We start from the raw sequence: 57,671 nt of genomic DNA, 5'->3' as shown, positions 1-57,671 counted from the left end.
CCTGCGGGAGCACGACCCCCCAATAGCTGTCGAGCAACCCCAGATCCCTCACGCGGATAAAGAGCGGCAGGATGGCCGTGGCGACCGGGAACATCAGGCCCAGCAGGAAGTAGTTGAGCAGATAGCCCGAGCCGAAAAAGCGCACATGGGCGAGGGTGAAGGCCGCCATGGCCGCCACCGCGAGGGTGAGGAAGGTGGTCCAGAACCCGATGACCAGCGAGTTCCAGAGCATGCGCCAATACCGCTCGGAAAACAGGATCTCGAGATAGTTCGCCCACTGCCATTCCGCCGGCAGCCCGAAGGGATTGGTGCGCAGATCCCCCAGCGTCTTGAAGCCGCCGAGCGCGGTGGTGACCAGAGGGATCAGGACGATGGACGCAACCAGGAACAGCGCCGCATAGGTGTAGAGCGTCCGAACGAAGCTCGAGCCGGGGCTGGACGTGTTGCGGTTGCCGGGAGGCAGTGTAGCGGTCGTATCAGTCATTGCGCATCAGGACCCGCTTGTAGGTGAAGGCAAGCACGACGCAGATCACGAACAGGACCACGCCCGCGGCACTGCCAAAGCCGACCTGCATGCGCATCACGCCATAGCTGTAAAGAAATGTGACCAGGGTTTCCGTGCTGTTGGAGGGCCCGCCTCCGGTGAGCGGCATGACGACATCGAAAAGCTGGAGCGAACCGATCACGGCAAAGAAGATGGAAAGCCTGACGGTGGGGCCAAGCAGAGGCAGCGTCACGTAACGGAATTTCTGCCAGCCGGATGCACCGTCGATATCGGCGGCCTCGAGCAGATGCTTGTCGATGGCCTGGAGCCCGGCAATGAACAGCATCATGTGGAAGCCGAAATATTTCCAGACCACCACCGCGAGCACCGCGTAGATCGCCACGTTGCGATCGGCGAGCACATAGGGTGTTTCCATGCCGAAAAAGCCGAAGATGGCGGCAAAGAGCCCGAAGTCGCCGTCGTAAACGAAGCGCCAGATCAGACCTGCCGCCACATCGGCCAGCACATAGGGGAGAAAAAAGATCAGCCGGAAGCCCACGACCCCGGGGATCTTGCGCGCCAGCAGCATGGCGAGCCAGAGCGCCAGCGGCACCTGGATGATGATCGAAACCAGCATGATCAAGCCGGTGTTCTGGAGCGCCTGACGGAAGGCGTTGTTGCGAAACAGCACCTCGAAATTGCGCAGGCCCACGAATTCCTCGGGCCGGCCATACCCGTTCCAGTTGAAGACGCTGTACCAGGCGGCCTCACCGATGGGGAGAATGACGAAGATCGTGAACAAAAGGAGCGCCGGGGGCATGAACAGCACCAGCACAGGCCAGCGCGCCGGCCCTATCGGCTCCTCACGCCGGATGGGGCGGGCGTTTTCCTTGATCTTCCTGCGAGCCGAACTGGCCCAGTTCTGCAGTGCTGTCGTCATGGCTCGGCATGCACCCGCTCAAAATCGTCGATGGGAACGACCCCCGCCGGCCTTATAGGGAGGAGTGCCGGCGGGGATCGGTTGGTCTCGGCGACGGGCCGATGCTACTGGAGCATCGCCTCGTCGGCGAGCATCTGGACGGCCTGGTCAGGCTCCATGTTGCCCGAGACGATCTCGACCGAGACGTCGTTGATCACGCGGCCGAGCGCGGGACCGAAATCCTGGTCGAAATAGTTCTGGTGCCAGGTCGATTCCGAGAGCTGGCGGGCCGATTCCTGGAGAAGCGGATCCTCGACCCCGTCCTCGGCGCCGACGGCGACCGGGATGATCATCTCGGCCTGAGCCATCTCACGCTGGCGCTCCACGCTGGTGAAGTGGCGCAGGAAGTCGAGCGTCTCGGGGGGTGCGTTGTGGGTCACCGCCCAGCCGTTGAGCCCGCCGAGCGTATCGGTGACCTGACCGACCCCGCCCTCGACTTCCGGGAAGGGGAAGCGCCCGAGATTGTCGGACGCAAGGCCCTCGCCGTCGGCTGCGTTGTTGCGCTGGTTCTGCTCTGTGTTCTCGAACCCCAGGATCATGGCGGCGCCACCGTCACCGAAAAGGCCAAGCGTCTGCGGCCAGGTGGCCGCCAGATAGCCCGGCTGGAACGGCTCGAGCGCGCCAAGGCGCGCGAGTTCCTGACCCGCCTCGACGAATGCGTCGTGCATGAAGCCTTCGCCCTCGCCGGTCTTGGCGTTGTCCACGACCTCCTGGCCGCCGATGCGCATGGCAAGGTAGCTCCAGTAGAAGTGGATCGGCCAGCGATCCCCGCCGCCACCGGCGATGGGCACATAGCCGGCTTCCTTGATGTCCTCGACCGCGCCCAGGAAGGATTCCCAGTCGGTGAGCTCGTCGGCGTTGATGCCGACGTCCTCGAAGATTTCCTTGTTGTAAAAGAAGCTGACGGTGCCCATGCGGTAGGGCACGGCCCAGATCTCGTCGTCAAAGCTCACGCCGTTGAGCGAGGCGGGAATGTAGCTGTCGGACCACTCCCCGTCATTGGCCATCATCTCCTCGGTGAGGTTCATCAGAACGCCGGTTTCCGCCTGGGCGCGCAGAACGCCGCCGCCCCAGCTGTAGAACAGGTGCGGCGCGGCATCAGACTGGAGCAGCGTCGGAAGGCGGGCCTTGAACGCCTCGTTTTCCAGGAACTGCATGGTCACGTTCACGTCCGGGTTTGCGGCGTTATACTCCTCCACCATGTCTTCCCAGACCTCGAGATAACCGGGGTCGGTCTCGATGTGCATCCAGCGCACTTCGGTCTGGGCCTGGGCGGCCCCCGTCGCGGCAAGCGATGCGATGATGGCAGATGCGCCTGACAACAGCGCGGTCCTGTACATGGTCCTTCTCACGAGCGTTTCCTCCTCTGGCTGGCTCGGTCATTATTTATTTTTTGTTACGGATAAAATAACGCCACGGACCGCTCCTCTGTCAAGGGAACGTTCCAAAAATCGCCTGCAGGCCGGATTCCGTGTTGAATGCGCAGCGGTTTGGGCCTAAACAGCGGAGGCATTTAATCCGCTATCGTTATTAAAAAAGGCGCGCAGACCCGAGAATGAAGACCGCCGATCCGGAACTCATGCGTGCGATCAATCGCTTTCACGTGCTGGACACGATCCGCCGCTACGGCCCGCTGGCGCGCGTGGAAATCTGCGAACGCACCGAGCTGTCGGCCACCACCGTGTCCGCGATCACCGCCTCCCTGCTCGATGATGGGCTGATCGAAAGCCAGAATCTGGGTGATGTCCGCAATGGCGCGCGCGGCCGCCCCCGGGTGATGCTGGCGCTGCGCGCCCAGGCGGCATTCGTGGTCGGCGTCAAGGTCTCGCGCTACCGGATCCACCTCGCGGTGACCGATTTTCAGGGCGATGTGCTTGCCGATCTGGGGCTTCCCGTCCGGCTTTCGCGCGAACCGCTCAACGTGCTCGCCTATCTGATCGAGGACGGGGTGCGCAGTTGCGTGAGCAAGGCGGGGCTGACCATCGGGCAGATCACCAGCCTGTGCGTGGCGCTGCCGGGGGTCGTGGAATACGGCACCGGGCGGGTGCGCGCGAGCCCGCTGATCGACGAGCTCGATGCCCAGCTTTCGGACGCCATGGTCGAGCGCCTGGGGGTGCCGACCTATGTGGAGAACGACGCGAACGCGGTGGCGCAGGCCGAATACTGGTTCGGGGACGCGCGCGAGTTCGAGGATTTTGCACTGGTATCACTGGAAAATGCCATCGGGCTCGCGGTGATGCATGAGGGCCAGCTTTTCCGCGGCGCATTGGGGCTTTCGCCCAATCTGGGAGACCTCGTAATGAGCGGGCCCAATGGCGCCGGCCCCACCCGGCTTTCCGAACTCGCCGAGCAGGACGCGATCATCTCCGGGAGCGCGGACGCCGACTGCCTGCGCGAAAGCGCGCGCAACGGCAAGGGCGCGGCCAAGGTGGCCGAGCGGATCGCCCGGGGCGATGGCGGGTTGCTTTCGAGCGCCAATGAGGCGGGCGCGGCGCTGGGCGTGGCGATCGCCAACATCGTGACCATGCTGGCGCCGCCGCGCATCCTTTTGGTGGGCTCGACGCTGGCGCTTGGCAACGAGGTGCTGGAAAAACTGCACGCCACCTTCGAATCCGCGATCTCGCCCGCCATGCGCGGGGTGGCCGAGATCACCGTGCACATGCCCGGCGACGACGTGTGGGCGCGCGGCGCGGCGGCGCTTGCGCTGCGCGAACTCTACGGCGCGCCCTGGTCGACGACCGGGCCGGCGCGTCACTCCATCAGGAACGGAATACAAGGGGAGACAGATGGAAAACACTGATCGCGTCGGCGTCGGCATCATCGGGTGCGGGAATATTTCGAGCGCCTACCTCAAGGCTGCGCCCAATTTCCCCATCCTCAATATCCGCGCCGTGGCCGACCTCAACCCCGACACGGCCGCCAAGCAGGCCGAGGCCTTCGGGACCCAGGCGCGGAGCGTCGAGGCGCTGCTGGCATCCGACGACATCGAGGTGATCATCAACCTCACCATCCCCCAGGCCCATGTTGAGGTCGGGATTGCGGCGCTCGAGGCGGACAAGCACGTCTATTCGGAAAAGCCGCTGGCGGTGACGTTCGCGGACGGGCAGAAGCTCGTCGCCAAGGGCGAGGAAACCGGCCTGCGCGTAGGCTGCGCGCCCGACACCTTCCTTGGGGGCAGCCACCAGACCTGCCGCAACCTCGTTGACGCGGGCGGCATGGGCCGGATCGTGGGCGGCAGCGCCTGTTTCATGTGCCCGGGCCATGAACGCTGGCACCCGAACCCCGCCTTTTACTATGCCAAGGGCGGCGGCCCGATGCTGGACATGGGGCCCTATTACGTCACCGACCTCGTCAATCTGCTCGGGCCGGTCGCCCGGGTTTCGGGCATGGGTTCGATGCTGCGCAAGACGCGCGAGATCACGAGCGAGCCGCTCAAGGGCCAGTCCATGGATGTGGACGTGCCGACCCATGTGGCCGGGCTGCTCGAATTCGTCTCGGGCGCGATCGTGCAGATCACCATGAGTTTCGACGTGGCCGGCCACCGGCACACACCCATCGAGATCTATGGCACCGACGCCAGCCTTCTGGTGCCCGATCCCAACCATTTCGGGGGCAAGATCGAGCGCATGGCCAAGGGCGGCGAATGGGAAGAGATCGCGTTCGACATGCCCTATCACGACGGCAATTTCCGCTCGCTGGGCGTGGCTGATATGGCGCACGCCATCCGCTCGGGCCGCCCGCACCGCGCCAGCGGCGCGCTGGCCCTGCATGCCCTCGAGGTGATGGAGGCAATCGGGATCGCCGGGGAAACCGGGCAGCGGATCGACATCACCACCCGACCCGAACGCCCCGCGGCGCTCAAGACAGATATCGCCGACGGCGCTATCGCCTGACACACACAATCGGAGGACAGATCAATGCGTGAAGCTCTCATCGTATGGGGCGGCTGGAGCGGCCATGAACCCGAGCAATGTGCCAACATCGTTCGCGACATGCTCGAGGAAGAGGGCTTCAAGGTCTATGTCCATGACACGACCGAAGCCTTCGCCGATCCCGGCATCAAGGACATGCATCTGATCGTGCCGGTCACGTCCATGTCCAAGATCGAAAAGGAAGAGGTCAACATGCTGACCGCCGCGGTCAAGGGCGGGGTGGGCCTGGGGGGTTTCCATGGCGGAATGTGCGACGCGTTCCGCGAGGTGCCCGAATACCAGTTCATGTGCGGGGGCCAGTGGGTCGCCCATCCGGGCGACATCATCGACTACCATGTGGACGTCACCAAGCCGGACGACCCGATCATGGAGGGGATTTCCCGCTTCCCCTACCATTCCGAGCAGTACTACATGCATGTGGACCCCTCCAACGAGGTGCTGGCCACCACGACCTTTACCGGCGAGCACGCCGAATGGATCGACGGCACGGTGATGCCGGTGGTCTGGAAGCGCCGCTACGGCCAGGGCCGCGTGTTCTTTTCCGCGCTGGGCCATATTGCCAGCGAGTTCGCCGTGCCGGAGATGAAGACCATCCTGCGCCGCGGGCTGAACTGGGCCGCACGGGAGGCCTGATATCCCGGAAAACTGCGGTCAGTGGGTGGGTCCGGAGGGCTCGTCCCTGCCCGCAAAGCTGGCGAAGGCCCTTATCATGTCGGCCATGAACTGGGGCGCTTCCACGCTCGGGATATGGCCGGCGCCCCCGATGCGCTCGAAGCGGGCGCCGGGGATGGTGCGGGCGAAATCCGCCACGAGGCCGGTCGGGGTTGCCCCGTCGGCCTCGCCCACCGCGCACAGAGTGGGCACCGCGATATCGGGCGCGTCGGCGCTGCGATCGAAATCGCGAATGGCGGCGCAACTGGCCACATAGCCCTCCACGGGCTGGCGCACCAGCATGTTGCGATAGCCGATGAATTCGGGATTGTCCGCGCTGCGGAAATCGCGCGTGAACCAGCGCTCGAGAATGCCGTCGGCAATGGCGGCGATCCCTTCGCTGCGGACCGCGGCGATGCGCGCATTCCAGAGGTCGGCATCCCCGATCCGGCCCGCTGTGCCACACAGGATCAGCGCGCGCACCAGGTCGGGGCGCGTGGCGGCGAGTTCCTGGGCGATGAGCCCGCCGATCGAAAGTCCGCAGATCAAGGTTCGGCCGAGATTTTCCCGCTCGATGAGGGCAGCGAGGTCGGCGGCATGGTCGGCCATGGTGATGGCACCCGGCCCGACGTCGGAAAGCCCGTGGCCGCGCAGATCATAGGTCAGGATTGAAAATTCACCGGCGAGCCGGACGATCACATCGCGCCAGATGCGGAAGTCGGTGCCCAGCGCGTTGATGAAGACGAGCGCGGGACGGCCCTCGGGGGCCCCGATGGTCTGATAGTGCAGGACGGTTCCGTCGCGGCGGCGCAGAAACTGCAAGATGGGGGCCCTCTTCTTGACTGGATGGCAGGAGACGCAGGGCAGAGGCCCCGGCCTGGTCGAATGGCGGTTTACCCCATGGCGGGCGGGGCCGCAAATGCGCGCAGGCTCTTATGCCATACGCTCATGATCTCATTCGCACTCATCATTTGCGGACGGCGCGCGAGCCGTTGCAGACTGGGGAGAACGCGCCCTGATCCGGAATCGCTGCCTATGAGTAAAATGAATGGCTATGCCGGGCAAATCGCCAGCCGCGTCGCGGCCCTCGACGTTTCGCTGATCGTCAAGATCAGTGAAATGGCGGCGGCCCGCAAACGGGCGGGCGAGGACATCATCTCGCTGGGGACCGGAGAGCCCGATTTCGACACGCCCGATTTCGTAAAGGACGCGGCCAAGGCCGCGATCGAGAGGGGCGAGACCAAATACACCGCCAACACCGGGACGTCCGCGCTCAAGGCTGCGATCGTTGCACGCTATGGCCGGCAGTCCATCGCCATCGACCCCAGCCAGGTGATCGCCTCGACGGGGGCCAAGCAGGTGCTGTTCAACGCCATGATGGCGACGCTCGAACCGGGCGACGAGGTGATCGTGCCTACGCCCTACTGGACGAGCTATGTGGATATCATCACGATCTGCGGCGGGGTGCCGGTCGAGGTGCCCACGCGCGGCGTGGACGGGTTCGTGATGAGCGCGGAGGCCATGGAGGCAGCGGTGACCGGGCGCACGCGCTGGCTTCTGCTCAATTCGCCTTCCAACCCATCGGGTGGTGCCTATAACCGGGCGCAATTGCGCGCGCTTCTGCCGGTGTTCGAGCGCCATGGCCAGATCGGGCTGATGTCGGACGAGATCTACGAGCACCTGGTCTACGATGATTTCGCCTTCGTTTCCGTGCTGGAGGCCCTGCCCGAGCTCGCCGAGCGCACGCTGGTGGTCAACGGGGTCTCGAAATCCCACGCCATGACCGGCTGGCGGCTGGGCTTCGGGGTCGGCCCGGCCCCGCTTGTCGCGGCGATGTCGACGGTGCAGGGACAGGCGACATCGGCGCCTTCCTCGATTTCCCAAGCCGCGGCGGTGGCGGCGCTCGAGGGACCTGCAGATGTTCTCGAGACCCGGCGGCAGGACTTTGCCCGCCGGCGCGACATTGTCGTGGCCGGGCTCAATGCCATCGACGGGTTGAACTGCCCTACCCCGCGCGGCGCGTTCTACGTCTTTCCCGATTGCAGCGGGCTTTTGGGCCGGACGACGCCCGAGGGCAAGGTCGTGGAAACCGATGCCGATCTCTGCGACTATTATCTCTCGGCGGGCGTCGCCGTGGTCCCCGGGACCGCGTTCGGCGCGCCGGGACATTTCAGGATTTCGTACGCCTACGCGCAATCGGCCCTCGAGGCCGCGCTGGGCCGGATCGCCGCGGCCAGCGCCGCGCTCAATTGACACGCAAAAAGGACAAATTGCTCCATGGCCCACTCAGACATTCTCGCCGCAGCTTTGCTGACCGATGCCGACCTCAAGGGCGGGACGCTCGAGGTGCATTCGCCCATCGACGGGGCGCTTGTGGGGTCGGTTCCGACCCATTCGGCGGGGGATGTGGAGGCGATGATCGCTACGGCCAAAGCCGCGTTCGACGCCTGGAAGCTGGTGCCGGGCCCGCGCCGGGGCGAGCTGATCCGGCTGTTCGGCGAGGAATTGCGCGCGGCCAAGGACGAGTTGGGCGCGCTGGTCACCCTTGAATGCGGCAAGATCCTGCAGGAGGGGCTGGGCGAGGTTCAGGAGATGATCGATATCTGCGATCTGGCCGTGGGCCAGTCGCGCCAGCTCTTCGGCCTGACCATCGCATCGGAACGTCCGGGCCATTCCATGCGCGAGACCTGGCATCCGCTGGGGGTGACCGGGGTGATCACCGCCTTCAATTTCCCCGTGGCGCCCTTCGCCTGGAACTTCGCGCTGGCCATCGTCTGCGGGGATCCGGTGATCTGGAAGCCATCGGAAAAGACGCCCCTGAGCGCGATCGCGACGGCCCGGATCTTCGCCAAGGCGATCGAGCGCTTCGGAGACGCGCCTGAGGGCCTCCTGCAAGTCGCGATCGGCGGCGGGGAGATCGGCGAGGTGTTGACCACCTCGAAAGACGTGCCGCTGATTTCGGCGACGGGTTCGACACGCATGGGCCGGATCGTGGGCCCCAAGGTCGCCGAGCGGTTCGGCAAGACCGTGCTCGAACTGGGCGGGAACAACGCCATGATCGTGGCGCCGTCCGCGGACCTTGAAAACGCCGTGCGCGCTATCGTCTTTTCGGCAGTGGGCACCTGCGGGCAGCGCTGCACCAGCCTGCGCCGGCTGATCGTGCATGCCGATGTGCGCGACGAGCTGGTCGAGCGGCTCAAGGGCGTCTACGCCAAGCTGCCGATCGGCGACCCGCTGGCCAAGGGCACGCTGGTCGGCCCACTGATCGATGCCGATGCGCTATCGGGCATGGAAAAGGCGCTGGACCAGGCTAGGGCCGAAGGCGGGACGGTGACCGGGGGTGGCAAGGCGCAAGGTGTGGCGGGGGGCCATTACGTGCATCCCGCGATCGTGGAGATGCCCGGGCAGACCGACATCGTGCGGCACGAGACGTTCGCGCCGATCCTTTACGTCATGACCTACACCACGCTCGATGAGGCCATCGCGCTCCAGAACGACGTGCCGCAGGGGCTGTCGAGCTGCATCTTTTCCACCGATGTGCGCGAGACCGAGACCTTCCTTTCGGCGGCGGGGTCCGATTGCGGGATCGCCAACGTCAATATCGGGCCTTCGGGCGCCGAAATCGGCGGAGCGTTCGGCGGCGAGAAGGAAACCGGTGGCGGACGCGAGAGCGGCTCGGACGCCTGGAAGGCCTATATGCGGCGCCAGACCAACACCGTGAACTACTCCCGGGCGCTGCCGCTGGCCCAGGGCATCAAGTTCGAGATCTAACCCGTTTTTGAGGGAGCCCCGTCATGGCAGACCATCTGTCTTCCAACGAAATCCGGGCCCGGTTCTGCCGGGCCATGTCGGACATGTATCGCCGGGAAGTCCCGCTTTACGGGGATCTGATGGCGCTGGTCAAAGACGTCAACGACGCGGTGATGGCGCGCGATCCGGCGCTGAAAGCCCGGCTCGAGGCGCTCGATAATCTCGAGCGCATTTCAGAGGAGCGTCACGGGGCGATCCGGCTGGGCAAGCCCGAGGAACTGGCGACGATCCGGCGGCTGTTTGCCGTGATGGGCATGGAACCGGTGGGCTATTATGACCTCTCGGTCGCCGGCATCCCGGTCCATTCCACCGCGTTCCGCCCGGTCCGTGCGGACGCGCTCAAGCGCAGCCCGTTCCGGGTGTTCACCTCGCTGCTGCGGCTCGAACTGATCGCGGACGAGGCACTGCGGGCCGAAGCCGAGGCGATCCTTGCCCGGCGCGACATTTTCACCCCCGGGGTGCGGGCGCTGATCGACAAGCACGAGGCCGAGGGCGGGCTTGATGAGGCCGATGCGGACGCCTTCATCGCCGAAGCGCTCGAAACCTTCCGCTGGCATTCGGACGCCACGGTTTCGGAGGCCACCTACCAGAAGCTGCACGATGCGCACCGGCTGATCGCGGACGTGGTGAGCTTCAAGGGCCCGCACATCAACCATCTAACCCCGCGCACGCTCGATATCGATGCGGTGCAGGCGATGATGCCCGAGCGCGGAATTACGCCCAAGGCGGTGATCGAGGGGCCGCCGCCGCGCGCCTGCCCGATCCTCTTGCGCCAGACGAGCTTCAAGGCGCTCGAAGAGCAGATCGGCTTTCTGGGCGAAGGCGGGGAGCGGGTGCCGGGGCGGCATACGGCGCGGTTCGGGGAGATCGAGCAGCGCGGCGTGGCGCTGACCCCCAAAGGCCGCGCGCTTTACGACGCCCTGCTGGACAAGGCGCGCGGACTGGCCCAGCCCAAGGCGGACGGGTCCAACACCGAGGCCTATATGGCCGCGCTCGGGGAGGTGTTTGCCCCCCTGCCCGACGATTACGCCGCACTGCGCGCCGAGGGGCTGGCCTATTTCCACTATTTCCTCACCGCGAAAGGCGAGGCGGCGGGCGACGGGCTTTCGGGCGATATCGAGGCGCTGATCGCGAGCGGGCATGTGGGCTTTGACCCGCTGGTCTATGAAGATTTCCTGCCGGTGTCGGCAGCGGGGATCTTCCAGTCCAATCTCGGGGACAACGCCGCCGGCGACAGCATGGCGGGCTCGAACCGAGCGGTGTTCGAGGACGCGCTGGGCGCCTCGGTGCCCGACGAGTTCTCGATCTACCAGGCGCTGGAAGACGCGTCGATCGCGGCGGTGACGTCCCGGATCGGGCCCAGGCACGCGCAGGCGGCCAAGCGCGCGCAGGCGAGCTAGGGCGGCTTTGGCAGCACCTCTCGCACGGATGCAGACCGGCCTTGATCGCTTTTTTGCCGCGCTTGAGGAGGCAGGCTTTGCCGGCGGTATCGAGACCGGGTTCGGGGCGCGCGAAGTGCTGGCGACCGATAATTCGGTCTATCGGGTCCGGCCCGAAGCGGTGCTGTTTCCCACATGCGCAGCCGACATCGAAGCTGCGGGACGGGCGCTGGCCCGATGCGGAGACGATGCTCCGGCGCTGGTGGCGCGCGGCGCGGGCACGGGCACCAATGGACAAGCGCTGACGTCGGGCGTGGTGCTGGACACCTCGCGGCACATGCGCGCCATCCTCGATTTCGACGCCGGGCGCGGTGAGGTGAGCGTGGAGCCGGGCGTGGTTCTCGACCAGCTCAACGCCTTCCTTGCGCCCCATGGCTGGTTTTTCCCGCCCATGGTGTCGACCTCCTCGCGGGCGAGCATCGGGGGCATGGTCTCGACGGACGCCTCGGGCAAGGGCTCGCGCCATTACGGGCGGACTTCAGACTATATCGAGGCGCTCGATCTGGTTTTGGCCGATGGCAGCTCAGTCACCGTCTCGCCGATGGATGGCGCCCAGACCCGGGCCGCTGCGGCACGCGAGGACCGGCTGGGCGCAATCGCGGCTACGGTGCTGGAGGCGCTGGAGGGCTCCAAGGCGCAGTTCGCGGACGTCTTTCCCGCCATGAACCGGGGGCTGACCGGCTACAACCTCCAGCAGGCGCTGCGGCCCGATGGCGGGCTGGACCTGTGCAAGATCATCGCCGGGTCCGAAGGCACGCTGGCGCTGATCTCCAGGATCACGCTGCGGCTGGCCCGCAAGCCTGCCCGAAGCGGGGTGCTCGCTGTGTTTTACGCCGATTTCACCGCCGCGCTGCGCCATGTGCCCCGGCTGGTGGAGGCCGATCCGCTGGCGGTGGAGATCCTGGACGACAAGGTGCTGGCCCTGGCGCGCACCGATCCGGTGTGGTCGGAACTGGGCGCGCTGTTCGGCACGCTGCCGGGGACGGTGGGCGCGGTCAATTTCGTAGAGGTGACGGGCGAGACAGCCGCCGAGGTCGAAGACAAACTGGCCCGGGTGGCCGATCACATCGAAGGCGACAGCGCGCCCTCCATGGTCCGCGCGATGACCGATCCGGCGTCGATCCGGGCGGCGTGGTCGCTGCGCTCGAAAGCCGTCGGGCTGCTGGGTGGGCTCGAAGGCCGGCGCAAGGCGGTGGCCTTTGTGGAGGACACGGCGGTGCCGCCCGAGGCGCTGGCCGCGTATGTCGCCGCGTTCAGGGCTCTGCTCGACCGGCACGGGGTGGATTACGGGATGTTCGGGCACGCGGATGTGGGCTGCCTGCATGTGCGCCCGACGCTGGACATGACCGATGCGGCGGACCGGGCGCTGATCCGGACGATTTCCGACGAGGTGGTGGCGCTGACTCGCGCCCATGGCGGGCTGCTCTGGGGCGAGCACGGGCGCGGGGTGCGCGGGGAATATCTCGAGGCGGTGTTCGGTCCGGAGCTTTATCCCGTGGTGCGGCGGATCAAGGCGGTGTTCGATCCGGGCAACAGGCTCAACCCCGGCAAGCTGGCAACGCCCGAAGGCAGCACCGAGCGGGTCGTGCGGATCGACGAGGTGCCGTTCCGGGGCGCGCTGGACGAGACGATCGCGCCCGAGGGTCAGGCCGATTTCGCCGGAGCGATCGCGTGCAACGGCAATGGGGCGTGCCATGACTGGGACCCCGAGGCGCCAATGTGCCCCTCCTACAAGGCGACGCGGGACAAGACCCAATCGCCCAATGGCCGGGCCGCGCTGTTCCGCGCCTGGGCGCGTGAGCCGAGCGCAGAGACTGAGGCAGCGCTCAAGACCAGTCTCGACACGTGCCTGTCGTGCCGGGCCTGCGCCTCGGGCTGCCCGGTCAAGGTCGATATCCCGACCATGAAATCCCGGTTCCTCGATGCCTATCACGCGCGCCACGCCCGGCCTCTGCGCGACCATCTCGTGCGCTGGATGGAGCCGGCGATGCTGCTCGCGCGGCGCGTGCCGGGGCTCTTCAACCGTCTGGCCGGCTCGGGACCGGGCAAGCGGGCGCTGCGGGCCGTGGGTCTCGTGGACGTGCCCGCCTTCGCGGTGACGACGCTCGAAGCGCGACTGAAGGCTGAGGGGATCGCGCGGCTGACGGCGGACAGCGTGGTGGACGCGCGGAGCGTGATCATCGTGCCCGACAGTTTTCTCGCGAGCTTTGATCCCGGGCCCGTCGTCGCGGCGGCGCGGGTGATCGCGGCGCTGGGACTTGATCCGCTGGTTGCGGAGGTGGTGGCCAATGGCAAGGGGCTGGAGGTGGGCGGTTTCGCGAGGGAATATGGGCGCGAGAAGGCCCGGCACCACGCGCGGCTTGCCGCCTGTGCCCGGCGTGGGGTGCCGGTGGTGGGGATCGAGCCGGCGACGACGCTTCAGGCGCGCAGCGAGGGGGCGAGGTTTCTCCTGCCCATCGCCGAATTTCTCGAGGCGCTGGACGTTCCAGCGGGCGTGCGCGCAGCGAAGGCGGCCAGCCATACGCTTCTGGTGCACTGCACCGAGCGGTCCGCCGATCCGGGCGCGGGGCCGCGCTGGCGCCGGGTCATGGAGCGGTTCGGGATCACCGTCGCGCCGCGCGAGGTGGGATGCTGCGGGATGAGCGGGCTCTTCGGGCACGAGGCCGAGCATGCCGGGTTGTCGAAGTCCATTTTCGAGCTTTCCTGGGCCGAGGCGGTCGCCGAGGGCAACGCCACGGCGACGGGATTTTCCTGCCGATGCCAGAGCAAGCGGATGGCCGGGGCCGCCCTGCCCCACCCGATCGAGGTGCTGGCCGACGCGATCGCGCCCGGGGCGCAAAGCCATGGATGACGAGGAAGGCCAGAGGCTGCTAGAAGGTCGCCAGAGGTTCAACCCGGTCCGACAGCCCATGGCGATCCCCCGCCGCTTCCTGCCTTCGATGTCCCTTCTGACCGCGTTCGAGGCGGCGGCGCGCCACCGGAGCTTTACCGCCGCCGCCGAGGAGCTGGCAATCACCCAAAGCGCGGTGTCGCGCCAGATCCGGCTGCTCGAGGAACAGATCGGGTGCCAGCTTTTCGTGCGCGACAAGCAGACGGTGCGGCTTTCCGAGGCCGGGGCCGCCTATGCGCGCGAGATCGGGGATGCGCTGCGCCGCATCGGGAACGCATCGCTGAACCTGCACGCCAACCCCCATGGCGGCACGCTCAACCTCGCCATCCTGCCCACCTTCGGGACACGATGGCTGGCCCCGCGGCTATCGCGCTTTCTGGACCGGCATCCCGGGATCACGGTCAATCTTTCCACGCGCCTGACCGCATTCGACTTCCGGACCGACCCCTTCGACGCCGCGATCCATTTCGGGGAGGGTCCATGGGCGGGCAGCGAGGGGGTGGAACTGATGGGGGAAACGGTGATGCCCGTCGGCGCGCCCGGGTTCCTTGCCGACCACACGATCACCTCGGCCGCCGATCTCGCGAACATGCCGCTTTTGCACCTTGCGAGCCGGCCCGACCATTGGGAGCGCTGGTTCGCCCGGCAGGGTGTGACGGTCGAACGCCTGCGGGGCATGCTGTTCGACCAGTTCGCCACCGCCGCACAGGCAGCCGGTTCGGGGTTGGGTCTGGCGCTGCTGCCAGAGTTCCTGATCGCGGCCGATCTCGAGCGCGGCGATCTGGTGCCCGCGCTCGATGCGCCCATGGAGAGCCCGGAGCGCTATTTCCTCGTCTGGCCGGCAGGCCACGGGCAGCACGGCCCCCTTGCCCAGTTCCGCGACTGGATCGTGGACGAGGCGCGGACTCGCCAGAGCATATCCAGTTCTGATTGATACAGAACCGGAGCTCCAAGTCCCTGACTTGTCACGTATCCGAACCGGAAAAGTGTTTCCACTTTTCCTGGAAACGCTCCGGCTAAATCCGCCCGGAGATGAAGTGCAGCGCCTGGCTGCCGGCGCGGTAGAACCGGGTGCGCAGGCGGGGGAAGCGTGCCTTGCCGATCGGCGCGGAGGGCAGGATCATGTCCTCGCCATAGGCGATCATCCGGGCCATGGCGCGGCCAAATACGGTGCCCGGCGCGATGCCGCGTCCGTTGAACCCGTTGACCCCGATGGCATTTGGGCCGTAGGCGTGGAATTTGGGCAGGGCATCGCCGGTCATCCCGATCTGGCCGTGCCAGACGTGCTCGAAGGGCGGAATCTCGATGCCGGCGAAGATGTGCTCGAGGCTGCGGCGGGCAAAGGCCTCCTGGGTGCCGCGCGCAAAGCCGTCGAGCGCGCCGACGCTGCCGAAGATCAGCCGGCCTGCGCGGTCCTTGCGCAGCGATGTCATGACGGCCCGCGTATCCCAGCAGCCCTGCCGCTCGGGCAGGATGGTGCCCGCCACATTGCTCGAAAGCGGGGCGGTCGCGACCTGGAAGAAGGGCAGCATGGTCAGTTCCTGGGACTGGGCCGCGAAGGGAAAGCCGCGCTCGAGACCGGTATAGGCGTTGGTGGCGACGATGACCCAGGGCGCGGTGAGCGTGCCCGACGGCGTCCGGAGCGTCCATTTGCCATCGGCATGGTCAGCGCCGGTGACCGGGGTGCTGGTGTGGACCACGGCGCCCAGCTCCAGGGCGGCACGCGCCAGGCCGCGCGCATAGGCCAGCGGCTGGATGGTGCCCGCGCGCCGGTCGAGAAGCGCACCGGCGAAGGCATCCGATCCGATGAGGCGGGCGGCGGCGTCCGGATCGAGCCGGGTGACGGGGGCGCCCAGCGCCTGCCACTGGCGCTCGCGCTGGCCAAGCTCGACATAACCCGATGCGCCCACGGCGAGATGGAGCGTGCCGTTGCGTTCGGCCTCGCAATCGATGGCGTGCCGTTCGATGAGATCGAAGACAGTGGCGGGTCCCTGTCCCAAGGCGGAGATCAATGTCATGCCCCAGCTCTCGCCGAGCGTTTCCATGAGGTCTTCGGGCATCACCCACATGCCGGCATTGACGAGGCCCACATTGCGGCCCGATCCCCCATGGCCGATCTCGCGCGCTTCGAGGACGACCGGACGCAAGCCGGCCTGGGCAAGGTGGAGCGCGGCGGAGAGCCCGGTATAGCCGGCGCCGATGATCGCCACGTCGGCCACCGCGTTGCCCGAGAGCGGTTCGGTGTGCGGCGGGGGCGGGGCGCTGGCCTGCCAGAGATTGCTGTGATGGGTGTCTTTGAGCATCGGCGGGGTCCCTCGGGCGCCCAGAGTGAAAGATTGCGGGGTGGGGCGCAAACGCGGAAAACGCATGACCCCATGCCCGCTTGTTGGACACGGGATGGGGCCGGTGCGATCAGGCGGGAAAGAGGTGCAGCTTGTCGCGGGACAGGGCGAGGTGTACGGCCTCGCCGGGACGGAGGGCGACCTGAAGCTGGGTCTCGAGCTGGACGGGCTCCCCGCCGACCTCGATGGTAAGGAGGCGGGAATTGCCCATCTCCTCGATAAGCTGGAGTTCGCCGGCAAGGGCGCCCCTGCCCGGCTCGGCGAGCGCGATATCGTGGGGGCGGATGCCGATTTGCACCGATGCGTTGGGTGAAAAACCGGGGTGTGGGCCGCCGATCTCGATCAGCGTTTCCCCGATCCGCGCCCGCCCCTCTTCGGCGATCACGCCCTCGAGAATATTCATCGACGGAGAGCCGATGAACTGGGCGACGAAGGGGTTGGCCGGGGTGTTGTAGAGCTCGAGCGGTGTACCGATTTGCTCGACCTTGCCGGCGCGCAGCACGACGATCCGGTCGGCGAGCGTCATGGCCTCGATCTGGTCGTGGGTGACGTAGATCATGGTGGTGCCCAGCCGCTGGTGCAGGCGTTTGATCTCCCCGCGCATGCGCACGCGCAGCGAGGCATCAAGGTTCGAGAGCGGTTCGTCAAAGAGGAACACCGACGGCTCGCGCACCACGGCGCGGCCCATGGCGACGCGCTGGCGCTGGCCGCCCGAGAGCTCGCGCGGCAGCCGCGAGAGATAGGGGGTGAGCCCGAGCATCTCGGCGGCCTCGGACACCCGGCGCTCGATCTCGGGCCGGGGCGTGCCGACCATGCGCAGGGGGAAGCCAATGTTGTGGGCGACGCTCATGTGTGGGTAGAGCGCGTAGTTCTGGAAAACCATGGCGATGTCGCGATCACGCGGGGGAAGCGCGTTGACCACGTCGGTCCCGATGGAGATCGTGCCGCCGGTGATCGTTTCGAGCCCGGCCAGCATGCGCAGCAGGGTGGACTTGCCGCAGCCCGAGGGGCCCACAAAGACAACGAATTCCCCATCCGGGATGGCAATATCCACGTCCCGGAGCACGTCGAGCGCGTCATAGCGCTTGTTGATGGACCTGAAGTCTACGCTTGCCATTGCCTGCCTACCGGATTGAGCCCGACAGCGCTCCGGACACGATCCAGCGCTGCATGACGAAAAACACCACGACCACAGGAAGCGCGAAGACGAGCGCGGCGGCCATCTGAAGTTCCTGGAGCGTGAAATACTCGCCCCGGAACGAGGAAATGCCGTTGGCGGCGGTCCAGAGTTCCTGGGAGTTGACGAGGGTTCGCGAGAAGAGGAAATCGTGCCAGCTCGTCACGAACCCGTAGATGAAGATCGCGGCCAGCCCCGGCATGGCGAGCGGCAGCGCGATATGAACGAACGCGGCGCCATGGGTGCAGCCATCGATGCGGGCGGCGCTTTCGAGGTCGGTAGGGATGGAATCAAAGAACCCCTTGCTCATCCAGGTGGCCAGCGGAACGACGAGCGAGACGTGTCCCACGACCATGCCGTGCATGGTGTCGAGCAGGCCCCAGGCGCGAAACAGCATGTAAAGCGGCACCACGATGCTGGTGGCCGGCATCATCTGGGTGGTGAGCACCGCGATCAGCAGCAGGCCAGCCCCCCGGAACCGCAGCCGGGAGAGCGCATAGCCGCAACTGGTGCCGAAGGCCAGCGAGATGGCCGAGGCGAGGGTCGCCACGAGGATCGAATTCCAGATCCAGCGGGCCATGGGCCGCTCGGTGAAAAGCGTCACGAAGTTTTCGAATGTGGGGCTCGCGGGAAAGAAGGTCATCACCTGACGCCCGAGCCCGGTGGGTGTGAGCGCGATCACGGCCATCCAGTAGACGGGGAACAGCACCACCATGGCCAATCCTACGATGGCGATGGTGCGCAGGGTGACCACGAGCGCGGGCGCGAAGGGCGAGGCGCGGAAGGCCGTCACATCACGTCTCCATGGCCGGTGCGCGGCAGGAGCCGCAGATAGCCCAGAACCAGCATGGCCGAGGCGAGGACCGCGAGGATGCCGAGGGTGGCCGCGTAGCTGAAATCGAGGCTTCGGAAGGCGGTGTTGTAGGTCAGGACCGTCATGGTCTCGGTGGCGCCGGCCGGACCGCCGCCGGTCAAGAGGAAGATGATGGGGAAGGATTTGAAGCCCATGATCATCAAAAGGATGACGATGACCGCGATGATGAAGCGCAGATGGGGCAGCGTGATGTGGCGGAACTGCTGGAAGGCGTTGGCCCGGTCGATTTTCGCGGCTTCGTAGAGCTCCTCGGGGATGGCCTTGAGGCCGGCGAGAAAAAAGATGTAGGCGACGGGAAACTCGTTCCAGACCTGGGCGACGATGAGCGCGCCAAGAGCCGAGCTGCGGTCGACCAGCCAGTTCCGCCCGTCCACGAAGGGCACGAAATCGAGCAGCCGGTTGATGACGCCGAAATTGCCGTCATACATCACGCCCCAGACCAGCGCCGTGACGACTGCGGGCATGGTCCAGGGCAAAAGGAAGGCGATGCGGGCGAGGCCCGAGAAGCGCACGACGCGCCGGGTCAGGAGCGCAGCTGACAGCGCCAGGGCGACCGAGCCGAGAACCGTTCCGGTCATGTAAAGGGCCGAGAGCCCCAGGGCCGCATAGGCCTTGGGATCGGAAACCAGGCGCGCGTAATTGTGCAGGCCGTAGGTGCCGGCGGCAGCGGGGCGGCGCAGCGCGATGGTATCGAAGCTCAAGCGCAAGGCCTCGAGCATGGGCAGGCCGATGACGAACCCCAGCACGAGAAGTGCGGGCACGATCATGATGAAGGGAAACGCCGGGCCGTCGAACAGAACCCGAGTGACGGGAGATCGGCGGGAGGCGGTCTTGGCGGAGGTCATGGGCCGGGCTCGGTCTAGCAAAAGGGCACGGGCGAAGGGCATTTGCCCTCCGCCCGTGCCAGGGAGATGGCGATCAGGAGCAGCAATCGACGAGCTGCTGCTGGGCCGTGGCCAGCGCTTCTTCCGGCGGCACGTTGTCGCGCAGGGTCAGGAGGATGGCATCGACGACGATGGGCCATATCTCGTTGAACTGGTCGGCGTGGCCCGGAATGGCGATGGGATGGGCCGATCCGCTGCTTTCCACATAGGGGATGAGATAGGGCGCGGCCGCGAGTTGCTCGTCATTGAGCGCGTTGACCCCGTAGGGAATGTAGGGGCTGTAGTCGCTGAACTGGGTCTGGAGCTCGTCGCTCGCTGCCATGGCGATGAACTCCCAGGCGGCCTCGGGGTTGTCGCTGTCGGCGTTGATCGCCAGCGCCATGTTCACCCCGCCGGTGGCCGGGCCCTCCCAGGGATGGCTGGCGGTCTTGTAGCAGTCGAAGTTCTCGGGGTTGTTTTCTTCGATGAACGGGAACTGCCACTGCCCATCGATGGTCATGGATGACCCGCCGGTGGCAAACAGCGCCCGCATGTCGGTTTCGCTCATGCCCTGGGGGATGACGCCGGAATCATAGATGGTCTTGAAATAGGTCAGCGCGTCGATCACCGGCTGGCTGTCGAGGGTGAAATTGCCTTCTGCGTCCGAGAACGCCCCGCCATGGGCAAGGGTCAGCATGAGCAGGGTTTCGTAGGTCGGGTCCTCGTTGGCATTGACCATGTTCATCCCGTAACGGGTGACCCGCCCGGAATCATCGGTGACGGTGAGCGCCTCGGCGTATTCCATGACCTCCTCGAGGGTGGTCGGGGGTCCCTCGAGCCCGGCTTCCTCGAAGTGGCAGGAATTGTAGATGAGCTGGAGGGTGCGGCCGGTGATCGGCAGGGCATAGGTCGTGCCCTCGACCGTGAGGCTGTCCCAGCCGCCCGGCACGATGGCGTCCCGCATGTCGGACCCGTCGATCAACTCGTCGAGCGGCAAAACGTAGCCGGCGGCGAGAAGCTCGCCCAGATTGTTGGGATTGACGGTGAGCACGTCGGGCCCGGCGCCGCTGGCGGCCTGGATGAGGAGCTGTTCGTAGTACTGGCCGGCCGAGACGCTGCGCGGCACGACGGTGGCTTCGGCCTCGGTGTTGTATTTCTCGACCAGCAGCTTCCACCAGTCCCCCATGCCGGGCGCGTCGTAGTCAACGACCATGAAGTCGATTTCCTGGGCCTGGGCGGCGAGCGGAAGCGGCGCGATGGCCAGCGCCGCCAGAATGGCGAGTGGTGCCTTGAATTGGTTTTTCATCGATGTTCCCCTTTTCCCCGGACGGGATGGGGGCGCGCCTTGCGTCCCGTCATCCCGAACCTTGCCTTGAGTATCCGGGAGCGGCGGGCCGGCGCTCAAACCGCTTTTTGGAATGATCGGGACACCGCCGGAGCGGTTGGAACCGCGCGCAACACCAGCGCACCCGGCGGGCGCCCCGCCAGGCTCGGGTCAGGCAGAGGACAAGCCCCTGCCCCTCAGGCCGCCCGGATGTGCCGGACGGGCGCGGCCGCTTCGCCGACCAACCAACGGGCCAGCCCAGTCAGCGCCGGATCGCCCACGAGGCGCCCGGGCACGGCGAGATGAAAACCGCGTTCGATCAGATCGGTGCCCTCGAACAGCACGACGAGATCGTGGGACCGCAACTCCCGGGCGACCAGCGCGCGCGGCAGGATCGCGACGCCGTGCCCGGCGAGCGCGGCAGCGGCCACCAGTTCGAACCCCTCGAAGGTGAGCGCGGCGCCCGTGCCCGGCTCGGCGCCCATGCGCGCGAACCAGGCAGGCCAGAGCCCGCTCATGTCGGACTGGGCGAGAAGCCGGGCGCGTGCGAGGTCGGCGGGCGCGGTGAGCCCGAGCCGGTCGCGCAGGGACGGGGTCGCCACCGGAGTCCAGTCGAGGTCGAACAGCGGGCTGACGACCACGTCCTGATCGTGGGGACGGCCGAGATGGATCTGGCAGTCGGGCTCGGGCCCATCGGCGTCGGGACCGGTCACGATGTCGAGGGCAATGTCGGGGTGGGCATCGCGATAGCGGTGCAGGCGCGGCACGAGCCAGCGCGAGGCAAAGGGCAGCGGTGCGGCCAATACGATGCGGTCCCGGCCCCGGGCGCGGGTGCGCAGGGCCTCGGTGGTGACCTCGAGATCCTCGAGCAATTGCCGGATCTGGGCGAGATAGGCCCGCCCCATATCGGTGAGGCAGACCTGATGGCGGGTGCGGGCGAGCAGGGGCACGCCCACGACCTGTTCAAGCTGGCGCACCCGCTTGCTGACCGCGCCCTGAGAGAGGCACAGATCCTCGGCTGCGCGCGAGAAGCTCAGATGGCGAGCCGTCGCCTCGAAGGCGACGAGCCCGGCAACGGATGGTATCGAACGACGGGGCAAATCCATGATTGCGCCTCCGGGGTGACGGCCGGCCTCCTCAACTGCTCGACGTGGTGGAGAATGGCCGGCCGTGGTGCCGGTCCATCAGGTACTTGGCGACGTAGTAATCGATGTGGCTGCCGCCGCCGTTCTTCATCATGGTGATGTCGGTGTCCGACGTCCGGCCTTCGGCCTTGCCCTGGCAGAGCTCGAAGAGGTCGGCGCGCACGTCGTCGATCGTGATGACGCCGCGCTCGAAGGGGCCGAGAAATTCCCCCGAGCGGGTGGTGGTCTGGCGGTGATCGACAAAGACCTTTGCGCGGGTGAGAACGTCGTCATCGGCCTCGCGCATCTGGGGGGTGAACGACCCCACGAGATCGAGGTGAGAGCCGGGCTTGAGCAGCTTGCCCTTGATGTGAGGCTCGTAGGCCATGGTGGCCGAGGAGACGATGTCGGCCTCGGCCAGCGCCTCGTCGAGGTCCGGGGCGATCTGGGCCGTGATGCCCAGACCGGCCAGCTTTTCAACGAGCGCCTCGGCATTGGAGGTGGTGCGGTTCCAGATCCGGACGGTCTGGATCCCCGGGCGGACGGTCAGATGCGACTGGACGAGATAGGGCGCGAGCCCCCCTGCCCCGACCATGAGGAAGGATTTCGCGTCGGGCCGCGAGAGCATTTTCGAGCCGAGCGCGGAATCGGAGGACGTCTTGCGGAAGATCACCGCTTCCCCGTCGATGATCGCCTCGGTAACCCCGGTCCGGCCATCGATGAAGGCGTAGATCGAGTTGACCGTGGAAAGGCCGTGGCGTTCCCTGTTGTTGGGAAACGAGGTCACCATCTTGGCGAGAATGCCTTCGCCCGGCTCCCATGCGGGCAGGATGATGAAGATGTCGGGCTGACCCTGGGGGTTCGGCTCCTGGTAGATCAGCCGGTCGGACTGCCTGGGCATACCGCCCATATGCGCTTTTTCGAGCGCATCGATCAGGCCGGGGAAATCGAGAAGTTCGTGGACGCGCTCAGCATCGACCATCAGCATGGTTGGGTGTCCTTTCAGGTTTTCAGTTCGACGATCGCGTCGATCTCGACGCAGACGCCCAAGGGAAGGCTCGAGACTCCGACGGCGGCGCGGGTATGGCGCCCGGCGTCACCAAAGAGCTCGATCATGAGATTGGAGGCGCCATTGACCACCTGGGGGTGGGCGGTGAACTCGGGCACCGCGCGCACGAAGCCGCCGAGCCGGACGATCCGGGCCACGCGCTCGAAATCACCCTCGAGCGCGGCACCGAGCTGGGCGAGGATCATCAGCGCGCACTGGCGCGCCGCGACCTGGGCGGTCTCGATGGAGACATCGACGCCCACGGTGCCGCAATAGGGGCTGGGAGAGTCGGGCGACCCGGTCGGGGGCAATTGGCCCGAGACAAAGCAGTGCCCCCGCGACACCAGGAAAGGCACATAGCTGCCCTTGGGTGCGGCAACCTGGGGAAGGTTCAGGCCCATTGCCTTGAGGCGAACCTCGATCATCATGAATGTCCTTTGTCGTTAGCAAGAATGGCCACGGCGTCGGGCGCGACGTGCAGGTCGATGGCGCCATCGCCCTCGGGCACGCTGCCGGGCCGGACCTCGAGGGTGAGCGCGGTGCCCGCGGCGGTTTCGCAGCGCAGATGCACGCGCCCGCCAAGGAAGGTCTGGGTGCGGGCACGGGCGGGAAGAACGAGCTCGCCCCGTCCCGGCGCCGGGCCCACGATCACGTCCTCGGGCCGGATGACGAGGGTGACGGCATCGCCCGTCGCAACGGTGCGCCCGCCGGTCACAGCATCTGCCGGCACGCTCCAGTGCAGGCCCTCGACCTCGAGCCTGAGCGCTGCGCCGTCAGTGCCGACCACGCGGCCCGATAGCATGTTGGCGGCGCCCACGAAGCCCGCGACGAAGGCGGTAGCGGGGCGCGCATAGATGGCGCGAGGCGTATCGAGCTGTTCGATCCGGCCATCCTTCATCACCGCCACGAGATCGGACATGGACATGGCCTCGTCCTGGTCGTGGGTGACGAAGACGAAAGTCTTGCCGGTGGTGCGCTGGATGGATTTGAGCTCGTGCTGGAGTTCGAGCCGGAGCTTGAGGTCGAGCGCGCCCAGGGGCTCGTCGAGCAGCAGGGACACCGGATCGGGCGCGAGTGCCCGGGCGAGCGCGACGCGCTGGCGCTGGCCGCCCGAAAGCGCGCCCGGCTCACGGTCGCCGACATCGGGGAGCCGGATGAGTTCGAGCATGGCATCAACGCGCGCCTCGATGTCGGACTTTGTCATGCCCTTCATTTCGCAGCCGAACCCGACATTGCGCCGCACGCTCATGTGCGGGAACAGGGCATAGTCCTGGAACACCATGTTGACCGGCCGGATGTGGGGCGGAAGCGCGGTGACGTCGCGCCCACCCACGATCACCGCGCCGGAGTCCGGGGTGAGAAAGCCGGCGATGGTGCGCAACAGGGTGGACTTGCCGCAGCCCGACGGCCCGAGAAGGGTGATGAAGACACCGCTTTCGATGGTAAGCGAGACATTGTCGATCGCGCGGAATTCTCCGAACGACTTGACGATGTCGCGCACTTCGATGGCGGGGGTGGAGTCAGGCATTCGTGTCGTCTCCTCGTGCCGCGAGGCGGCCTTGGTGTCCCGGCGCGGCGCGCTTGCGGGTAAAGCGCTCCGCATAGAGCCCGAGCACGATGGTCACGAGCAGGACCAGCGTGGAGATCGCCGCGAGGCCGGGGTCGAAACCGAAGCGCAGGCGGGCAAAGAGCAGGACCGGGAAGGTCGGATCGAAGCTGCCAAGGAAGAAGGATCGGGTGAAATCCTCGAACGAGAGCAGCATGCAGAACATGAGGGCGCCAAACAGGGCCGGCGCGAGATAGGGCAAGACCACCCGGAAGAAGACAATGAACTCGTCCGCTCCCAGATCGCGCGCCGCATCGGCGAGATTGGCGCTCATGGAATTGAGCCGGGTGAGCAGCATGACGACGACGAAGGGCACCGAGGACACCGCATGGCCGAAGGCGATGGCCAGAATGCCGGTGTCGATGCCGAAATTGCCGATGAACATGCGCAGCGCGATGGCGCTGACCACGATGGGAATGAAGGCGGGCATGACGATGATGGCGATCAAAACCGCCCGCCAGACACCATCGAAGCGCGCGACCATGAACGCCATGGGCGTCCCGATCCCCAGCCCCATGACGGTCGAGAGCACGGCGACCTGGAGCGAGACCCAGAGCGAGGCCATGATCTCCCGGTCCTCGATGACCGAGCGGTACCAGTCGGTGGTCCAGGACTGGATGGGAAAGGCGACGAAATTGGAATCGCGGAACCCCATGGCGGCCATGACAAAGAGGGGCACGAAGAGCCAGGCCACGAAGAGCCAGAAATAGACCGGAAGGGCGATCCTGCCCAAAAGGCGCATCATGTCCGCCTCCCGGGGCGCTTCTGGAGCACGGCCATGAACACGCCCACATAGGCGAGGGCCACGAAGATCAGGATCATCGAGAACGCGCTGCCCAGGGGCCAGGAATCCCCGGCGCGTCCGAAGATCTGGCCGATGGTCGATGCAAAGAGGGTGTTGGACGGGCCGCCGAGCAGGACCGGCATGGCATAGAGCCCGACCACCAAGAGGAAGACCAGCGTGCAGCCGGTGAGGATGCCGTCGCGCGCCAGCGGCAGGATGATCCGCGTGAACCTTGAAAAGCCCGTGGCGCCCAGATCGGCGGCGGCTTCGAGCAGCCGGTCGTCGATCTTCTCCAGCGCGGAATAGAGCGGCAGAAGCATATAGAGCGAGGTGAGATAGAGCACGCCGATGGTGAGCGAGATGTTGTTGTAGAGCAGCTCGAAGGGCGGGCCCGAATAGCCCAGGAACGAAAAGAAGGAATTGACCGCGCCGCGGTTGGACAACATCAGCATCCAGGCAAACGAGCGGATGATCTCGCTGATCCAGAACGGGGCGATGACCAGCAGCAGCAGCCTCACCCGCCGCATGCGGGGCGCGACCTTGGCGATGTAGTAGGCGACCGGGAACATCACGGCGAGGGTCAGGGCCGTGACCAGCGTGGCGAAGATGAAGGACCGGGCGAAGGCCGAGAGGTAGAGGGGCCGCTCGAAAAAGGCGAAATAGTGCCGGGTGGTGAACTCGGGCGCAGCCCCCTCGGCCAGCGGGTAGGTCTGGTAAAAGCTGATGACGAACATCTGGACGAGCGGCGCGAGGTTGGCCAGCACGATCCAGGCGAGCGGGATGATCGAGATCAACGCCAGCCGCGCCAGTGGCGAGCGCGCCAGCAGCTCGGTGAGCGCCCGGTAGGCGGCAAATCTGCGAGCCCAGATGAAAATGGCGGTCATGGATCGACCCGGTCTTTCACAAATAACATGTCCCGGGCGAGGATCGCCCGGGACGCGATTGGCGCAATCAGGCGGCGCGGATTTCTTCGGCTGCGGTGTCGATCAGATCGAAGATGAACGGCGCGGTCTCCACATCGACCCAGGAGAGGCGGGCACGCTCCTCGGCGCCGAGCGCGAGCACTGCCCGCTCCTCGGGGGTGAGCAGTTCGCCGGTGCCGCTGATCACCGAGGCATACCCTGTCGAGCGCACGATCTCGGCCCCGTTCTCGGGAGAGGACAGCAGGGCGTTGAGGAAGGTGTAAGCGTTGTCCATGTTGGTCGCGTTGCGGGTGATGTTGAACCCGTACGCATAGGCCAGACCGCCCTCCTCGGGGATGGTGTATCCCGCCGGGAAGCCGTCGATGATGAGCTGGGCCGAGGGACCCGAGCCGGCCTGGGCGAGGCTGACGTCGCCATTGACGAACATCTGCTGGATTTCGGTGGCCGCGTCGTAATAGCGGCGCACCTTGTCCTTGTGCTCGATCAGGAAATCACGGGTGGCGTTGACCGCCTCCTGAGCCTGTTCGGGTGCATCCATGTAGGAGGCGGCCGAGCCGTCATAGCCGAGATAGTTCATGGCGATCTGGAAGAAGTCCTGGATCTGGTAGGTGGTCTGGCCGGCGTTGGCGGGGTCGAACATCACGTCCCAGCTCGTGGGCTTGTCGAACTTCTGGGAGTCATAGAGGAGGCCCGTGGACACCACGACCAGCGGCACGCCCCAGCGCTCACCGTTGCGTGAGACCCAGTTGGCCTCGGCGTATTCGGGCTCGATCCGATCCCAAGCGGTCATCTTGTCCATATCGACCGGCTCAAGGAAGCCGGCATCGACGAACTGGTAGAAGCGGTGGCCGGCGCAGCACACGATGTCGGCGCTGTAGTTCCCCTCTTCGGCCGCCATCAGGTTGAACTGCTCGCCCTGGTCGGTGACCATGCGAATGTTGAGCCGGATGCCGGTTTCCTCCTCGAACCTCTGGCGGAAATCATCGGTTATGAATCCCGAATAGGACCAGACGTTGAGTTCTCCCGCCTGGGCGAAGGCGGGCCGGATGATGGCGGGAGCCGCAAGGGCTGCAAGCCCCGTCGCGCCCGCACCGCGCAGTAGCGTGCGCCGGTTGAGATTGACTTTCATTGTTCCACTCCAAGTGAAGGTTGCCGGGGGCTGCTGTTATCGTTCTTGTTGGCGTGCGACAGGCCCGCACCCCTGGTGCCTGTCATCGCATCGAGCGCCTCAGCCAGCGCATCGAGTTCCTGGGTCGTGTTGTAGGCATGGACCGAAGCCCGGACCATGTGGGTCGTGCCGCCGGCGATCAGCGACGAGCGCGTGAGTTGGCAGGCCGACACAGAGGTGTTGATCGAGTGGACCGAGCGCAGCCGCGCCACGATCTCGGGCGCATTGAGCCGGGCGTGGGAGAAGGTCACGATGCCGCTCTTGTCGGAGCCCTGGTCATGGACGGTCACCCCGCCGATCCCCGAGAGCATCCCGCGCAGGTCGCCGGCGAGCGTCTGGATCCTGTCCCACATGGGCGCAATACCGACCTCGCGCGCATAACGGGCCGCGCTGCCCAGCGCGATCTGGCCCGCGATGCCGGCTTCCCAGAGCTCGAACCGGCGGGCATCGGACGCGATCTCGTAGGCATCGACCCCGGTCCAGCTTGCCGAGCGGATGTCGAGCGCGTGGGGCATGAGGCGATCAAGCCAATCGCGGCGGACCCAGAGAAAGCCGGTGCCGCGCGGCCCGCGCATGTATTTGCGCCCGGTGGCCGACAGCATGGTGCAGCCGAGTTCTGCGACGTCGAGCGGCATCTGCCCGGCGGACTGGCACGCGTCGAGGAGAAACGGGATAGTGCGCGCAGCGGCGATCTGGCCGACCTTTTGCGCCGGATTGATCAGCCCGTCATTGGTGGGCATGTGCGAAAGGCAGATCAGGCGCGTGCGCGGTCCGATCATGGCCTCGAGGGCGTCGGTGTCGATGGTGCCGTCTTCGGCATCGGGCACAAGCCTGTGCACGATGCCCTGGCGCTCGCGGGCGTGCAGGAAGCTCACCATGTTGGCGTTGTATTCGGAGCGGGCAGTGAGGACTTCGTCGCCGGGCCGCCAGTCCATGGCATGGAAGACGGCCAGCCAGGCCCGGGTGGCGCTGTCAAGAAAGGCGATCTCGTCGGGATGCCCCCCGATCAGGGCGGCCACGTCGACGTAGAAGCGCTCGATGGCGTCGGCGGCCTCGACCGCGGCCTCGTAGCCGCCGATGCGGCTCTCGAGGTCGATGTGCCCCTTGAGCGCGTCGAGCACCGGGGATGGCATCAGCGACGCCCCGGCGTTGTTGAGGTGGATGACGCCGCCTGCGCAGCCGGGCGTGTTGGCCCGCAAGGCCCGAATATCGAGGTCCATAAGCCTGCTTGTTGATTCTGCTGCGCTTTCACTGGAAAGCGCCAGCCTTTTCCTTGTGAGTGAAGCTCGCAAGAGCCCCCGCTCACCGTGTGACATGGGTAGACTGACACCAAATAATGCGGCACGAAAGGGTGATAAGATTCATTGTCAGTATGAATTGAGCTCATGTCTCTTCGCCGTCATATTCCCTCCGCAAGCGCGCTGATGGCCTTCGAGGCGGCGGCGCGGCTGGGCTCGTTTTCGCGTGCGGCGGACGAACTCAACATCACCCAGCCGGCGGTCAGCCATGCCATCGCGGCGCTTGAGCGTCATCTGGGCCAGAAGCTGTTCATCCGGTCCGGACCACGTCTGGTCCTGACCGAGAACGGGGAGAAGCTCGGGCGGGTCACCACGCGCTCGTTCGGGGCGATCCAGGAGGTGTTCGAGGACATCGAGGGGCGCGACCCCACCCGGGAAACGGTGATGCTCTCGATTTCCTCTGGCATGGCCACCCATTGGCTGATGCCGCGTTACGATCGCTTCCGGGACCATTTTCCTCAGGTCGACCTGCAGTTCCAGCTCATCCCGGGCAGCGTTGGCGGGCCGCTCTACAATTGCGATCTGGGGCTTCGGGTAGCCTCTGGCGGGGATTCGGCCGAGCTGGGGGGCTGGTTCGCGCCCGAACGCATTCTGGCGGTGTGCGCGCCGGCCTATCTGGCGGAGTTCGGCAAGTTCGAAAGCCCGCACCGCCCCCAGACGCTGATCGCGCTGCCCGATCACTGGTTCGGGTGGTCCGAGTTTGCCCACCAAGCTCAGTGCCGGCTGGCGCCGGACGCAGACAGGCTCTCGTTCTCGGACTATTCGGTGTGCGTGCAGGCCGCCCTGAGCGGACAGGGGCTGGCGCTGGGGTGGACCTCGGTGACCTCAAGGCTGATCGCAGACCGGCTGCTGGTGCCGGCGAGCGATACGGTGGTGGTGACCGGGCGCAGCTACCATTTCGTGACCTCGAGCCAGAGGGCGACCCGTCCGATCGTGCAGGCGGTGCGCGAATGGCTGATCGGCGAGATGCACAATGACGAGGCGGAGCTGGCGGAGCTGCTCGGCTGAGGCCGGCTATTCCCACAAGTGGGCCGGGGCGGAAGAGAATTCGGTTGGCCCGCCAGAGCACCCGCCCGACAATGGCGGGAAAACCACCATCCGGAAGGTCTCCCATGAAAGTCAGTTCCGCCCGCGTTCATGTGGTGCCCTGCGGCAACCGCCGTGCCGTCATCGTCGAGCTGGAAACCGATGCCGGGCTGACGGGGCTGGGAGAAGCCGGGATTGCCTATGGCGCGGGAACCACCGCAGCCGCAGAGCTGGTTGGGGAAATGATCGAGCGGTTCGCGATGGGCCAGGATGCGAGCCGGATCGAGCGCATCTGGAACACGATCTATGACACGGCCTTCTGGACCAAGGGCGGCGGCGCCATCACGTTTGCGGCGCTCAGCGCCATTGAGCATGCGCTCTGGGACATCAAGGGCAAGGATCTGGGCGCACCGGTCCACGCGCTGATGGGCGGGCCGGTCGACGATGCCGTGCCGGTCTATGCCAATGGCTGGTGGATCGGGTGCGACGACGCAAAAAGCTATGGGCAGGCAGCAGCGCGCACCGCGGCGCGGGGTTTTGGCGCGCTCAAGCTCTATCCGCTCGGGATGGCCGACCCGGTGACCATCGTTAAGCATCCGGTGCGCCGCGCGCTCGACCCTGCCGCCCAGCGGCTGGTGGTGGACAGGTGCACGGCGATCCGCGATGCGGTCGGGCCCGACGTTGCGATCCTGCTCGATTTCGGCGGCGGGTTGAGCCACCACCAGCTCATGGCGATCCTCGATGCGATCGCGCCCCTCGATATCGGGTTCGTCGAGGAGCCGGTGGACCCTGCCCTTCCAGACGCCATGGCGCGGGTGGCCGCCGGCACCTCGATCCCCATCGCGGCCGGGGAGCGCACCTATACGCGATACGGGTTCCACGCACTGTTTTCCGCGGGGGCGATCAGCATCGCACAGCCGGACGTGTGCAACACGGGCGGGCTGATGGAGACGAAAAAGATCGCGGCGATGGCTGAAGCCTACAATCTGCGCGTGGCGCCGCACAATTACGGCAGCCCGCTGGCCACCGCCATCTCGCTGCAGGCCTGCGCGGCGATTTCGAACCCCCTGATCCTCGAAATCTTCCCCGATTTCGACAAGGAGCCGGGCTATCGGCCGGTGATCGAAGAGCCCTTCGAGGCCAAGATCGTCGATGGCAAGCTGGCCTATCCCACGGGTCCGGGCCTGGGGGTAACCGTGGATCGCAAGTCGCTCGAAGACACGCTCTGGCGCTCGATCTGAGCTGGTTCAGATCAGGCCGTACTGGCGGGCCTTCATCTTGAGAAAGCCCAGTCCGTCGGTGAGGACCTCCTCGCGCGAAGGCGCGACGTCGCGCCAGACCGAGAGCGCGGATGCGATCTGGGACGGCACCGTGATGAAGCTCTCCATGGCCATGCCGCCCTTGAACCCGATGGCCGCCAGCGCGCCGAACACCTCGTCCCACTGGATGGTGTCCATGCCCGGAGTTCCGCGGTCGGATGCAGAGAGGTGGATATAGCGCAGGTGTTCACGGGCGCGCAGGATGCCGTTGGCCAAGCCCTTTTCCTCGATGTTCATATGGTAGGTATCGAGGTGCACGAAGATGTTTTCCGCCCCTACGCGCTCGCACATTCGCACCGCCTGATCGGCGGTGTTGATCAGGTGGTTCTCGTAGCGATTGACCGCCTCCAGCCCAAAATCCATGCCCCTCGCGCGCGCATAGGCGGCGGCCTTTTCGACAACCCGGGCCGTCGCATCATATTCGGTCTCGGTCGGGCGCTCGCCCGTGCGCTGTCCAATGCCGCCGTAAAGCACGCCGCTCATGGCGCGGGCACCCATGGCGGACGACACATCGAGCGCCGATTTAAGGAAGTCCAGCGCGGCTTGGGGATCATTGGTGGGCAGCTTATCGAGCGGAAGGCCAAGGGACGTCACGCAGGCGACATTGCTTGCCTCGAGCTGTGCGCGGGTGTGAGCCGCGTCGACGGCCTGGGGATCAAGCATGGTGATCTCGAGAAAATCTATGTCGTATTTCACGGCCTCGAGAATGGCGAACTCGGCCGCCGCGCGGTTCCATTCCATAGCCCACATGGCCGTGTGCACGCCAAAGCCCCTGATGCTCATCGCTCGTTCCTTCCGCCCATCGATTTACCGGACCCATTCGCGCATCCATGATTGCGCAATGCCGGCCCGGAGGTTTAACGGTTCGCCCACCGTGCGCAAGAGTGATGGGCGATGGTATGACATTTGACATCGATTTGGAGGAGATGACCGACAAGCTGGCCGAACTTGCCAGCGGCAGGGTGCGTTCGTTGGTGGCGCTGGCCGGGCCGCCGGCAGCGGGGAAGACCTATATCGCCGGGGCGCTCCATCGCGCAATCGAGGCGCGGCATCCGGAGCGGTCGGCGGTGCTGGGGCTCGATGGATATCACTACGACGACCGGGCACTCGAAGCGCGGGGCACGCTGGCGCGCAAGGGAGCGCCGTTCACCTTCGACGTGGACGGGTTCACTGCCATGCTCGACAGGCTGGCCGCCGACAGTGGGCGCGCGGTGGCGGTACCAGTGTTCGACCGGACGCTCGAGATTGCCCGGGCGGGGGCCGCCGAGATCGGGCCGGCGGTGCGGGTGATCCTCGTGGAGGGCAATTATCTGCTGCTCGATGACCCGGACTGGCGCCATCTCGCCGCCCGCTTTGCGATGACCGTGGCCATCCATGCGCCCGAGCCGGTGCTGGTCGACCGGCTGAGCGCGCGCTGGGCCGAGCACGATCCGGAGCACGGCGCCGAGCGGCTGGCGCGCAACGATCTGCCCAACATGCGTCTGGTGCTGGGCGCCAGCCAGGAGGCCGATTTCCGGCTGACCAACGGCTGAGCCCCTCCCGCTGCGGCAGTCGGTCTCGTGTGGCCAAATGCGCTCTGGCGCGGGCGGGCCGGGGTGTGTCAGTCTCTGGCCCGGAGGATGGCCCACCACGCACACCGAGCGAGGATCCGATGGACTACGGCCTGACCGCAGAGATGCTGGCGCGAATCCAGTTCGCGTTCACCGTCTCGTTTCACTTCATCTTCCCCGCCTTTTCGATCGGGACCGCGAGCTATCTCGCGGTGCTGAACGGACTGTGGTTGTGGAAGCGCGATCCGGCCTATCTCAAGCTCTTTGAATACTGGAAGACCATCTTCGCGGTGACGTTCGGGATGGGCGTGGTCTCGGGCATCGTGATGAGCTACCAGTTCGGCACCAACTGGTCGGTGTTTTCCGAACGCGCCGGGGCGGTGATCGGGCCGCTGATGGGCTATGAAATTCTCACCGCGTTTTTCCTGGAAGCTGGGTTCCTCGGGATCATGCTGTTCGGACGCAAGCGGGTCGGGGATACGCTGCACATGGTCGCGGTGGTGGTGGTGGCGATCGGCACGCTGATCTCGGCCACCTGGATCCTCTCGGTCAATTCCTGGATGCACACGCCCGCGGGCTACGGGATCGACGCGAACGGCAATTTTGTGCCCGAGGACTGGTGGGCGATCGTCTTCAACCCGTCCTTCCCCTATCGCCTCGTGCACACCGTGCTCGCCGCGTTCCTGACCACCGCCTTCGTGGTGGGGGCCGTGGGCGCCTTTCACCTCTTGCGCGACAGAACCAACCGGCAGGCGCAGATCATGTTCTCGATGGCCATGTGGATGGCCGCGATCGTGACGCCGATGCAAATCTTTGCGGGCGACATGCACGGGCTGAACACGCTCGAGCACCAGCCGGCCAAGATCGCCGCCATGGAAGGTCATTTCGAGAGCCATCCGGATGGCGCGCCGCTGATTCTGTTCGGCATTCCCAACGAGGCCGAGCAGCGGATAGAATACGGCATCGAAATTCCCAAGCTCTCCTCGCTGATCCTCAAGCACGATCTCAACGCGCCGCTCGAGGGGCTGGACGCCTTCCCCGAGGACGAACGCCCGCCGGTGATGATCCCGTTCTTTGCCTTCCGGATCATGGTGGGGATCGGGTTCCTGATGCTGGGGGTGGGCGTGTGGTCGCTCTGGGCGCGTTACCGCAAGACGCTCTATACCAACGGGCTTTTGCACCGGGCAGCGCTGGTCATGGGGCCTTCGGGGTTCGTGGCGGTGCTGGCGGGCTGGTTCACGACCGAGGTGGGGCGCCAGCCTTTCACCGTCTATGGGCTGATGCGAACGTCCGAGAGCCTTTCGCCGGTGGATGCACCCGCAGTGGGCGCCTCACTCACCGCATTCGTCGTTGTCTATTTCCTCGTCTTCGGAGCGGGGGTGTTCTATTTGCTGCGCCTGATGAAACGCACGCCGATGGTCGATGACGATCACGAGCTGGACAAGGGCCCCCACCGGGCCGCGGGCATCAACCCCGGCCCTGCCCAGGAAGACACCATTCGTGCGGGAGCGAGCAGCCATGGCCATTGATCTGCCTACGGTCTGGGCCGGCATCATCGCCTTTTCGGTGCTGGCCTATGTGGTTCTGGACGGGTTCGACCTGGGCGTAGGGATCCTGTTCCCGTTCTTTCCCCATAGGGGCGACCGGGACCTGATGACCAATTCGATCGCCCCGGTCTGGGACGGGAACGAAACCTGGCTTGTGATGGGCGGCGGCGGGCTGCTGGCCGCCTTTCCGGTGGTCTATGGCACGGTGCTCTCCGCGCTTTACATGCCCATCATCCTGATGCTGCTGGGGCTGGTGTTCCGGGGCGTGGCGTTCGAGTTCCGCTGGCGCACGATCCGCGGATCGATCTGGTGGGATGTGGGGTTCTGGCTGGGCTCGACCGTCGCGGCCTTCTGCCAGGGTATCGCATTGGGAGCCCTCGTGCAGGGCATCACGATCGTGGACCGGTCCTATGCGGGCGGCTGGTGGGACTGGCTGACGCCCTTCACCATCCTGACGGGGCTGGCCGTCGTCATCGGCTATGCGCTGCTGGGGGCGACATGGCTGAACCTCAAGACCACCGGCTCACTCCAGGCGCGTGCCAGAACGCTTTCGATGATCACCGGAGCGGGTACGCTGGGGCTGATCGGGATCGTCTCGCTCTGGAGCCCCTTCATCAACGCCAGTTATTTCGAGCGCTGGTTCGCCTTCCCGGCGGCCTATTATTCGGCCTTCGTGCCGCTGATGCTGGCGGGGTGCGCCTTTGCTCTCTGGCAGGGGCTGACCGCAGACAAGCACCTGCAGCCCTTCCTCGCCGCGCTGGGGCTGTTCGTGATCAGCTTTGTCGGGATCGGGATCAGCTTTTACCCCTATATCGTGCCCACCGCGCTCACCATCGAGGAAGCGGCGGCGCCCGATTCCAGCCTGCAGTTCCTGCTCGTGGGGGCCGTGGTGCTGATCCCGGTCATTCTCGCCTACACCGGGTATGCCTATTGGGTGTTCCGCGGAAAGATGGATCCCGAAGAGGGATACCACTGATGGCACGCGGCAAACTGGCATCGCAACTGGCGTGGTTCGTGGGCCTGTGGGTGCTCGGCGTGGCGACGATCACACTGGTAGGCTTTGTCATCCGGCTCTGGATCGCCCCCTGAGCGCATCGAGGGGCGGCGGCGTGTTGTGGGCGGGTGTGTTTTGGTTTTGCGTCCGCGCCCGATGTCGTTGACACTGGCGCCATGGCCTTCCGATTCATTCACACCGCTGATTTGCATCTCGATTCTCCGCTGCGCTCGCTGGCGATGCGCAATGGGGAATTGGCCGAGCTGATCGGGGACGCAACGCGCCAGGCGCTGGCGGGGATCGTGGCGCTGTGCATCGACGAAGACGTGGATGCGCTGATCATTGCCGGCGATCTCTATGACGGCGAGCAGACGTCGATGAAGACCGCGCGGTTCCTCGCCAGCCAGATGCAGCGTCTGCACGAGGCGGGGATCGCCACCTTCATCGTGCGGGGGAACCACGATGCGATGTCGCGGATCACCCAGGAGCTGATCCTGCCCCCGAGCGTTTCGGTGTTCGGCGGGCGCGCCGAGGCAATAGAGCGCGATGCGGGCGCATTTCCCGTGGCGATTCACGGGCTGAGCTTTGCCAAGCCTCATGCGCCTGAGAGCCTGCTCGCGAAATATCGGCGCCCTGCCCCCGATGCGGTCAACATCGGGATCATGCACACGAGCCTTGCGGGCGCTTCAGGGCACGACCTGTATGCCCCGTGCCGGCCCTCCGACCTCCATGACTGGGGGTTCGACTATTGGGCCCTTGGCCATATCCACGCCCGGGCCGAGCACGCCGGCCAGCACGCGGTGGTGATGGCCGGTATGCCGCAGGGCCGGGATATCGGGGAAGCGGGGGAGAAATCGGTTTCGCTGGTCACCGTCCATGACGACCGCACAATCACCATCGAACCGCGCGCGACGAGCGTTGCCCAGTTCGCGCGGCTTTCGGTGGACCTCTCTCCCGCTGCCACCTGGCGCGAGGCGGTGGACCTGATCGAGCGGGCGCTTGCCGAGGAAAGGGACCGGACCGGAGCAGAGCATCTGGTGGGGCGTATCGGGCTGACCGGTGCCACGCCGCTTTCCTGGCAATTGCGCCGCGACCGGGATCTGCTCGAAGCCGAGATCGCACAGCGCGCGGAAGGGCTGGGGCGGACCTGGATCGAAAAGCTCGAGGTCTCGACGGCGGCGCCGGGTGCGCAAGCCGAAGCGGGTTCGGCCGATCCGGTGCTGGAACTGGGGGCGCTTGTGCGCGAGGACATCGTCCACCGCCACGGGGTGATCGAGGCGGTGCGCGAGCTGGTGCGGGAGGTGCGCGACGACCTGCCCGCCGAGGCGCGCGGGTTTGCAGGAGACGACGAGGCCGGGTTCGACGCAATGGTCGACGTGCTGCTGGCAGAGGGCAGTGAGGACATGCTGGCCCGGCTGAAGTCCGACATGGCGGAGCGCAGTTGATGCGGCTGCGCCGGCTCGACCTCACCCGGTATGGCAAGTTCACCGACTTTTCGCTCGACTTCGGGGTCGCGCCGGCGGGCGGGGCAGACCTGCACATCGTTTACGGGCTCAACGAAGCGGGCAAATCCACATCGCTTTCGGCCTATCTCGACCTTCTGTTCGGGATCGAGGAGCGCACCCGCTACGGATTCCTCCATCAGGGCAAGGCGATGGAGATCGGGGGGTGCCTCGAGTTCGAGGGGCAGGCCCATGAGCTCAGGCGCGTCAAGCAGCGGGCCAATTCGCTGCTAGACGCCGGAGGTCAGCCCGCGAACGAGGCGATGCTGGGGGGACCGCTGGCGGGGCTTTCGCGCGAGGCCTATCGCATGATGTTCTCGCTGGACGACCAGACGCTCGAGGATGGGGGCGACGCCATTCTCGAGAGCAAGGGCGATCTCGGCGAGCTTTTGTTCTCGGCCAGCGCCGGGCTGGCGGGGATCAGCGCCATCCTCGAAACGGCGACGGCGGAGGCGGACGCGATCTTTCGCAAGCGGGCCAGCACCACGCGGATCGCGGTGCTCAAACGCGAGATCGCGGAGCTCAAATCACGGCGCGAGGAGATCGACGTTCAGGCTTCGGCCTATAAGGCAATCACCACCGCGCTCGAACAGGCCAGTTCGGCCTATGACGCGGTGATGGGCGAGATTGGGGCCACGCGGGCGCGGATCGAGACGATCGCGCGGATCCGGCGCGCCATTCCGCTTGTCGGCGAATATCATGGGATCGCGGCCGAGCTGGAGCCCTTCGAGGGCCTGCCCCACCCGCCCGCGGACTGGGACAGGACCGTGCTGGCGCTGATCGAGGATCAGACGCGGCTCGAGACGAGACTGGCGGGGCTGGGGGAGCGTGACGCCGGGATAACGGCCGATCTCGAGACCATCGAGATCGACCACGGGGTGTTGGCGATGTCCGATCGGCTCGACCGGCTCACGGAACTGGGCGCGCGCCACACCGCTGCAGAAGGCGACCTGCCCCGGCGCCGGGCGGCGCTCGAGGACTGGACGCGCAAGCTGGACCTGATCGTGGCCACGCTGGGCCAGACCGGGGCCGATCCGCGGTCCCTGCTCGTGCCGGCGGCGACCATCGGGGTGCTGCGCGAACTGATCGCGTGCAAGTCCGGTGTGGATGTGGCGCACCAGGCGGCGGTGCGCGAGCATGAAGCAGCCTCCCGCGCGCTGGACAAGGCCAGGAGCGCCCAGGCGGCGATCGCTGCGAAGGGCCAGGGCATCGACGCGGGGGGAATCGCGCATCTGCAGTCGATCCTCGCACGCCTGCGCCAGAGCGAGCTTTCCAGCCAGCACCGGCTGGCGGTGCGCAGCCTGCCCGAGAAGGAGGAAGCCTACGCGACCCAGCTCGACGGGCTCGACCCCTGGGCCGGCACAGGCGACGCCTTGCGCAAGATAGCGCCGCCGCCCGCAAGCCGCATCGCGCACTGGACCCATCAGCTTGCGGCGATCGAGGCGCGGCATTCGCGGTGTGTGGACAGAATCGCAGAGCTCGTGGCGCAGCGGGACGCGGACGAGGCGCGGCAGGCCGGGCTTGGCGAGGAGGTGGGCAGGCTCGACGACGCGCAGGCGGCTGCGGCGCTGGCCGAACGCGATGCGGCATGGGCGCGGCACCGGGCGAGCCTTGAAACAGAGACGGCGGAGGTTTTCGAAGCGGCGCTGCAGCGGACCGATGCGCTCGCTGCGGCTCGGCTCGAGCGCGTGAAAGAGATCGAAGAGACGCGCGCGATCGCCGGCGCGCTGGCAACGGTCCGAACCGCGCTGGAACGCCAGAATGCGGCGCGGCTTGCGGCGGAGGCCGAATTCGACGCGCTGCGCGCGGAGATCAGGGCGGAAACGCCCGAAGAGATTGCGCTGCCGGAGGGCGCATCGCTGGCGAGCTGGCTGTCCCGGATCGAGCGCTGGGCGGAGAACCGCATGTCGGCGCTGATGGCGTGGGAGGATTTGCGCCAGACCCGGCGCGAGGCCGATGGCGCGCGCGTCGCGCTGGAGGCCGAAGAGGCCGCGCTGGGCGAGGCGCTGGCGGCCGCCGGCGTCGAGATCGCGGGACTGCCGCTGGCCGCGCTCGTCCAGGCGGGAGAAACCTTGCTTGCCGAGCATGCAGCGCTCGCCGCCAAACGCGCCGACGCCGAGGACCGGCTGGCCGAGTTCGCCGAGGCGCTGGCCGAGCGCGGAAAGGCGCTCGCGGCCAGCGCCGGGGCAGCCGAGGCATGGGAGCGGGACTGGACCGATGCCCTTGCCGGGACATGGTTTGCCGACCGGAAATCGAGCGTCGGGGCCGTGCGCGCGCTGCTCGACGCTGCGGCGGACCTGCCCGAAGCGCTGCGCGAGATCGAGGATCTGCGCCACCGGATCGCGGCCATGGAGGCAGACCGGACGGCCTTTTCCGATGCTGTCGGGGACCTAGAAGACGCGCTGGGCGCAACCGCCCGTAGTGCCGACCCGCGCGAGGCGGCCCGGGCGCTCATGATCCGGCACGCGGAAGCGAAAAAGCGCGCGGACCGGAAGCGGGAGCGCGAGGCGGCACGCGCCCAACTGGCCGCCGAAAAGGACAGGCTTGCGGCCGAGATCGCAGAGCACAAAGCCAGCATGCGCGAAATGCTGGAAACGTTGGGCGTGGAAACGCCGGCCGAGGCGCGCGAAGCCCTTGCCCGTTGCGCTGCGCGCGACCAGCTTGCCGAGCGGCAGGCGCGGATCGGCCAGGAGATCGTAGCGGCTATGGAGGGCGCGCTGGAAACGGCAATGGAGACGCTCTCTCACTGCGACACCAGCGCGCTGGCCGAGGAACAGGCCGAGCTGGCCACGCGGCTCGAGGATCTCGATGCCCGATCCAAGGACCTCTTTGCCGACAAGGCGCGGGCCCAGGACAGACTCAACGCCATCGGGGGTGACGATGCGGTGGCGCGGCTAGAGGCGGGCCGGCGCACGACGCTGCTCGAAATCGAAGACATGGCCATCCGCTATCTCAAGCTCCGGACCGGCAGTCTGGTAGCCGAGCACGGGCTCCGCGCCTATCGCGACAAGCATCGCAGCGCGATGATGGAGCGGGCGTCCCAGGCGTTCAGCCTGATGACGCGGGGCGAATACACCGGCCTCACCACCCAGCCGGACAAGGACCGAGAGGCGCTGATCGGGCTGGCGCGGGAGGGCGGGTCGAAACTCGCCGCCGACATGTCCAAGGGCACACGCTTCCAGCTCTATCTGGCGCTGCGGCTGGCGGGCTACGAAGAATTCGCGGCGGCGCGGCCCTCGGTGCCCTTCATCGCCGATGACATCATGGAGACCTTCGACGAGCCGCGCTCGGAAGAGGTGTTCAGGCTGTTCGGCCAGATGGCGCGGACCGGACAGGTGATCTACCTCACCCACCACCGGCATTTGTGCGATATGGCCGCCCAGATCGTGCCCGAAGCGCGCATCCACGAATTGCCGTAAGGCGACCGGTGCGGTTCCGGCTCGATCAGGGGGTGGTCGATGGCTCCAATTGTGTGGCGGCGGGCGCCTTGCGTCGCCGCACCATCGTTCCCCCGGCGGCCATCGCCAGAACGAGGATGACGACCGCGCCCTGCACCATGTCTTGGGCGCCGCGCGGCAGGCCCATGATCTGCATCAGCGTCACCACGAGCACCAGCAGCACGCTGGCGAACAGAGTACCGAGCGCCGTTGCCGAACCCCCGAAGATCAGTGTTCCCCCCACGACCACGGCGGCGACCGACTGGAGCAGATAGGGCTGGCCCATCTCGAGGAAGGCGCCCCCGGTATAGGCGCCCAGCAGCATGCCATTGAAGGCGGCGAGCGTCGAGCACAGGACGAAGGCCGCCGCGATGACGCGGTTGACGCGCACGCCCGCGAGCCTTGCCGCTGCCCGGTTCTGCCCGACGGCCGACAATTGCTGGCCGAACGCGGTCTTGCGCAAGACGAGCGCCAGACAGACGGCAAGGACGATGGCGAGGATCACCATGATGGGCACGCCCAGCACGCGGCCGCTGGCGACGGACCGGACGAGCGGGCTGACGCTTGCGCCCTGGAGCGAGCGATTGGCAAGCAGGGTCGCGGTGGCGAGAATGTAGCCGGTGGCCAGCGTCGCGATGATTGCCGGGATGCGGATGGCGACGACGAGGAAGGCGTTGACCAGCCCGACCCCGAGACCAAGCCCCAGGGTGACCAGAAGCGAGAGCCAGACCATCTGGTCGCTGCCGCGCACGACGAGCATGGCCAGATAGGCGCTGAGCGTCATGACCGTGGCCACGGACAGGTCGATGTTTCCGCGGCCGGTGGTCACCACCATCATCTGGCCCAGACCGACGATGGCGAGGAACGAGGCGGAGAGCGCGATCCCGCTCAGGCTGGCCATGCTCCAGCGCCCGGTCACCACGGCGAGTGCGAGCCAGAGCAGCACAACGGCGATGGCCGACCACACCCAGCGATTGGCGGCAACGAAATGCCTGATGGTCCCGATCATCTAGGTGTCCTCCCTCCCGCGGCTGGCAAGACTGCGCACCGCCAGGATTGCGAGCAGGACAGCGCCCTGGGTCGCGGCGTTGAAATCGCTGGAAACATTGAGAATGCCGAGCAGCGCTCCGATCAGCGAGAGCGTGACGGCGCCCACGACGACGCCGATGGGCGAAATGATGCCGCCGAACAGGGCGCACCCGCCCATCACCACCGCAGCGACGCTGAGAAGCGTGTAGGAATTGCCCGAATTGATATCGCTTGCGGTGTTGAGCGCGGTGAGCAACATGCCGGCGGTCGAGGCGAAGAGCCCGGCGAGAAGATAGCGCACGACCCCATAGCGTACGGTATGCCAGCCGCTCATGACCATGGCGCCCGGATTGTTTCCAAAGCCGCGCAGCACGACGCCGAGCGGGGTCCTGTCGATGGCCCAGGCGATAATGGCAATGACGACCAGCATCACGATGGCGGTCGGGATGCCGCCAACCGACCAGTTCACCATCGCCGAGAGCCAGGCGGGGCTGCTGCCGCCCGGCGTGGGCTGGATGGAGAGCCCTATGCCCAGCCAGATGAACGATGCGCCCAGGGTGACGACGATGGCCGGGATCTTGCGCGCCTGAATGAGCCCACCAAGCGCCGAATAGGCAAGAATGGCGAGGATGATGGCGCCTGCGCCGACCAGAGGATGGTCGAAAAGCAGGGTCGCGCTGAGCACGCTGACCAGCCCGGCAAAGGCCCCCACGCCCAGGTCGATCTCGCTGCCTCCGACAACGAACATCTGCGCGATCGCGACAAGCACGAGTGCGACGGCAGGCATGAGCAGCAGGTCGAGCCCGAAGGATGAGGCGACCAGCGGATTGGCCTCGATCATGAGCGCAAGGACCACTGCCAGGCTGAAATAGGGCATGGCAGTGACGAGATGGCGCTTCCAGTCCACCCGGCGCGGGCGATCCGCGCCGGCGGTGCCATGGCCACCGGTGCCCGAGAACGAGGCATCGATGATCGACGCTTCGCTGATCTCGGCGCCCGAGAGTTCGCGCACGATCCTGTTGTCTGAAAAGACGAGGACCCGGTCTGCTGCTAGCAATTCCCTGTCCTCGGTGGTGTGCCAGACGACCGTGCGGCCCGAGGCGGCGATCTCGTCGACCAGAGCGTAAAAGTCCTGCTTGGTCGCGATGTCGACGCCGCGCGTGGGGTCGTCGAGGAGGATGATCGGCGCATCGGCGACCAGGGCGCGCGCGACGAGCGCCTTTTGCTGGTTGCCGCCGCTCAGCTCGGTGATCCCCGAACCCAGTCGCCCCGCGTCGAGCCGCAGGCTCGATGCCGCATCGCCCGCGACGGCCTTCTCGGTCGCCGTTGAAATCCAGGCGCCCCCTGCCCGCTTGGCGATCCGCCCGATCGTTATGTTGGACAGGACGTCCCAGAGCGGGAAGATGCCCTCCTTGGCCCGGTCGCCCGCAACGAAGCTGGCCTCTGCCTCGCGCCGGACGCCGGCGGCGCCGGAAAAGATCGCATGAAGCAACCGGGCCTGGCCGCTGCCCTCGAGCCCTGCAAGACCGATGATCTCGCCCTTGCCGAGCGTTATGGCGCTCCCGCGCCCTGCGAGCCATGGCCCTTCGATACGCACCATGGTGTCGCGGGCCCCCGGCTGGAGCGCCTCACGCCCGGTTTCGGTTGCGTTCTGTCTGCCCCCCATGAGTTCGACCAGCAGGTCGACCGAGGTTTCCGCAGCCCTGCTGCGTGCGACCAGCTGGCCGTTGCGCAGCACCGCGACGCTGCTGGCGATCTCGACGATCTCCCTGAGCTTGTGGCTGATGAAGATGAAGGCCACGCCCTGGGCCGCGCGCTTGTGCACGTACTCGCGCAGCTGGCGTGAGCGTTCCGGGCCCAGCGATGAGGTCGGCTCATCGAGGATGATGAGCCGGACCCCGGGGGTCGCGGCGGCACGGGCGATCTCGGCCATCTGCCGTTCGCTGATCTCGAGCTGGCCGACCGGGGCGTTGATGTCGATGGAATTTTCGGGAAAGACCTCGTCGAGCGCGGCCCGGGCCCGCGCGGCGTATCGGGCCCGCCAGCCCGGCATGGCCGTCGCACCTTCGGGCGCCTCGAGAAAGAAGTTCTCGGCCACCGAGAGATTGGTGCACAGCGAGAGCTCCTGGTGGACCATACGGATGCCGCGCGCCTGGGCCGCGCCTGCATCGTATGAGGCCAAGGCGATCTCCTCGCCAGCGATGGCGATGGCGCCGAGGGTCGGCGGCGTGGCGCCACACACGATGCGCATGAGCGTGGACTTGCCCGCGCCATTGCCCCCCACAAGCCCGAGCACCTCCCCGCGCCGGACGGCAAGGTCGATCTGCGCGTTCGCAAGGGTCGGCCCGTAGCTTTTGGTTATGCCCGTAAGAACCAGCAAGTTCTCGCTGCCGGGATTGCCAGCGCGCGCGGGGGTCTGCAAAGAGGTATCTGTGGCGGTCATGCATGGCCCTTGATGTCACTGAAAGGGCCACCGTTCGTCGATCCGACTTGCGATGGCCCCGGCAGTTTCGTCTGACGGAAGGTCAGTTGAGCAGGTTTTCCTGCACCCATTCCAGCGAATAGGACGGGCTGATGATCCGACCCGGCTCGACATCGGCATATTCGTCGAGATTGTCCGAGTTGACCGTCGCCACCGGCATGAGCATCTGCTGGGGCGCCTCGGCACCCTGGAGAAGCGAGAGACCGAGCCAGAACGCCGCGCCGCCGATGCCGGGGGTCGTGTTCATGGAAATGGTCTCATACCCGTTTTCAGCGTTGGCCTCGGCCCACCAGCGGATGAAATCGGTGCCGCCGCCGCCTTCGATGATCGGCATGTCGCCTTCGTACTCGCCGCCGTACTGGATGAACGCCTGCGCGATGCCGACATCGTCGCTGCCACCCTGGGCCAGAACCGCGTCGACCTTGGGCAGGCTGGGCAGAACGTTGGTGATGGCGGACTGGGCTACCGAGGCGGTTGCCTGTCCGTAGACCGTGGCGACCACGTTGACGTCCGGGTAGTTCTCGAGCACCGATTGCTGCGCGCTGTACATGGCTTCATCGGGCGCCGAGCCTGCAACGCCGCGGACCACGATGACGTTCCCCTCGCCACCGATCATGTCCATGACCGCTTCAGCCTGCTCGGCCTTGTAGCCGAGGAAGTCGAAATTGAGCTGGTAGTTGCACGGTGCCGACGCCACGGAATCGAAGCTGATCACGATGATCCCGGCTTCGCAGGCCCGCTCGATCATGCCGTTCACGGCCGTCTCGGACGCCGCGTTGATGGCAATGACGTCGACGCCCTTAAGGATCAGCTCGGCCATCTGGCTGTTCTGCTGCACGACACTGCCGTCGCCATTGAGCACGATGTATTCGGCGATCTGCCCGTCTTCCATGGCCTGCTCAGCCGCCTCCTCGAAGGCTTCGACCATCTGGTGGCGCCAGGTGTTGCCATAGAACGAATTGGCCAGTGCGATGACCGGCGCCTCAGGCGAGGCGAATGCCGGTGAAACGCCCATGGTCAGCGCCGTGGCGGCGGTGGCCAGCAGGGCGCTGGTTATGTGTTTCCTCATAGTCTGCTCCTCCTTGTCCTTGTGTCCCCGGTCGCCTTGCGGCGGCTCCGTGAGATGTTTATGTCATTATACCAGTTTTGAACGATTGGCCAGCGGCACTCTTTCGGTTACCGTGTCCTCCGCCGGCCCTTATCCACCCGAAATAATCGGGCGTTCCCATCTGCCCGCCCTTGAGAGCGAGCTGGAAGGTGGATCCGTTCTTTCCATGCGCCGTGCACAGCGCCGCGCCCGGAATCGTGGGGGCCAGGGCCGTCAAGGCCTCGACCCCTAGCTGCAGGCAGGCGTGGCCCGAGGTGTCGCCACCCGAGACCACAACGCGCTCCAGACCGGCGCGCTCCAGAAGCTGGGCGAGGATCTGTCCCAGTGCGGCACCCACACGGGCATTGGCCTCGGAGGCATCGAGCCCGCTGTCCGCGACCGCCGAGCGGAACGCTGCCACCGACGGATCGTCCGGCCCGCGCGCGCTGTGGATCAGCACACTGAGGCCAGCCGACAGCACCGCCATGCCCGCTTCGACGGCGTCCTCGACCGCGCGGGCCATCGCCTGGGGATCGCGGACCGAGGTCGCATCGAACCCGACGAGCCCGAACCCGTTTTCCGCTGCCCACGCGATCTGGGCGGCGGTCGTCGCCGACACCGAACCCGAGACGACCGCGATCTGGGCGACGGCCCCTGCCCCTTTCGGCTCGGATACGGTCGGGAGCGCGCCGATGGCCCGCCAATGGGCGAGCAGCGCGTATTGGACGCCTTGAGACCCGGCGATCAGAAGCCGGTCTCCCCGATGCTGCCAGATCAGGCGTCCGGCCGCCGCCAGATCAGCCTCGGAAATCGTGTCGATCGTGACCAGCCGGACGCCGGCAGCCATCATTTCGTCAAGCGCGCCCTCGCCCCCGTCGTCCTTGTGCAGGTCGATGAGATCGAGCGCTCGGGCGCGCAGGGCGGTCTGCCGGCCAAGGTGCAGCGCGACGTCGCTTTCGTGCATCGGGGTGACGGGGTGCCGGCTCATGACCGGATGGCGGTCGAGGCGATGGACCCCATGGCCCGCGGCGGCAAAGAGGTGGCCGAACGCCTGGTAGCGCCCGATGGGCGGCGCCGCGACGAGCACGGGGACCCAATCGCCCCCAACGACCGGCAGCGCGATATCGATGGCGTGCCCGATCGAGCCCATCTGCGGTGCGGAATCGAGGGTCGAGCAGATCTTGTAGTGCACGAGCGGCGCCCCGAGCGCTGCAAGGGCCTGGAACACCCGTGAGAGATGGGCGTCCATCCACTCGGGCGTGCGTGAGCGGGCGACCCCTGCGATCCCGATGGCGCGCGCGTCGGGGAAACGGGCAAGCTGAGCCGGCGTGGGCACGTCGAGAAACAGCACCGAGTCGAGCCCGCCGAAGGCGAGCACTTCGAGCACGGCCGCCGAGCCGGTGAAATCATCCCCGTACCAGGACAGCAAAGGGCCGTCGGGGAGCCCGGTCATCTGCCCAGAGCCTCAAGCGCCCGCCCCAATGCCGGATGGCTCTCGCCATAGGTCGCGAGCGGGGTTCCGGTGGTCGTTGCTTCCCAACTCTGGCGCAGGCTCTCCACGCCGGCGGCCGGCCCGTCGGGATGGGCCATGATGCCGCCGCCCGCGGCATAGATCAGGTCGAGACTTCCAAGCGCCGCGAAGGTATCGGGGGGCTGGGACACGGTCTGGCCCGATGAGAAGACCGGCATGGCAATGCAGGGCTTTTGCTCGGACATGGGCGTAAGGCAGGCCTTGGCCGAGGCGATGACGCTGTCGTCGGGTTCGGAGAACTTGTTGCGCAGCCCGTTCACATGCATGTGGTCGGCACCCGCGAGGCGCCAGATCTTCTGCCAGGCCACGTACGACCAGCCCAGCAGCGGATGGCGCGAAAGATAGCCCCAGCCATTGCGGTGCGCATGGATGGGAAGCTGGGCATGGCGGCCGAGCTCGATCATGCCGACCAGCCCGACCGAATTCAGGCTCGCCATAACGCAGGTGCCACCAGCCTCGAGAACGAGATCATGGTGACGCCGCATATCGTCGAGATCACCGGTGATGTTGAAGGCGAACATGACCTTCTTTCCGGTGCGGTCCGCGTGGTCGTTGATGACCCTCATCACGGCGTCGACGCGCTCGGGCAACGGGCAATGGGGACCGTTGGCCTGCAGTTCGTCGTCCTTGATGAAATCGATCCCCGCGTCGCAGAGCAGCCGGACCATGTCGGCGGTTTCTTCTGGCCCGAAGCCCACGCTGGGCTTGACGATGGTGCCGATCAGCGGCCCCTGGTCGACCCCGGTCAGTCGGCGCGTGCCCTCGATCCCGAACCGGGGGCCGGGATAGGCCGAGAAGAACGCCTCGGGCATCTCGATATCGAGAATGCGAAGCCCGGAGAACTGCTGGAGCTCGAACAAATTGCCAGCGACGGTGGACACCAGGTTGGGAAGCGATGGCCCCATGTTTCCAAGGGGCCAGGACAGAGTGACCAGTGCGCGCTGATAGGGCTGGCCGGCAACCGCACGGGCGCCGGGAAGCGCGGGCTCAACTGCTGCGTCCAGCAGCTCGATCGCCTCGACGCGCGCACCCGCGCGCTCTGTGAGTTCGGGGGTTTCTCCCGGCACCGAGACGAACGTGCCCGAGGATTGTTCGCCGGCCATGACTTCGGCGGCCTTGCGCATATCGGTCGCGGTCTCGACAAGGTAGTGGGCAAGGATGCGGTCGGTCACAGGCATTGAACAGAATTCCTTGTATGCTTGATGCAGCCGGGGCCTGAGGTCGGAACGGTCATTGCCAGTCCTCACGGCCCGTCTGAAAAGATGTCGAATTCGCCCAGCGCGATGAACGCGAGAGCGTAGGGCTCAAGCACCAGATGCGGGCCGCGGCGCCTTTCGGCCGTGGCCAGCCAGTCCCGGTCGCCTTGAGGCGTATCGAGCACGACGAACCGTGCCCCCTCGGGCAAAGCCAGCGTGTGGGTATCGGCTGAGAGGTTGGCGAGAACGACCCCGGTGGCCGACCCGGAGGCTGCGGCCACGGCTGCGCCCCAGGAGGGGGCCTTCATCGCGATGCGCTCATGGCCCTGGAGCCGCTGGAGGCCGGCAAAGGCGTGGTAGACCGGCAAGGGTTTGCCCTTCGCCACGAGAGCGAACGGTCCCCCGGGCGATCCGAGCGCCATGCGCTCGACCGTACTGGCCTCGGTTGCAGCCAGCGCGCCGACCATCCAGGCAGCGGCGAAGAGGCCGTGCTGGCGAGGGTCGTCCATGGCCATGGCGCAGCGAACGCGCTCGGGATTGTCGGCAATCGCTGCGCCATAAGGGTTCGATCGCATGCCGATCGAGACCAGCCCGAGCCTATAGGGGCGATCGGGCGCGAGCGCCTGTGCGCTGGCAAAAATCTGGGGCAAGGCCTCCAGCGTCTGGACGACGGATAGATCGTCTGCCGCGTGCACGATGGCGGTCGTGCCATGGCTCAGGAAATCCCCCGCCCTGGCGGCGCCGGGACAGCGGTTGAGCTCGGTGAAATTGGTGAGCATGCCCCCGCCGATCGCGGCGCGGGGGAAATGACGCCTTGCGCTGGCCGCAGCCTCGCCCGGGGTTGCGCCGGCCGGCCAGGCATCGGTGGGCTGGAAGCTCTTGAGGTAGGCGCCGGGCAAAGCGATGACGCTGCGCGGCGCGACCGACGCGCGCGCCAAAGTCCCGGCAAGGTGCGAGAGACCCCGGTCGATTGCGGCGAGATCGTCGGGCACGACCAGTTCGAGATCGATCGCAGCCCCGCTTGCCTCGCGCAAGAGGACCGGCACCTGATCGGGCCAATCGGCGCCTCGCAGATCCATCCGGATCAGAAGCGATGCAGGCTCCAGTGCGGCAACGAGGCCCGACCCGTCCTCCCAGCCCGGCTCGAGCGCAAGCGCGAGTTCGGGCACTTTGCTCCCTGTTACCTCGCCCGGAGCGATGCCATGGCCATCGCCGGCCTGCGCGCCGCTGCCCGGGCCCGAAACCCTGATCGATATGGACTGGCGGATCGATGCACCCGCAGCGACATGGTAGGGGCGCGGCAGCGAGAGGGGTCTGCAATAGGTCTTGAATGAGGCGTCCGACCAGTTGCGCTGGTCCTCCATCTCGAAGACCTCGCCCTCCAGATCGATCGCAATGCGGGCGCCGGCAACAGTGTGCGTCATCGCGACGATATCGAACACGGGCTGGCTCGGAGAGAGGGCTTGGGGAAAGCGGGTGTGCTCGCGCCGGCCATCGGAGTGCACGACCTCGAGCGCGCTCCCGGCAACACCGGCCACGGGGTGGAGGAGGACGAACCCGGCGCGGTTGACCTCGAGCCCGGCCTGAGCAGAAAGGCTCACATCGACGTCGAGTTCGCCCCGGGCGTTCCCCCGGCAGGAGAACACCCCATCGAGCGCGCCCTCCCCGGTGCGGAACGTCCGGCGGTAGGAGAAGCGATCCGGCGCCTCTTCGAACGCTTCGTCGGTCGAAGCGGCGCCGAACCTGCCCCAATTTACATCGCGCACGGGATAGTCGATGCCGCGCAGCACCTCGACGCCCGCCCATCTGACCGACCGGACCACACCCTGTCCGATCTCGATCTCAAGCGGCCCCGCTGTGAGACGGCGCAAGGGCGCAGGCGCCTGCGCGGTGCCATAGATATCGAGGGTGCGGTTGTTCTCCACGCGCGGCGAGCCCCTGCAGTATGACGTTGTGTTGGGAGATGCTCCAGGTCTTTGATGTGTCGCGTTTCCGAACCGGAAAAGTGTTTCCAATTTTCCTGGAAACGCTCCAGGCGCCCGGAACGCTGACTGTGCGAGCGATCAGGCCGCCTCGGATGGCGCGTTGCAGATATCCTTGACCGAGGCCAGAACGGCATCGGGGGCGAAGATGGCGTCGAGCCAGCCTTCCTTGAATATCTGCGGCCTTGCCGCCGCGATGGCGTGCAGCGCCCCGTCGGAGAACTTGCCCTCGGGGAACTCGCCGAACGCGATGCTCAGCTCGATGTTGAGATGCCCCAGCATGAAATCGCGTGCCGCCTCCTCGGGCACGCCGCGCCGCACCGCCTCGTCGGTGGCCTCACGCAGGGCCAGCGCGAGCGTGGCGCCGACGGTTTCAGACAGCGCCGGCTCGAGAATGGCAATCGCTTCCACCGAGCAGCGATGGGCCCGCATGACGGGTTTGTATATGGTACGGGCGACTTCCTCGCCGAGCGCGTAGTGCTCCTCTGGGCCCTGCATGAGCGCGCACACGATATGCTGCTTGGCCGCCACGCCGCCGAAGAAATCCGATTTCGCCGCCGGATCGATCTCGTCGTTGAAGATCGGGGGATGACAGGGATGGGTGACGAAATAGCTCACGTCCGACCGCTCGGGCAACTCGCCTGCGTGGGGCGCAGCCGCATCGAGCACAACCACAAGCGCCCCGGAATCGATATCGGAGATGATGGCATGCAGGATCTTGCCGATCAGCCGATCGGGCACGGCGAGCACCACGACCTCGGCGCCCGCCAGCGCCGCAGCCTGATCGACGCAGTCAAGGCCTGTCTGCTCCCTGAGACGTGCCTGCCCCTCGGCGGACACCTCCACATGGGCCACCTCGAAACGGGACCCCTGAAGGTTTTTCGACAGGCGCACGCCCATCTTTCCGCCGGCTCCCAGAAGGGAAATTTTCGTCATGGTGTCTCTCTCCGCTTGTGCCTGCGCCTTGCGCGGCCCCACGCCATATCCGATCGGCATGATGACATGGGCCGCCACCGCATGTTGGCATGTCATTATACCAGTATTCCCAATCACGCAATATGGCAGTTGGCGTTGCGAGCGCCCCGGGCCTGGTATAATGGCGTTAACAGCGGCCCGTTCAGTGTGCATGATGGGCCGGGAACGGCGTTGGCCCCGGTGGTGCCAGGCCCCCTCGTGACCCGATCAGGATTGACCATGACGGAAAAGCAGGCCGAACCGATCGCCCGCCGCAAGCTCTCCCACCAAGTGGAAGAGCGGCTGCTGGCCCAGATTCAGGACGGGCACATGGCACCGGGCGATCTGTTGCCCTCCGAGCGCGAGCTGATGGCCCTTTTTCAGGTGGGCCGTCCCGCCATTCGTGAGGCAATGCAAAATCTTCAGAGGATGGGCCTGATCGAAATCCGGCATGGAGAACGGCCCCGGGTGGCGGAACCCTCGCTCGAGCAGGCCATCTCGCAGATGGGCGAAACCATGCACCATGTGCTGGCGCATTCGGAAAGCAGCCTCGGCCACCTGAAAGAGGCGCGCCTGACCTTCGAGATGGAAATGGCCCGCATCGCGGCGCGGAACCGGACACAAGAACAGGTCGGTCAAATCCGGTCCGTGATCGAGGCGCAGCGGCAAACGCAGTACTCGGCGCCCGAGTTTCTCGCGCTCGACGGGCAGTTCCATCTCGAGATCGCGCGCATCAGCGGCAACCCGATCTTTGCCGCACTGAGCGAAGCGCTGTTTTCCTGGCTGGCCAAGTTCCACGCCCATCTGGTGCGCAGCCCCGGGCACGAGGACCTGACCCTCGCCGAGCACACCGCGATCCTCGACGCAATCGAGGCTGGAGACAGCGAGCGCGCCGCACGCGAAATGAGCGACCATCTTAACCGGGCCAACGCACTCTACAGCGGTCGACACAACCAACGAGCCGTGACACAGGCATAGAGGTGAGCATGGCAAAAGCGAGACTGCTTCTCCCCCTCACAGCAGGTCAGGAGCAAGTACACTCAATTGGTCTGCACGCTTTTTCAAGCAACCAGCCACCGACGCAGCCCCTTCAGCCCCTGTTGGAGGCCGATTATTGTCGATAAGCAATTTGTTAACCATTGAAGAGATGACAGAAGAATAAGTTTACCGGGCGCCTTGACGGCTACACTGCCCGCGCCCATCTGTCCAACACCGGCGCCAATGAAGGCGCCTCACCTGCAGCCCGGCACACCGGGTTCAGGCGGCCCCCGAAGGTGGTTGCACACACTTCGAGGGCCTGACCGAAAATCCTGGATGAGAGGATCACGGCTATGGATAGCCATACCAATTGCTGCGCCCCGCGCAAATCCCCCTTGGGTCCCACTGGAATTGATGATCGCGTTGCCAACGCGATGAGCGATCCTGTTTGCGACGCGTTCTCAACCGCCGTCGCTCTCTGATCGGACCTGCGCCAGTCGGCAAACCCACATGAGATTGCCGGCCGAGGCGAGCCCCCCGCACTTTGGCCACCATCTTCCGTGCGCCCGCGTCATCTTGATGGACGCCGGGGTCCCCCGAAGCTGCGCGATTGCGGCACCGCTTTCTCGCCCATCGCACTTCGGGAGGCGATGCATCCTGGCCCGGGCTCCCTTTGTCTTCGGGCCTGCAATTCCAGCAGCGGGCGTTTCGCCGACTCCTTGTTTCCTTCCCCCACGAAAGTGATTCTCAATGTTTTCCAACTCCCCAAAGCTCCCTCAGTTGCCGACCCGATTCGCCGAGATCTCCGGCAGCCTCGATAGTCTTGCACGCCAGGCTGTCGATGGTATCTCGTTCGCTCACGAGCGTAGCGACCCCATGTTCGGCGGCTTCGGCCAGGTGGCGGGCTTCGTGCGCTCAGCGGTGTGTGTTGAGGGCCATGTTCTGGAAACCGGCCTTCGCATCATTCTCGACCATTGCGGGGCGTTCTCCCTGTTGCCGCCTGAGTTCCGCTTGCCCGTTATTGCTGCGGCAAAGGCAGCGGTGCGCTCCAATGACAAGGAAGCGCTTGTTGCCTTGCGGCTGGATCCCAAGGTTTACACCAATGAGTACTATACGCCCGACATCGTGGCCGTACATCGCCAGACGGGAGCTGCCTTCCTTCTCGAACTGAAAAGGACCACCAGCAGCTATCCGCGCCCGATCCTTGAGCGGCTTGAGGAAAAGATGGTCGCCGCAGCGCTCGTAACGCGTGATGCTGCACTGGCTGCTCGCCGCCATCAGGTGGTGTCACGCGTGCAGGTTGCCATTGTCGACTGCTCCAACAACGACAAAAGGGATCATGTCATCGATCTCGATGGCCTTGACCTCCTCCTTGATCAGCCCGGTATCGGAGCGAGTCTGAAGCACTTGCGCCATCGCTTCGCGGTCCACGTTCAAAAAGCTCTTGGCGCTCTGATCCCCGCTGGAGAGAGCAGGGAAAACACTGCGCCAGTCTCGCCCAGCGATCGAGACGAGCACATGGCCGCCGATGAGGACGGACCGATGGCACCAGGGCTGGTGGCCGTCAACTTTGCACGCAGGCGCGATTTCACGAACGCACCCATATGAGTGCCTGCGCCAACAGGCGAGCTGCGAGCAGGCGGCATTGATCCCGGCCTCCTCGAGCATCCGAGAAGGTCAGCGATCAGACCATTAGCATGCACCAGCTCGCGTGCTGGCAGGACCTTGCCAGAACAATGAACGACGACGGCGCACTGTTGCCCTTGCGCCGCGTCCCACCTCGACTAACCGACGTTGTAACGGAGATACCATGCCCAGGAAACAATCATCATCGACACCCGAGCGCATCGATGCTGCAAGCGCATTGCCTTTGGCTATCATCGAGCATGCTTTCGGCAAGGTGCTCCTCGGAACTCTGGCCTTGGGCGCCTCTCCGGCTCTGGCACTTGTCGTCAAGGTGCCTTCTGAACCCTGGTGCGAACCGATCGGGCGCTGGCTCGAGCAGTTTCTTGACCGCGTCGAGGTTCAGACCTTCACGAGTGGCCGCCGCGCCGCAGCCCGGGCAGCATCTGACAGTCTTTTGTCCGCCCTTGGCAGGGGCTTGTCAGCGATTGCAGTGAGTGCGGCGCCAGAGAGCACAGTCTCCCAAGATTATCATGCTGCTGTGGATCGATACATTGAGATCGATGCCCTCCAAGCGTCGGTGGTGCGCAGCGTCATCGCCAAGGTAACCGGAGAGCGGGCGAAAGACCTCAAGCAGTCCGATCTGGTGGGCATCAACATTCGACAGGCACTTGCAGCAATCGGAGCCGGAGGCACTGCGACCAACTGTGTTTCCCGATTGCGTCGTATCAGACGGCGCAAGGCTGCTCCGGCCGATCTCGGAACCGTACCGACACTTTCCAAAATGCCACTTGTTCAGCCCGTGCGCGAGTGGGTCGACGCGCTCGTCGAGGATATTGCGCGCCTCGACGCAGGCAGGATCGGCTCTGGCTCGATCCGCTTCGCAGCACTTGAAGGCCCGCCGGGAACTGGAAAGACCATGCTCGCTGCTGCGCTGGGGAAATCGGTCGGCTGGAGGTTTGTGCAGACAAGTGTGCAGGACTGGTTCAATGCTGGCGATGGGCACCTGGGCGCTGTAACCAAGGCCTGCGCCAGCTTCATCGACACATTGCTCGAGGAAGACCGTGCAATCGGATTTATCGATGAATTGCAGTCAATTCCTGATCGTGGCCGCCTCGAGGCCCGGGGCAGAGATTGGTGGACCCCGGTTGTTGATGGCATCTTGATCCAGATCGACCGTGTCCGCCGGTCAGACAAGAAAGTGCTTCTTCTCGGCGCCTGCAATCACTACAACCTGCTGGATCCGGCGCTCGTCCGGGCCGGGCGTCTCGAGACCCGCATTTCTGTTCGGCCGCCCTCCAATGTGAAAGAAGCAACGCAGGTCGTCCGCTTCTACCTGGCTGACAAACTCAGTCCCAAGGATATCGACGCAGTCGCAAACCTCGCAGTGGGAAGCACACCCGCCGAGATCGAAGCGTTGAGCCACAAGGCAGAGGCCGCAGCTCGAAGGGACGCCCGCAACCTCGAGCTCAAGGACATCATTGACATCTTGGTGCCCGACGCGGCCGGAGATCCCCAACAGGTCCTCAATCTGGCGCTCCATGAAGCGGCACATGCGGTCATTGCCCATGTGCTGGGAACCCCGGTCCATTCCGTCACCATCATCCCAAAGGGTGCGGCGGCCGGAACCACACGTGTTGCCGTCAAGAGCCAGTCTCCGACTGCATCGGAAATCGAAGACGCTGTCGTCATTTTCCTCGCAGGTCGAGCGGCCGATGAAGTCCTGGGCAATGGTGCCGACGCCGGTGCTGCCAGCGACCTTGCCATTGCATCCGAGTTGCTGATCGACGCTCGCGAGAAATGGGGGCTTTATGGAAGGCTGACTGCGAGCAAGCTCATCTCTGGCGGACGGGCCGAACCTGATGGCCCTACCCTCGCGGTCTGGCTGGAGCAGCAACTTGCACGCCTGATGGCACGAGCGCGGCAGATGGTCGAGACCAACACGCCTGCCGTTCGCGCCCTTGCCCATGCGCTGGTCGACCGCAAGACGGTGCATTCCGAGGACGTCGAGGCCATCATCACAGCGGGATGGCACATTGATCGCGGCAACCCCTCTCCCAAACCGGACAGGTCTTTGGATCCAGATGCAACTCGATGACCGATGACTGGGAGCGCCACGCGAACGAACGCCCCAAGCGTCCTGGTCCCAGACTTCGCTCTGCCCCGATGATGAACTGAGCACCGCAGGGTACGCACTTTGATCCTGACAAACCACCATCTGCTGCTTTTAGCCATAGCTCGCAAGGGGACGAATCTGGAACACGCCGTCACCAAGGCCTGGTGGGCGCGCCGGGCCATTGGCGCCTACGTTGCACTTTCGGTCACGCCCGTTATCGAGAAGGAGGGAGTTCGCAAGAACCTCGCGATCGCCCACACATTGCAGCCTCGCGACGTCCCGGAGTGGGACGAGTTGTACAAAGCGAGGTTTGCCAAGAGCATCGGTGCTGTCGAGATGGCTCTCAACCAGGGCCTTCCGCTCTATAGCGCGGCATTCGATACCGATGCGTGGGCGTTCGAGGACGTGTGCCAATGGCTTGTGGTTCTTGAACTCGAGAACGCTGCGTCGCTAACGAAGCTGTCCCGGATCACCTGGCTTCAGGCCATAGCTCATGCGCGCAAATGGCAGTCCATTGTTCACAAGACAAGCCATGCAGTGCCTACCGCCGGTGCTCAAGGGACCACCGCGATCCTCGGAGTGGGCGCGCGGAGCTGGGTTCGGCTCGACACGGTTGACGCGGTCCGGCGCGAAGGTGCGGCGATGGAGAACTGCCTCATTGAGGGAAATCACGACGATGTCATTGCAACAACTACCCTCGCAGCATCAAGTGGGCTGTTCTCCCTCCGCAACCGGAGGGGGCGCTCGATTGCAACAGTTCTGCTCGATGCAGGGATGGTCCAGGCGGCCTATGGGCGCGCCAACCGCCCATTGGATGATGTCATGAAAGGTGAACTGGAGGCGCTGGTCTCCCATCTGCTTGGGGAGTGAGATGGTGAAAACGTCATCTGCGGTCAATGCGCACACTTGCTGATGTGCTTGAAGTCCTCCGGCGCACTGACGCACCCACTCGCAGTCTCAAGACAGCGCGCACTGATGTGCCTTGTCGCAGACAGGCCTGCCAGGAGAGCCGGCATTCAGCCTGTCAATCCTCGGGCTTGCGGCATCGAGCGCTCCGGCCGATCTGCGCGGCAAATTCCGATTACCCTGTCATCATCGTCGAGCTCAATATGTCGCTCGGCCGCCGGACAGATCGAAAACCGAAGCGATCGTGAAGCTGTTTTCGCTCGAGACCAGCCAGGCGATCATGTTTGCAGCCTCATCGACTTCAAAGAAGCGGCCGCGGGGGATGCGATGGTGTCCCTGGAGGTGGTGTAGGTTCTGAGGAGAGTGGTCACCGGCGGTTTTCCGGTAATGTCGGGTTGTTGAAGCCACAATCCGAAAGGACCACCGATGACCACCGATATGATGAACCTTCGCGCTCTGGTCGAACAGACCCCCGACGCCGATATTTTGCGTGAGATGATCGGCTTTGCCGCTGAACGCCTGATGGAGATGGAAGTGGGCGCTGCCACAGGCGCTGGTTATGGAGCGAAGAGCTCCGATCGCCTGGCCCAGCGCAATGGGTATCGCGACAGAGACTGGGAGACACGCGCCGGCACTGTCGAGCTGCGCATTCCCAAGCTGAGGACAGGGTCCTATTTCCCAACCTTCCTGGAGCCGCGCCGCATGGCCGAGAAGGCTCTAACCGCAGTTATCCAGGAAGCTTACATCCAGGGCATTTCCACCCGATCAGTCGATGATCTGGTCAAGGCCATGGGGATGGGCGGCATCTCCAAAAGTCAGGTGAGCCGGCTGTGCGAAGAGATCGACGATAAGGTCAAAGCCTTCCTCGATCGCCCCATCGAGGGTGACTGGCCCTATCTGTGGATTGATGCCACTTACCTCAAGGTGCGCCGCGGTGGGCGTATCGTCTCGGTCGCCGCCATTATCGCCATCGGCGTCAACAGTGATGGCAGGCGTGAGGTTCTGGGCATGGAGATCGGGACCTCGGAAGCCGAGCCGATCTGGACAGCGTTTCTGCGCAAGCTGACCCGGCGGGGGCTACGTGGGGTCAAGCTCGTGATCTCCGATGCGCACGAAGGGATCAAGGCGGCCGTCAGCAAGGTGTTGTGCGCCACTTGGCAACGATGCCGGGTTCACTTCATGCGCAACGTTCTTGCCCATGCCGGAAAGAGCGGGCGCCGTGTCGTCTCTGCCTTCATCGCCACGGCCTTTGCGCAGGAAACACCAAAGGCGGCCAGTGCGCAATGGCGCGCCGTCGCCGATCAGATCCGACCCAAGGTGCCCAAGCTGGCCACCCTGCTCGATGAGGCCGAGCCTGATGTTCTGGCCTACATGTCGTTCCCACGCGAACACCGGACCAAATTGCACAGCACGAACCCAATCGAGCGTCTCAACGGCGAAATCAAGCGGCGCACCGATGTCGTGGGCATCTTTCCCAATGATGACGCCATCGTGCGCCTCGTGGGCGCGTTACTGCTCGAACAGAACGATGAGTGGGCCGTCCAGCGCGCCCGCTACATGACACTGGAAACAATGAGCCAGATGAGCGATGATCCCCTCATCAGCCTGCCGCCCCTGGCCGGCTGATCCGACACCGGCAGTGCCGGGAAATGCGTGGCGGCCCAAACCAACCTACACCACGCCAGGGGACACCATC

At 65.8% G+C, this 57,671-nt stretch carries 45 protein-coding genes and 1 pseudogene (1 of these 46 running past the window's edge); 20 read left to right on the top strand and 26 right to left on the bottom strand.

Annotation, left to right across the window (positions count from 1 at the left end):
• The 3 genes from EO136_RS16350 to EO136_RS16340 all read right to left on the bottom strand — a co-directional run.
• On the bottom strand, positions 1–484 hold the 5' portion of the coding sequence (locus EO136_RS16350; protein WP_127145457.1) for a carbohydrate ABC transporter permease. The gene continues 395 nt to the left of window position 1, outside the view; the window shows 484 of its 879 coding nt (coding positions 1–484); the start codon lies at positions 482–484; its stop codon lies beyond the left edge, outside the window.
• Complete coding sequence (locus EO136_RS16345; protein WP_127145456.1) at positions 477–1,424, bottom strand: carbohydrate ABC transporter permease; 948 nt, start codon at positions 1,422–1,424, stop codon at positions 477–479. Before EO136_RS16345 ends, EO136_RS16350 begins: the two co-directional genes overlap by 8 nt.
• 104 nt (positions 1,425–1,528) lie before the next feature.
• Positions 1,529–2,803 carry an ABC transporter substrate-binding protein gene (locus EO136_RS16340; protein WP_127145856.1) on the bottom strand — a complete coding sequence of 425 codons (1,275 nt, stop codon included), beginning with the start codon at positions 2,801–2,803 and terminating at the stop codon, positions 1,529–1,531.
• Between the two features lie 215 nt (positions 2,804–3,018).
• On the opposite strand from EO136_RS16340, the gene EO136_RS16335 reads away from it, so the two are divergent.
• The 3 genes from EO136_RS16335 to EO136_RS16325 are packed head-to-tail and all read left to right on the top strand — an operon-like array spanning position 3,019 to position 6,028.
• A complete protein-coding gene (locus EO136_RS16335) occupies positions 3,019–4,263 on the top strand; it encodes an ROK family transcriptional regulator (protein WP_127145455.1) in 1,245 nt (414 codons plus the stop codon).
• Complete coding sequence (locus EO136_RS16330) at positions 4,250–5,356, top strand: Gfo/Idh/MocA family protein (protein WP_127145454.1); 1,107 nt, start codon at positions 4,250–4,252, stop codon at positions 5,354–5,356. The genes EO136_RS16335 and EO136_RS16330 overlap by 14 nt, the downstream gene beginning before the upstream one ends.
• 24 nt (positions 5,357–5,380) lie before the next feature.
• Positions 5,381–6,028: a ThuA domain-containing protein gene (locus tag EO136_RS16325; RefSeq protein WP_127145453.1), complete on the top strand. Its 648-nt coding sequence runs from the start codon at positions 5,381–5,383 to the stop codon at positions 6,026–6,028.
• 18 nt (positions 6,029–6,046) lie between these two features.
• Here EO136_RS16325 and pcaD read toward each other — a convergent pair whose 3' ends face one another.
• On the bottom strand, positions 6,047–6,868 hold the full coding sequence (gene pcaD, locus EO136_RS16320) for a 3-oxoadipate enol-lactonase (protein WP_127145452.1): 822 nt from the start codon (positions 6,866–6,868) through the stop codon (positions 6,047–6,049).
• A 213-nt stretch (positions 6,869–7,081) separates the two neighbouring features.
• Between pcaD and EO136_RS16315 the strand changes: the two genes are divergently transcribed.
• The 5 genes from EO136_RS16315 to EO136_RS16295 are packed head-to-tail and all read left to right on the top strand — an operon-like array spanning position 7,082 to position 15,119.
• Entirely contained in the window at positions 7,082–8,299 is a 1,218-nt protein-coding gene (locus EO136_RS16315; RefSeq protein ID WP_127145451.1) for a pyridoxal phosphate-dependent aminotransferase, read from the top strand.
• 24 nt (positions 8,300–8,323) lie between these two features.
• A complete protein-coding gene (gene amaB, locus EO136_RS16310; protein ID WP_127145450.1) occupies positions 8,324–9,817 on the top strand; it encodes an L-piperidine-6-carboxylate dehydrogenase in 1,494 nt (497 codons plus the stop codon).
• Between the two features lie 23 nt (positions 9,818–9,840).
• Positions 9,841–11,256: a 2-oxoadipate dioxygenase/decarboxylase HglS gene (gene hglS, locus EO136_RS16305; protein ID WP_127145449.1), complete on the top strand. Its 1,416-nt coding sequence runs from the start codon at positions 9,841–9,843 to the stop codon at positions 11,254–11,256.
• A gap of 28 nt (positions 11,257–11,284) precedes the next feature.
• Positions 11,285–14,146: an FAD-binding and (Fe-S)-binding domain-containing protein gene (locus tag EO136_RS16300; protein WP_127145448.1), complete on the top strand. Its 2,862-nt coding sequence runs from the start codon at positions 11,285–11,287 to the stop codon at positions 14,144–14,146.
• Between the two features lie 58 nt (positions 14,147–14,204).
• The gene (locus EO136_RS16295) at positions 14,205–15,119 is read left to right on the top strand and encodes a LysR family transcriptional regulator (RefSeq protein ID WP_127145855.1); all 915 of its coding nucleotides are present in this window, start codon (positions 14,205–14,207) and stop codon (positions 15,117–15,119) included.
• An 82-nt stretch (positions 15,120–15,201) separates the two neighbouring features.
• Here EO136_RS16295 and EO136_RS16290 read toward each other — a convergent pair whose 3' ends face one another.
• The 13 genes from EO136_RS16290 to EO136_RS16230 form a co-directional block, all read right to left on the bottom strand.
• Positions 15,202–16,488, bottom strand: a complete 1,287-nt coding sequence (locus tag EO136_RS16290) for an NAD(P)/FAD-dependent oxidoreductase (protein ID WP_127145447.1) — start codon at positions 16,486–16,488, stop codon at positions 15,202–15,204.
• Between the two features lie 109 nt (positions 16,489–16,597).
• A complete protein-coding gene (locus tag EO136_RS16285) occupies positions 16,598–17,644 on the bottom strand; it encodes an ABC transporter ATP-binding protein (RefSeq protein WP_127145446.1) in 1,047 nt (348 codons plus the stop codon).
• A 7-nt stretch (positions 17,645–17,651) separates the two neighbouring features.
• Entirely contained in the window at positions 17,652–18,497 is an 846-nt protein-coding gene (locus EO136_RS16280) for a carbohydrate ABC transporter permease (protein ID WP_246018427.1), read from the bottom strand.
• Positions 18,494–19,423: a carbohydrate ABC transporter permease gene (locus EO136_RS16275; RefSeq protein ID WP_127145445.1), complete on the bottom strand. Its 930-nt coding sequence runs from the start codon at positions 19,421–19,423 to the stop codon at positions 18,494–18,496. Before EO136_RS16275 ends, EO136_RS16280 begins: the two co-directional genes overlap by 4 nt.
• Before the next feature lie 73 nt (positions 19,424–19,496).
• On the bottom strand, positions 19,497–20,747 hold the full coding sequence (locus tag EO136_RS16270) for an ABC transporter substrate-binding protein (RefSeq protein WP_127145444.1): 1,251 nt from the start codon (positions 20,745–20,747) through the stop codon (positions 19,497–19,499).
• 215 nt (positions 20,748–20,962) lie between these two features.
• Positions 20,963–21,871, bottom strand: coding sequence for a LysR substrate-binding domain-containing protein (locus tag EO136_RS16265; protein WP_127145443.1), 909 nt, complete (start codon positions 21,869–21,871; stop codon positions 20,963–20,965).
• Between the two features lie 31 nt (positions 21,872–21,902).
• The gene (locus EO136_RS16260; protein ID WP_127145442.1) at positions 21,903–22,877 is read right to left on the bottom strand and encodes an ornithine cyclodeaminase; all 975 of its coding nucleotides are present in this window, start codon (positions 22,875–22,877) and stop codon (positions 21,903–21,905) included.
• Between the two features lie 14 nt (positions 22,878–22,891).
• Positions 22,892–23,362, bottom strand: a complete 471-nt coding sequence (locus EO136_RS16255; protein WP_246018426.1) for a RidA family protein — start codon at positions 23,360–23,362, stop codon at positions 22,892–22,894.
• Positions 23,362–24,465: an ABC transporter ATP-binding protein gene (locus EO136_RS16250; protein ID WP_127145440.1), complete on the bottom strand. Its 1,104-nt coding sequence runs from the start codon at positions 24,463–24,465 to the stop codon at positions 23,362–23,364. Before EO136_RS16250 ends, EO136_RS16255 begins: the two co-directional genes overlap by 1 nt.
• Positions 24,458–25,288 (bottom strand): ABC transporter permease, encoded by an 831-nt coding sequence (locus EO136_RS16245; protein WP_127145439.1) that lies wholly within the window; start codon positions 25,286–25,288, stop codon positions 24,458–24,460. The genes EO136_RS16250 and EO136_RS16245 overlap by 8 nt, the downstream gene beginning before the upstream one ends.
• Positions 25,285–26,211, bottom strand: a complete 927-nt coding sequence (locus EO136_RS16240; RefSeq protein WP_127145438.1) for an ABC transporter permease — start codon at positions 26,209–26,211, stop codon at positions 25,285–25,287. The genes EO136_RS16245 and EO136_RS16240 overlap by 4 nt, the downstream gene beginning before the upstream one ends.
• Before the next feature lie 67 nt (positions 26,212–26,278).
• On the bottom strand, positions 26,279–27,379 hold the full coding sequence (locus EO136_RS16235) for an ABC transporter substrate-binding protein (RefSeq protein ID WP_127145437.1): 1,101 nt from the start codon (positions 27,377–27,379) through the stop codon (positions 26,279–26,281).
• Complete coding sequence (locus EO136_RS16230; RefSeq protein ID WP_127145436.1) at positions 27,376–28,638, bottom strand: aminotransferase class V-fold PLP-dependent enzyme; 1,263 nt, start codon at positions 28,636–28,638, stop codon at positions 27,376–27,378. The genes EO136_RS16235 and EO136_RS16230 overlap by 4 nt, the downstream gene beginning before the upstream one ends.
• Before the next feature lie 165 nt (positions 28,639–28,803).
• Here EO136_RS16230 and EO136_RS16225 point away from each other — a divergent pair, with 165 nt between their 5' ends.
• Both EO136_RS16225 and EO136_RS16220 read left to right on the top strand, forming a co-directional pair.
• Positions 28,804–29,724 (top strand): LysR family transcriptional regulator, encoded by a 921-nt coding sequence (locus EO136_RS16225; protein ID WP_127145435.1) that lies wholly within the window; start codon positions 28,804–28,806, stop codon positions 29,722–29,724.
• A gap of 104 nt (positions 29,725–29,828) precedes the next feature.
• Entirely contained in the window at positions 29,829–30,983 is a 1,155-nt protein-coding gene (locus EO136_RS16220) for a mandelate racemase/muconate lactonizing enzyme family protein (protein WP_127145434.1), read from the top strand.
• Positions 30,984–30,989: 6 nt separating this feature from the next.
• Here the strand turns inward: EO136_RS16220 and EO136_RS16215 are convergent, their stop codons facing one another.
• The gene (locus EO136_RS16215; protein ID WP_206513358.1) at positions 30,990–31,844 is read right to left on the bottom strand and encodes a sugar phosphate isomerase/epimerase family protein; all 855 of its coding nucleotides are present in this window, start codon (positions 31,842–31,844) and stop codon (positions 30,990–30,992) included.
• A 116-nt stretch (positions 31,845–31,960) separates the two neighbouring features.
• Between EO136_RS16215 and EO136_RS16210 the strand changes: the two genes are divergently transcribed.
• The 5 genes from EO136_RS16210 to EO136_RS16190 all read left to right on the top strand — a co-directional run bounded on the left by EO136_RS16210 (position 31,961) and on the right by EO136_RS16190 (position 40,073).
• Entirely contained in the window at positions 31,961–32,593 is a 633-nt protein-coding gene (locus EO136_RS16210; protein ID WP_127145433.1) for a nucleoside/nucleotide kinase family protein, read from the top strand.
• 119 nt (positions 32,594–32,712) lie between these two features.
• Positions 32,713–34,140 (top strand): cytochrome ubiquinol oxidase subunit I, encoded by a 1,428-nt coding sequence (locus EO136_RS16205; protein ID WP_127145432.1) that lies wholly within the window; start codon positions 32,713–32,715, stop codon positions 34,138–34,140.
• Entirely contained in the window at positions 34,130–35,134 is a 1,005-nt protein-coding gene (cydB, locus tag EO136_RS16200) for a cytochrome d ubiquinol oxidase subunit II (RefSeq protein WP_127145431.1), read from the top strand. The genes EO136_RS16205 and cydB overlap by 11 nt, the downstream gene beginning before the upstream one ends.
• Positions 35,135–35,328: 194 nt before the next feature.
• Entirely contained in the window at positions 35,329–36,597 is a 1,269-nt protein-coding gene (locus EO136_RS16195; protein ID WP_127145430.1) for a metallophosphoesterase family protein, read from the top strand.
• Positions 36,597–40,073: an ATP-binding protein gene (locus tag EO136_RS16190; RefSeq protein ID WP_246018446.1), complete on the top strand. Its 3,477-nt coding sequence runs from the start codon at positions 36,597–36,599 to the stop codon at positions 40,071–40,073. The genes EO136_RS16195 and EO136_RS16190 overlap by 1 nt, the downstream gene beginning before the upstream one ends.
• A 25-nt stretch (positions 40,074–40,098) precedes the next feature.
• On the opposite strand, the gene EO136_RS16185 is transcribed toward EO136_RS16190, so the two are convergent.
• From EO136_RS16185 to EO136_RS16155, 7 genes are all read right to left on the bottom strand, one after another.
• Positions 40,099–41,100, bottom strand: coding sequence for an ABC transporter permease (locus EO136_RS16185; RefSeq protein ID WP_127145428.1), 1,002 nt, complete (start codon positions 41,098–41,100; stop codon positions 40,099–40,101).
• A complete protein-coding gene (locus EO136_RS16180) occupies positions 41,101–43,563 on the bottom strand; it encodes an ATP-binding cassette domain-containing protein (RefSeq protein ID WP_127145427.1) in 2,463 nt (820 codons plus the stop codon).
• 82 nt (positions 43,564–43,645) lie between these two features.
• A complete protein-coding gene (locus EO136_RS16175; RefSeq protein WP_127145426.1) occupies positions 43,646–44,671 on the bottom strand; it encodes an ABC transporter substrate-binding protein in 1,026 nt (341 codons plus the stop codon).
• A gap of 58 nt (positions 44,672–44,729) precedes the next feature.
• A complete protein-coding gene (locus tag EO136_RS16170; RefSeq protein WP_127145425.1) occupies positions 44,730–46,142 on the bottom strand; it encodes a four-carbon acid sugar kinase family protein in 1,413 nt (470 codons plus the stop codon).
• The gene (locus tag EO136_RS16165; RefSeq protein ID WP_127145424.1) at positions 46,139–47,398 is read right to left on the bottom strand and encodes a ribulose-bisphosphate carboxylase large subunit family protein; all 1,260 of its coding nucleotides are present in this window, start codon (positions 47,396–47,398) and stop codon (positions 46,139–46,141) included. Before EO136_RS16165 ends, EO136_RS16170 begins: the two co-directional genes overlap by 4 nt.
• Before the next feature lie 65 nt (positions 47,399–47,463).
• Positions 47,464–49,341: a D-apionate lactonase family protein gene (locus tag EO136_RS16160; RefSeq protein ID WP_127145423.1), complete on the bottom strand. Its 1,878-nt coding sequence runs from the start codon at positions 49,339–49,341 to the stop codon at positions 47,464–47,466.
• A 138-nt stretch (positions 49,342–49,479) separates the two neighbouring features.
• Positions 49,480–50,334, bottom strand: coding sequence for a phosphogluconate dehydrogenase C-terminal domain-containing protein (locus tag EO136_RS16155; RefSeq protein WP_127145422.1), 855 nt, complete (start codon positions 50,332–50,334; stop codon positions 49,480–49,482).
• Between the two features lie 66 nt (positions 50,335–50,400).
• Here EO136_RS16155 and nanR point away from each other — a divergent pair, with 66 nt between their 5' ends.
• The 4 genes from nanR to EO136_RS16135 all read left to right on the top strand — a co-directional run bounded on the left by nanR (position 50,401) and on the right by EO136_RS16135 (position 55,939).
• On the top strand, positions 50,401–51,330 hold the full coding sequence (nanR, locus tag EO136_RS16150; protein ID WP_206513356.1) for a transcriptional regulator NanR: 930 nt from the start codon (positions 50,401–50,403) through the stop codon (positions 51,328–51,330).
• 750 nt (positions 51,331–52,080) lie between these two features.
• Entirely contained in the window at positions 52,081–52,938 is an 858-nt protein-coding gene (locus tag EO136_RS16145) for a hypothetical protein (protein ID WP_127145421.1), read from the top strand.
• A gap of 202 nt (positions 52,939–53,140) precedes the next feature.
• Positions 53,141–55,051 carry an AAA family ATPase gene (locus EO136_RS16140; RefSeq protein ID WP_127145420.1) on the top strand — a complete coding sequence of 637 codons (1,911 nt, stop codon included), beginning with the start codon at positions 53,141–53,143 and terminating at the stop codon, positions 55,049–55,051.
• A 99-nt stretch (positions 55,052–55,150) separates the two neighbouring features.
• Positions 55,151–55,939 (top strand): hypothetical protein, encoded by a 789-nt coding sequence (locus EO136_RS16135; protein ID WP_127145419.1) that lies wholly within the window; start codon positions 55,151–55,153, stop codon positions 55,937–55,939.
• A gap of 234 nt (positions 55,940–56,173) precedes the next feature.
• Here the strand turns inward: EO136_RS16135 and EO136_RS18920 are convergent.
• Positions 56,174–56,302, bottom strand: a pseudogene (locus tag EO136_RS18920) (3-oxoacyl-ACP reductase); the annotation flags it as partial.
• Positions 56,303–56,401: 99 nt separating this feature from the next.
• On the opposite strand from EO136_RS18920, the gene EO136_RS16125 reads away from it, so the two are divergent.
• Positions 56,402–57,601, top strand: coding sequence for an IS256 family transposase (locus tag EO136_RS16125; protein WP_127143937.1), 1,200 nt, complete (start codon positions 56,402–56,404; stop codon positions 57,599–57,601).
• Positions 57,602–57,671: the final 70 nt, after the last annotated feature.

The sequence above is a fragment of the Pelagibacterium montanilacus genome (genome assembly GCF_003992665.1).
Taxonomy (GTDB): domain Bacteria; phylum Pseudomonadota; class Alphaproteobacteria; order Rhizobiales; family Devosiaceae; genus Pelagibacterium; species Pelagibacterium montanilacus.
The sequence above is the reverse complement of the archived record's forward strand: the minus strand, read 5'-3'. Positions and strand labels throughout refer to the sequence as shown.

Excerpts from the sequence above, each read along its gene's own strand:
- EO136_RS16255 (WP_246018426.1), bottom strand. The coding sequence starts at position 23,362 with ATGATCGAGGTTCGCCTCAAGGCAATGGGCCTGAACCTTCCCCAGGTT.
- EO136_RS16165 (WP_127145424.1), bottom strand. The coding sequence starts at position 47,398 with ATGCCTGTGACCGACCGCATCCTTGCCCACTACCTTGTCGAGACCGCG.
- EO136_RS16190 (WP_246018446.1), top strand. The coding sequence starts at position 36,597 with ATGCGGCTGCGCCGGCTCGACCTCACCCGGTATGGCAAGTTCACCGAC.
- EO136_RS16125 (WP_127143937.1), top strand. The coding sequence starts at position 56,402 with ATGACCACCGATATGATGAACCTTCGCGCTCTGGTCGAACAGACCCCC.
- EO136_RS16145 (WP_127145421.1), top strand. The coding sequence starts at position 52,081 with ATGTTTTCCAACTCCCCAAAGCTCCCTCAGTTGCCGACCCGATTCGCC.
- EO136_RS16265 (WP_127145443.1), bottom strand. The coding sequence starts at position 21,871 with ATGGATTTGCCCCGTCGTTCGATACCATCCGTTGCCGGGCTCGTCGCC.
- EO136_RS16220 (WP_127145434.1), top strand. The coding sequence starts at position 29,829 with ATGAAAGTCAGTTCCGCCCGCGTTCATGTGGTGCCCTGCGGCAACCGC.
- EO136_RS16295 (WP_127145855.1), top strand. The coding sequence starts at position 14,205 with ATGGCGATCCCCCGCCGCTTCCTGCCTTCGATGTCCCTTCTGACCGCG.
- EO136_RS16250 (WP_127145440.1), bottom strand. The coding sequence starts at position 24,465 with ATGCCTGACTCCACCCCCGCCATCGAAGTGCGCGACATCGTCAAGTCG.
- EO136_RS16290 (WP_127145447.1), bottom strand. The coding sequence starts at position 16,488 with ATGCTCAAAGACACCCATCACAGCAATCTCTGGCAGGCCAGCGCCCCG.
- EO136_RS16335 (WP_127145455.1), top strand. The coding sequence starts at position 3,019 with ATGAAGACCGCCGATCCGGAACTCATGCGTGCGATCAATCGCTTTCAC.
- EO136_RS16270 (WP_127145444.1), bottom strand. The coding sequence starts at position 20,747 with ATGAAAAACCAATTCAAGGCACCACTCGCCATTCTGGCGGCGCTGGCC.
- EO136_RS16215 (WP_206513358.1), bottom strand. The coding sequence starts at position 31,844 with ATGAGCATCAGGGGCTTTGGCGTGCACACGGCCATGTGGGCTATGGAA.
- nanR (WP_206513356.1), top strand. The coding sequence starts at position 50,401 with ATGGGCCGCCACCGCATGTTGGCATGTCATTATACCAGTATTCCCAAT.
- EO136_RS16225 (WP_127145435.1), top strand. The coding sequence starts at position 28,804 with ATGTCTCTTCGCCGTCATATTCCCTCCGCAAGCGCGCTGATGGCCTTC.
- EO136_RS16205 (WP_127145432.1), top strand. The coding sequence starts at position 32,713 with ATGGACTACGGCCTGACCGCAGAGATGCTGGCGCGAATCCAGTTCGCG.
- EO136_RS16330 (WP_127145454.1), top strand. The coding sequence starts at position 4,250 with ATGGAAAACACTGATCGCGTCGGCGTCGGCATCATCGGGTGCGGGAAT.
- cydB (WP_127145431.1), top strand. The coding sequence starts at position 34,130 with ATGGCCATTGATCTGCCTACGGTCTGGGCCGGCATCATCGCCTTTTCG.
- EO136_RS16275 (WP_127145445.1), bottom strand. The coding sequence starts at position 19,423 with ATGACCTCCGCCAAGACCGCCTCCCGCCGATCTCCCGTCACTCGGGTT.
- EO136_RS16325 (WP_127145453.1), top strand. The coding sequence starts at position 5,381 with ATGCGTGAAGCTCTCATCGTATGGGGCGGCTGGAGCGGCCATGAACCC.
- EO136_RS16300 (WP_127145448.1), top strand. The coding sequence starts at position 11,285 with ATGCAGACCGGCCTTGATCGCTTTTTTGCCGCGCTTGAGGAGGCAGGC.
- EO136_RS16210 (WP_127145433.1), top strand. The coding sequence starts at position 31,961 with ATGACATTTGACATCGATTTGGAGGAGATGACCGACAAGCTGGCCGAA.
- EO136_RS16285 (WP_127145446.1), bottom strand. The coding sequence starts at position 17,644 with ATGGCAAGCGTAGACTTCAGGTCCATCAACAAGCGCTATGACGCGCTC.
- EO136_RS16175 (WP_127145426.1), bottom strand. The coding sequence starts at position 44,671 with ATGAGGAAACACATAACCAGCGCCCTGCTGGCCACCGCCGCCACGGCG.
- EO136_RS16185 (WP_127145428.1), bottom strand. The coding sequence starts at position 41,100 with ATGATCGGGACCATCAGGCATTTCGTTGCCGCCAATCGCTGGGTGTGG.
- hglS (WP_127145449.1), top strand. The coding sequence starts at position 9,841 with ATGGCAGACCATCTGTCTTCCAACGAAATCCGGGCCCGGTTCTGCCGG.
- EO136_RS16315 (WP_127145451.1), top strand. The coding sequence starts at position 7,082 with ATGAGTAAAATGAATGGCTATGCCGGGCAAATCGCCAGCCGCGTCGCG.
- EO136_RS16235 (WP_127145437.1), bottom strand. The coding sequence starts at position 27,379 with ATGAAAGTCAATCTCAACCGGCGCACGCTACTGCGCGGTGCGGGCGCG.
- EO136_RS16260 (WP_127145442.1), bottom strand. The coding sequence starts at position 22,877 with ATGCTGATGGTCGATGCTGAGCGCGTCCACGAACTTCTCGATTTCCCC.
- EO136_RS16245 (WP_127145439.1), bottom strand. The coding sequence starts at position 25,288 with ATGATGCGCCTTTTGGGCAGGATCGCCCTTCCGGTCTATTTCTGGCTC.
- amaB (WP_127145450.1), top strand. The coding sequence starts at position 8,324 with ATGGCCCACTCAGACATTCTCGCCGCAGCTTTGCTGACCGATGCCGAC.
- EO136_RS16230 (WP_127145436.1), bottom strand. The coding sequence starts at position 28,638 with ATGGACCTCGATATTCGGGCCTTGCGGGCCAACACGCCCGGCTGCGCA.
- EO136_RS16240 (WP_127145438.1), bottom strand. The coding sequence starts at position 26,211 with ATGACCGCCATTTTCATCTGGGCTCGCAGATTTGCCGCCTACCGGGCG.
- EO136_RS16140 (WP_127145420.1), top strand. The coding sequence starts at position 53,141 with ATGCCCAGGAAACAATCATCATCGACACCCGAGCGCATCGATGCTGCA.
- EO136_RS16180 (WP_127145427.1), bottom strand. The coding sequence starts at position 43,563 with ATGACCGCCACAGATACCTCTTTGCAGACCCCCGCGCGCGCTGGCAAT.
- EO136_RS16345 (WP_127145456.1), bottom strand. The coding sequence starts at position 1,424 with ATGACGACAGCACTGCAGAACTGGGCCAGTTCGGCTCGCAGGAAGATC.
- EO136_RS16155 (WP_127145422.1), bottom strand. The coding sequence starts at position 50,334 with ATGACGAAAATTTCCCTTCTGGGAGCCGGCGGAAAGATGGGCGTGCGC.
- EO136_RS16340 (WP_127145856.1), bottom strand. The coding sequence starts at position 2,803 with ATGTACAGGACCGCGCTGTTGTCAGGCGCATCTGCCATCATCGCATCG.
- EO136_RS16195 (WP_127145430.1), top strand. The coding sequence starts at position 35,329 with ATGGCCTTCCGATTCATTCACACCGCTGATTTGCATCTCGATTCTCCG.
- EO136_RS16170 (WP_127145425.1), bottom strand. The coding sequence starts at position 46,142 with ATGACCGGGCTCCCCGACGGCCCTTTGCTGTCCTGGTACGGGGATGAT.